Genomic DNA, 54,010 nt, shown 5'->3' on the forward strand with positions numbered 1-54,010 from the left:
CCCGCACTCGCTGTCTGGGGGGGGGGGGGGCGGGCGGCCCCCCCCGGGGGGGGGGGGGGCGCCCCCCCCCGGGGGGCCCCCCCCCCCCGCGCGGGGGGGCCCACCGCTGTGTCGCCGCTCAGGTTGTGCCGTTCGGTACAGGTGCGGGAGGGGCGGTGGGGGCCATCGTTGAGGCACCACGAGCCGGGCCGTCCGGGCCCAGGGAAAGGAGCCTCAGCATGTTCGCCCGCCTCTGCCACCCCGGCGTCCTCCGTGCGACGGTTGTTGCGCCCGCCGTCCTCCTCGGGCTCGGGCTCGGGCTCAGGCTCGTGCTCGTCCGGCAGCGATCAGGCCGTGCGCCGTGCCAGACCCACCACGGCCGGATCGACCGCGCCCGTGAACCGGCCCTGCCCGAAGCAGGTGCTGCGCTGCGTCCCTGTGTCGTCGTGCGCGGCGGTCTGAGCGAGGGCGTACTCCGCCATTTGCCTTCGTTCCTGCCGAATCGGGACAGTCGGTCAAACGCCGGGCCGTCGCCCAGGCCCGGGCCGGACCGGGCCGGCCAGGCTGTCCCCCTGAGAGCCGGGGGCTGGGCGGTCGCGCAGTGGCTGACCGACGCCCTGGAGTCCTGCGGCGCCGCGCCGGCCCGCTGCGGGGCCGGTGTGCCCGCGGGGTTCGGCAGGCGGATGACAGATTTCGAAATCTGTCAGCTGAAATCTGTCAGCTGTTCGTAGTCCTCACGGCAGCCGCTCGACCACGACCATGGCCGCATCGTCGTCCAGCCGACCGCCGACGTGGGCGAGCAGGTCGCGGCGCAGGTGCTGGAGCAGGGCGGCGGGGCGCTCGGCGCGCCAGGCGGTGACGCGTTCGGTGAGCGGGTAGAAGCGCCGCTGGGCGTCGCGGGCCTCGATCACGCCGTCGGTGTAGATCAGCAGCCGGTCGCCGGGCCGGAGCCGGAAGGTGTCCGTCTCGTACCGCACCGGTGCGAGTTCGCCGAGGCCGAGCGGTGGGGCGGGGTGAGGCGCGGCGAGGGTGGTGATGCCGTCGGGGCGCAGCAGCAGCGGGGGCGGGTGGCCGCAGTCGATCAGGCGGACCGGGGAGCCGTCGTCGGGGATGTCGAGCAGAACCGCGGTGATGAAGGACTCGCCGCTCTCCGTGGGGAGCTCCTCCGGCGCGGGGCGGGGCAGCGCGGACAGCGCCTGCCGGTGCTGCCGGTCGCGCCGGTCCCGCCGGGACTGTTCGGCGAGCTGGGCGAGGTCCCAGCTGACGCTGCCATCCAGGTAGGCCGCCAGGTCGGGCAGCTCGGCGTGCAGGTGGGCGGCGGCGCGGAAGGCGCCGAGCAGCAGGGCCGCGTCGCCGAGCGAGGACAGGCCCTTGCCGCGCACGTCGCCGACCAGGAGCCGGGTGCCGGTGGTGGTGCGGGCGGCCGCGTACAGGTCGCCGCCGACCTGCGCCTCGGCCTCGGCGGCCAGGTAGACGGAGGCCAGGTGCAGTGGTCCGATCCGCTCCGGCAGCGGGCGCAGCAGCACCCGCTGGGCCGCCTCGGACACCGAGCGCACCCGGGCCAGTTCGCGCTCGTGTCGCTCGCGCAGCACCCGCAGGCCGACGATCAGCACCGAGACGACCAGTTGTGCGCACAGCTGGGTCTCGATGTTGGTGCTGGTCAGATTTTCGCGGACGGCGCCGATGACGCTCAGTGCGGCGAACGCGAGCGCGGCGACACCGGCGGTGGCCCGGGGTCCGGCGAAGGAGGCGGTGAGGGCGGGGGCGACGATCAGCAGCGGGCCGAGGTGGACATCCGGCGGGGAGAGGACGTCGACCACGGTGATCAGCACGATCAGCGCGAGCGTGAGCGCCGTCAGCACCCGGCGGTCCGGCCGCCAGGCGCGGCGGCGATCGGGGGGACGCGGCGCGGGCGGTGGGTGCGGCGCATCGGGACGCTGCCGGAGGGGCACTCCTCCTCTGTACACCGTGAAGGTGGCGGAGCGCACCCGGAGGCGCTGCGCCGGGCTGTCCTGCGGGCCGCCGTCAGCCCTCCTGGCCGTAGCGGGCCAGGTAGTCGGCGAAGCGGGCGACGTCCTCGTCCGACCAGTCGGTGAAGCGCGCGGTGAAGGAGAGCCGGCGCTGCTCGTTGGCGTCCCGCAGCAGGGTGAGCCCGGCCTCGGTGGCACGCAGGATCTGGCCGCGCTGGTCGTCCGGGTCGGTCTCGCGGGCCAGCAGGCCGAGCTTCTCCAGGGCGGTGACCTGACGGCTGACGGTGGACTTGTCGAGCATGAAGTACGCGGCCACGTCGGCGGCCCGGCAGCCGCCGCGCTCGGTGATCAGGTCGAGGATGCTGTAGGTGACCAGGGACAGGTCGGGGTGCAGCTGGGAGGCCTTGTGCCGGGCACGGCGGGCGAAGGCGGTCAGCTCGCGCTGGATGGTCTCGATGGACGACTGACGGCCGGGCACGGCGTTCCTATCTCCTCGATATTTGTTGCACTATACAACGGATCCGCCCGGGGTTGCGCGCCGCTCCGGCGACCGCTGCTCCGGTGCGGCCTGCCAGGCGCGGGCAGCGGCGATCCGGCTGGTCGCGCTCGGGTGAGTGGCGAACAGTAGCTCAAGCGCCCTCGGCGGGTCGACATCGGAGACGTTCGCCACGGCCAGTCTGCGCTGCATGGCCACGAACTGCTCGACGTCCCCGGTCAGTTCGAGCGCGTGCCGGTCCGCCCTGGCCTCGATCCGGCGGCTCACCGCGCACTGCGGCGGCCCCGACAGCGCGCCCAGCAGCGCCGCGAGCGCCGCCAGCAGCGGCAGCGCCCGAGGGTCCGCCGGGCTGGTCGCCCCGGCGGCGTCCAGCAGCGGTTGCCGGGCGGCGAGCAGGCCGAGGACGGCCACCGCGACGGTCGCGCCGACCGCGCCCAGCACGGTGCCGACCGGCACGTCCCGGTGCTTGACGTGCCCCAGCTCGTGTGCGACCACCAGCTCCACCTCGCGCGGTTCGGCGGTGGTCAGCAGCGTGTCGTACGCGACGATCCGGCGGGTCGCCCCGAACCCGGAGACGTACGCGTTGAGCGCGGTGGTGCGGCGGGAGGCGTCCGCCACCAGGACGTCCCGCACCCGGACGCCGTCCCGCTCGGCCAGTGCCAGCAGCGCGGCGCGCAGCGCTCCCGGGGGCATCGGGGAGAAGCGGTTGAACACCGGCTCGATCAGCAACGGGTGGAGGAAGGAGAGCGCCGCCGTCAGCAGTGCCGCCGCGCCCGCCGCCGGCAGCCACCAGTGCTGCGGCGACCACGTGGTCAGCGCGAACAGCCCGAGCACGAGCGGGAGGACGAGGACGAGGGTGAGCGCGAGGCCGCGTACGGCGTCCAGCGCCCAGCCGGCCCAGCCCTGCGTCACCAGCCCGTACCGGGCCCGGACCGTCCGCACCCCGGCGCCGAACGGCAGTTGCAGCGCATTGCCGAGCAGTACCAGGGCCGTCGCGCCGGCCAGCACCCCGGCCGTCCGGGAGCCGCCGAACCAGCCGCCGGTGACGGTCACCAGGGCGGCACCGGCCGGGGTGAGGCCGAGCAGCAGGGTCAGCGCCATGCCCGCCAGCCGGCCGCCCAGCGCCCACGGCAGCTGGGCGCGGCGCAGCGCACGGCCCCGGGCGCGCTCGGCGGGGGTGAAGTCCGGGGCCCGGGTGCGTTCGGGAGCGGCGGTGGGGTCCGGGGTCGGGGTGCGTTCGGGAGCGGGGGTGAAGTCCGGGGTCGGGGTGCGTTCGGAGGCCGGGCTTTCGGGGGCCGGGTCGGTGTCCATGGCGGGATGCGGCTCTTCCGGTCGGGGCACGGGAGGGGCGGTGCGGCGGTTCAGCGGTGATCCAGCATGGCGTACCCGACCGGTCGGCGCTCATCCTGCGGCCCGGTGCTCACCCGCGGGTGGGTGGTCGCTCACTCCTCGGTGGGCCGGGTGGCGCCGTGGACGCCGGCGCGCAGCAGCTGATGGCCGAGGTCCACCAGGGCACGGCCGACCGCGAAATCGTCGCCGACCTCCGGGGCCGGTGCGTCGCGGGGATTGCGGCGGGAGCGGGTGTCGCTGTGCAGCACGTTGCCGTCGGCGTCCAGCACAGCGTGCACCCGGGTGGTGTCCGCGTCCTCGACCACGTGCAGGCTGAGCTGCCAGTCCTTGGTACGCACGGCGCCGCGGGCCTGCTGTTCGACGCCGGCGGCCACGGCCTGTGGCGGGGCGGCGACCGTCCCGTCGGCGCGGACGATCACCACCGGGCAGACCCCGTGCACCGCGCAGCGGGTGGACACCGAACCGAGCAGCGCCCGGGCGAAGGTGCCCCGGCCCCGGCTGCCCAGCACCAGCAGGTCGGCCCCCTCGGCCGCCTCCAGCAGCACCTCGGCGGCGTGGCCGAGCACCAGGCTCTCCCGGACCTCCACCGGGCGGTCCGGGCCGAGGACCTCGTTGATCTCGGCGCTCAGCGTGCGGCGGGCGGTCTGCTCGAAACCGTCGTCCACCATCGGCGCGAACCACCCGTACAACGAGGGGTACTCCCAGGCCGCCACCGCGTGCACCGTCGCCCCGGTCAGCACGGCCTGGCCGACCGCCCAGTGCAGGGCCGCCTTCGACGGCTCGGAGCCGTCGATGCCGACCACGATCCGGCGTGCCCGGGTCGGGGAGGGCCGGCTGCCGCCCACGGGGGAGGCCTGACCACCGCCCACGGGGGAGGGCTGATTGCTGCCCATCACGTCACACCTCCCGGCCTACGGCACGGAACTCGCCCCTGTACACCACGCTGCGCGCCGCTCCTGCCTTCGCGCCAGGGACGCGGTGGCCGGGTCGGGCAGGGCGATGGGGACGGGTGGGCCAGGGGGCCGTCCGGGGAGCGGCCGCCGCCGCCCGGGCAGGGCCCACCGGTGCCCTTTGTGGCCGGAATGTTGCGGGCTCGGGTCCAGGTGGTGGTGATTCGGTGGCGTAGGCTGACCGCGCTTGCATCATCCTCGGGGGGATCCACTCATGCGCCGTTTCGCGGCCACCGTCGCGCTGTTCGTCGGAATGACCGCTGTCGCCGCCTGCGGGCCGGACGACCCCGACCCGGCCCCGGCCTCCGCCGCCCCCGTCCCGCCGAGCGCGTCCTCGGCGCCGGACGGCTCGCCCTCCGGCACGGCCCCGGGCAAGAGCGCCCCGCCCCGGCCCGACGGCACCATCACCGTCGCCTTTGCCGGGGACGTCCACTTCGAGGGCCGCACCGAGGCCCGGCTGGCCGTCCAGCCGCCCGAGCCGGCGCTCGGCCCGATCGCCCGCACCCTCGCCGACGCCGACCTGTCCGTCCTCAACCTGGAGACCGCGATCACCGGGCGCGGCGCCCCGGAGCCGAAGACGTACACCTTCCGCACCTCGCCCAAGGCGCTGTCGGTGCTCAAGGACTCGGGCGTCGACGTCGTCTCGATGGCCAACAACCACGCCGTGGACTTCGGCGCCGACGGCCTCACCGACACCCTCGCCGCCAAGGACTCCTCGCCGATCCCGGTGGTCGGCGTCGGGCGCAACGCCAAGGAGGCGTACGCGCCGTACGTCACCACCGTGCGCGGGGTGAAGGTCGCCGTGGTCGCCGCCAGCCAGGTCGAGGACATCACCAACCAGAAGTGGCGGGCCGGCGCCAACAAGCCTGGCATCGCCTCGGCGCTGGACGTCCCGGCGCTGGTCAAAGCGGTGGAGACGGCGAAGCAGCAGGCCCCGGTGGTGCTCGTCTACCTGCACTGGGGCGACGAGGGCAAGGCCTGCCCGACCGGTCCGCAGACCACCATCGCCAAGAAGCTCGCCACCGCCGGCGCCACCGCCGTGGTCGGCACCCACGCGCACACCATGGTCGGCTCGGGCATGCTCGGCAACACCTACATCGGGTACGGCTTCGGCAACTTCCTCTGGTACGGCACCTCCAACTACGCCAACTCCAACGAGACCGGCGTCACCACCCTCACCCTCACCGCCGACGGCAAGGTGGCCGGCGAGGCCTTCACCCCGGCCACCATCGACGACAAGGGCATCCCGGAGCCGGTCACCGGTGCCACCGCCGAGGCCGCCCTCAAGCGCCGCGACGGCCTGCGCGGCTGCACCGGCCTCTCCCCGGCACCGGCCGCTCCCGGCGCGGCGGCCCCTGCCTCGGCTCCGACCGCCCCCACCGCTCCCGTCTCCACGCCTCCCGCCAAGGCGCCGACGGCGCCCGCGAAGGCTTCGACGGCCCCTGCCGCACCACACTAGGGCGCCCGCCACGGGCGGGCACGAGGAACTGGCGACCGACCGGCTCTCTCCGCAGCGCCCCGCCGGGGCCGCCACCGCCGCCACCGTCCGGGCGGCCGCCCAGGCCCCCGACCTCCCGCCGACCTCCCGCCGATCGCCTGCGTCCTCCCGGCGCGTCGCCCTGCGCGCCGGCCTGCACCGCGCGCGGCACCTCGACGTCGAAGGCCACGACGGCTTCGACCTGGTCGTCGCGAGCCGCCTGCCGTAGAAACCCGCGAGACGACCACAGCGGGACACCGAGGCCGCCCGCCCCACATCCGGGGCCGGGCGGCCTCGTCGTGTCCGGGCACGCATCCGGCGCGGGGCGTCCACCGCAGGGCCCCCGACGCGAGTTGACGTTCGCACAGGCTCTCGGCGCGGGCGAACGGCTGTGTTAGGTTAGCCTTACCTAATCTTGCTGGTCGGAGGGGATGTCCTGTGCAGCAGCAGTCCGAATTCGCCGGTGTCGTCGCGATGGTCACCGGGGCCGGGCAGGGCATCGGCGCGGCCGTGGTGCGGGCGCTGGTGGCCGAGGGTGCCGTCGTCGCGGCCGTGGACCGCGATGCCGGCAGGCTCGACGCCCTGGTGGCCGAGGTGCCGTCCGTGCGTCCGTACGTGCTGGACGTCTCCGACGCCCAGGCCGTGGACGGAGCCGTGGAATTGACCGAACGTCAGCTCGGGCCGATCGGCACGCTGGTGAACGTCGCGGGGATCCTGCGCACCGCTCCGGTCGTCGAACTCGCCGACGGGGACTGGGCGGACACCTTCGCCGTCAACACCACCGGCGTCTTCCACACCAGCCGCGCCGTCGGCCGTCGGATGGCGGCCCGCGGACGCGGCGCGATCGTGACCGTCGGATCCAACGCCGCCGGGGTGCCGCGGGCCGGGATGGCCGCCTATGCGGCGTCCAAGGCGGCGGCCACCATGTTCACCCGCTGTCTGGGGCTGGAACTCGCCCGGTCCGGGGTGCGGTGCAACGTGGTGTCGCCCGGCTCGACCGACACCGAGATGCAGCGCGCGCTGTGGGGCGAGGACGCCGAGGCGGCCGAGCGCCGGGTGATCGAGGGTGACCCGGCCGCCTGGCGGGTCGGCATCCCGCTCGGGCGGATCGCCGCGCCCGCCGACATCGCGGAGGCGGTGGTGTTCCTGGCCTCCGACCGGGCGCGGCACATCACCATGCACGACCTGTACGTCGACGGCGGCGCGACCCTGCGCGCCTGAGCGGAGCCGAGCGGTGCTCCGCCCGCCCCGCCTCCTCGTCCTCCCGTAGAACCGTCCCAGACTGGAGAAACCGCCGTGACCACGGTGCACCACGCCCCTGCCGGGCCGATACCCGCCGGGCCCGACGCCCCGGCGGCCTCCCTCGCCGACGGCCCGGACCACGCCGTCATCGGCGCGGCCAGCGGACTGCTCGGCCAGTACCGGGCCGGTTCCGACGAGGCGTTCTTCGCCTCGCCGACCCGCACCCTGCTCGGCTCCGGTGTGCACGCCCGGGTGCCGCAGGACGGGCGGCCGCTGCCGGTGCGGGTCACCGAGGCGCTGGCCGAGGCGGGCCGGGCCGGGGTCGAACGGCCGCTGGTGGTCGGCGCGGTGGCGTTCGACCGGGACTGCCGGGTCGAACTCGCCGTCCCCGCCCGGGTCCGCACCGCCGGTGCGCTGCGCGACGACCCGCTGATCGCCCTGCCCGCGCCGTCGGCCGAGCGGATCGACTGGCGGATCGACCCGGTACCCGCGCCGGAGGCGTACGGCGCGGGCGTCGCGGCGGCCGTCGAGCGGCTGCGCGGCGGGGAGTTGAGCAAGGTGGTGCTGGCCCGGACGCTGGAGCTGAGCGCCGCCGAGCCGCTCGACCTGCCCGCCGTCCTGCAGCGGCTGGCCCGGCGCGACCCGGGCGGTTACACCTTCGCCGTCCCGGCAGGCGGCGGCCGCACCCTGATCGGCGCCAGCCCCGAACTCCTGCTCTCCCGACGGGGAAGGGCCGTGCTGGCCAACCCGCTGGCCGGCTCGGTGCCGCGCAGCGAGGACCTCGGCGAGGACGTCCGGCGCGCCGCCGCGCTGCTGGAGTCGCCCAAGGACCTGCACGAGCACGCCGTCGTGGTGGACGCCATCCGCGAGGCGCTGGCGCCGTACTGCCGTGCCCTGGAGGTACCCGAACGGCCCACCCTGGTCCGGACGGCCGCGATGTGGCACCTGGCCACCACGATCCGCGGCGAGCTGGCCAACCCTGCGGTCTCCGCACTGGAACTGGCCTGCGCGCTGCACCCCACCCCGGCGGTCTGCGGCACGCCGACGGACGTCGCGCGCCGGGTGATCGGCGAGGTCGAGCCCTTCGACCGCGGCCTCTACACCGGCATGGTCGGCTGGGAGGACGCGACCGGCGACGGCGAGTGGGTGGTCACCATCCGCTGCGCCGAGGCGAAGGAGCGGACGCTGCGGGTGTACGCCGGCGCGGGCGTGGTCGAGCAGTCCCGGCCGGAGGCCGAACTCGCCGAGACCAGCGCCAAGTTCCGCACCTTCCTGGACGCCGCGGGGGTGGCCCGGTGACACCGCTGGACGGGTTCATCCCGTACCCTGCCGAGTTCGCCGAGCGCTACCGGGCCGCCGGCCACTGGCGCGGCGAGACCTTCGGGCGGATGCTGCGCGAGCGCGCCGCCACGCACGGCGAGCGGATCGCCGTCGTCGACCCCGGCGGCCACTCGGTGGCGGCGGCGGAACGGCGCTGGACGTACGTCGAACTCGACCGCCGGGCCGACCGGATGGCCGCCGGACTGCTCGCCCGGGGCATTCGGCCCGGGGACCGGGTGGTGGTCCAACTGCCCAACGCCGCCGAGTTCTTCGAGGTCATCTTCGGGCTGTTCCGGATCGGCGCGCTGCCGGTCTTCGCGCTGCCCGCCCACCGGTACGCCGAGATCGGGTACTTCTGCTCCTTCACCGAGGCGGCGGCGTACGTGATGCCGGCCGTCGAGGGCGGCTACGACTACCGCGAACTCGCCGGCCGGGTAAGGGCGGAGAACCCCGCGTTGCGGCTGGTGCTGGTGGCCGGCGAGGACCCGGGGGAGCACGTCCGGCTCGCGGACGTGCCCTGCGACGGGCCCGGCCCGGAGGCCTTCGGCGGCGAGCCCGGCCCCGGGGACGTCGCCTTCCTCCAGCTCTCCGGCGGCAGCACCGGTGTGCCGAAGCTGATTCCGCGCACCCACGACGACTACATCTACTCGCTGCGCGGCTCGGTCGAGCTGTGCGGGCAGGACCCGGACAGCGTCTACCTGTGCGTGCTGCCCGCCGCCCACAACTTCCCGCTCAGCTCGCCGGGTTCGCTCGGCACGCTGTACGCCGGCGGCCGGGTGGTGCTCTGCCCGCAGCCCGCCCCGGAGACGGCCTTCCCGCTGATCGAGCGCGAGGGTGTGACCATCACCGGGCTGGTGCCGCCGCTCGCACTGCTCTGGCTGGACGCGGCCGAGCGCGGCGCCCGCGGCTACGAGAGCCTGGAGGTGCTGCTCGTCGGCGGCGCCAAGTTCAGCGAGGAGGCGGCCCGGAGGGTGCGGCCGGTGCTCGGCTGCACCCTCCAGCAGGTGTTCGGGATGGCCGAGGGGCTGGTCAACTACACCCGGCTGGAAGACCCGGAGGATCTGGTCACCACCACCCAGGGCCGGCCGATCTCGCCGGACGACGAGGTCCGGGTGGTGGACGACCAGGACCGCGACCTGCCCGACGGCGCCACCGGCCACCTGCTCACGCGCGGCCCGTACACCATCCGCGGCTACTGGAACGCGCCCGCGCACAACGCCGACTCCTTCACCGCGGACGGGTTCTACCGCACCGGGGACCTGGTCCGGCGCACCCCGACCGGCCACCTGGTGGTCGAGGGGCGGGCCAAGGACCAGATCAACCGGGGCGGCGAGAAGGTCGCCGCCGAGGAGATCGAGAACCACCTGCTCGCGCACCCCGCGGTGCACGACGCGGCGGTGGTGTCGATGCCCGACCCGTACCTGGGCGAGCGTACCTGCGCGTACGTGGTGCTGCGCGCCGATCACCGTGAAAAGCCCCCGAAGGGCATCGAGTTGAAGCGGTTCGTGCGGCAGCGCGGACTCGCCGAGTACAAGGTGCCGGACCGGGTCGAGTTCGTCGAGGCCTTCCCGGCCACCGGGATCGGGAAGGTCAGCAAGAAGGACCTGCGCGCCGCGATCGCGGCCTCGCTGACCGCCGGCTGATCCCTTCCCGTCCGCATCCGGCTTCCGGACCGATTTTGAGGAACACCACCGTGGGCCTGCCCCGCATTCCCCGCTATCCCATGCCCGCCGCCGAGGAACTGCCCGTCAACCGGGTCGCCTGGACGGTGGACCCGGCGCGTGCCGTCCTGCTGGTGCACGACCTGCAGAACCACTTCCTGGACGCCTTCGACGCCGAGGCCGCTCCGGTGCCCGAACTCCTCGGCAACGTCGCGGCGTTGGCCAGGGCGGCGGGCGCCACCGGCGTCCCCGTCGTGTACTCGGCGCAGCTCGGCGGACAGAGCCCGGCCGAACGCGGGCTGCAGCAGGACTTCTGGGGCCCGGGCATCCCGGACGACCCGCGGGCCACCGCGATCGCCGAGGCCGTCGCCCCGGCGCCGGGCGACACGGTGCTCACCAAGTGGAAGTACAGCGCCTTCGTGCGCACCGAGTTGGAGCAGCTGCTGCGCGAGCAGGGGCGGGACCAGCTGGTGATCACCGGCGTGTACGCACACATCGGGGTGCAGGCCACCGCCTGCGACGCCTGGATGCGGGACGTGCAGGCCTTCGTGGTGGCCGACGCGGTCGCCGACTTCGGCCCGGCCGAGCACCGTGGCGCGCTGGCCTGGGTGGCCGGACGCTGCGGGGTGGTCACCACGGCGCAGGCCGTGCTCGGGGCGCTGGGGCCGGTCGCGGAGCCGGCCGCCTCGGGCGTCCCGGGGGTTTCGGACCTCGTGGAACTCGAAGGGGTGGGCGGAAAGTGACGGGTGCGGGCTTCACGGTGGAGCGGATCCGGGCCGAGGTCGCCGACCTGCTCGGCGAGGACCCGGCGGAGATCCCGCTGGACGAGAACCTGGTCGACTGGGGGCTGGACTCCATCCGGCTGATGACCCTCGCCGCGCGTTGGCGCGAGGAGGGGGCCGAGGTGGCGTTCGTCGACCTCGCGGAGCGCCCGGCGATCGAGGCCTGGGCCGAACTGCTGGGTGCGGCGTGACGGCGGTGGGGCTTCGAGGGGCCGTTCAGGAGGCTGTTCGGGAGGACGTCGCGGCTGCGCCGCCCGAGCTGCCTTGGCTGCCCCGCCGTGCGGTGAAGTACCCGGCGACCACCGCGGTGGGGCCGGTCGAGGCGCAGGCGGCCCGGACGCCGGACGCGCCGGCGCTGGTGCTCGCGGGTGGGGGGACCGTCAGCTACCGCGAGTTGAACGCCTCGGCCAACCGGCTGGCGCGCGCTCTGGCCGCCCGCGGGGCCCGCCCGGGCGCGGTGGTCGGCCTGGCGGCAGTCCGGCGTCCGGAGGAGCTGCTGACGGCGCTGCTGGCGGTGGCGAAGTCGGGGGCGGCGTTCCTGGCGCTGGACCCGGCGGACGCGCCCGGTCGGCGGGACCGGCTGCGCGCGGAGAACGCTCCGGTCTGCGTGCTGGGGGAGGGGGTGCCGGGGGCGCTGGCCGGTCTGGAGACGGACGGCGAACTGCCCACCGACCCGCCCCGGGCGCTGACCCCGCAGCACCTGCTCTGCGTCGGCGACGGCCCGGGCGGGCGTCCGAGCGCCGTCCGGCTCACCCACGCCGAGGCGGACCGTCGGGTGCGCGAGCTCCAGGCGGCCCATCCGCTCGGGCCGGGTGACCGGGTGCTGCAGCTGGGCCTGCCGCTCTGGGAGTACCTGTGGCCGCTGCGGACGGGCGCCGCCGTGGTGCTCGCCGACCCGTGGCAGGAGAGCGAGGTCGGGACACTGGTGCGGGAGCTGGGGGTCACGGCGGTGCGGGTGGCACCGGTGGTGTTGCTCGGCGGGTGAGGGGGAGCGGACGGCTTTCAGCCGACAACTTTCAGCGAACAGATTTCGTTGTCTGTTCGCTGAAAGTTGTCGGCTGTCATTCGTTCGTGGCTGCGGTGGCCGCCGTAGCCGCTGGAGCCGCCGCGAGGTCCGACACCCGACCTGCCACCCGACTTGCAGCCAGGTCCGCCGCCGTCCAGGCCATCGCCACCGCGCCGTCCAGCACCGCCCGCTCCGCCTCCGCGCCCAGCGCCGCCTCGGCGAACGCCGCCTCGTGCGGGGCGCAGGCGCCGCCGGTGATGTCCAGCACCGGATGGATCGACGGCACCGCATGCGACACGTTCCCCATGTCCGTACAGGCGAAGGGCCCGCGCTCGACCGGCTCCGGCCGGCCGAGCGCCGCCGCGTTGGCCCGCCACAGCGCCAGCAGCCGGGGGTCGGAGCGCATGTCCAGGTAGTCCGGTTCGGGCCGGGTCAGCTCCACCTCGCAGCCGGTGGCGAGCGCCCCGGCGCGGAAGCAGTCCTCGACCCGGGAGCGCAGTTCGGCGAGGTCCTCGGCCACCGAGGCCCGGATCTCGTACTCGGCGCTCGCGCTGTCCGGGATCAGGTTCGGCGCCGTCCCGGCCGCCGTGGTGATGCCGTGCACCCGCCACTGCGGCGGGAGTTGTTGGCGCAGCAGCCCGATCGCGACCTGGGCGACGGTGAGCGCGTCGGCGGCGTTGCGCCCCCGGTGCGGGTCGAGGCTCGGGTGGGCGGCGTGCCCGGTGTAGCGGACGGACAGCGTGCCGAGCGCGAAGGAGTGGAAGTCGGCGACCTCGACGGGGCAGGGGTGGACCATCATCGCCGCGTCCACCCCACCGAACGCCCCGGCCTCCAGCAGCAGCGCCTTGCCCGCCCCGCGCTCCTCGGCCGGCGCGCCGATCACCCGTACGGTGAGCCCGAGTCGGTCCGCGAACGGGGCGAGCCCGAGCGCCGCGCCGATCCCGGCGGCGGCGATCAGGTTGTGCCCGCAGGCGTGGCCGAGCCCGGGCAGCGCGTCGTACTCGCAGACCAGCGCGACGGTGACCGGTCCGCTGCCGAGGCGCGCGTCGAACGCGGTGGCCAGGCCGTGGGCCGGTGCGGTGACCGAGTAGCCGTGTGCGCGCAGCAGTTCGGCGCACCAGGCGGCCGCGAGGTGCTCCTCGAAGGCGGTCTCGGGGTGGGCGTGGATGCGGCGGCTGAGTGCGAGCAGCTCGGACCGGTGTGCGTGGACGCGGTCGCGCAGGGCCTGCTTGGCGTCGGCGAGACGCGTGGTCGGCGGTTCGGCCAGGGGCTCAGTCACGGGCTCGGTCGGGGGCTCGGTCGGGGGCTCGGTCGGGGGCATGGGCGGCGTCTCCGGATTGTCAGGGTCCCGGCCCTGCGGGGCCGTTGACCAGATCATATGAAGTTAGATTAGGCTAACCTAAGTAAGGCGTTCCGGATCCCCGAGGAGCTCTCCACCCCATGCCTGCCGTCGAAACCCAGATCGCCGACAGCCAGACCGCCGACATCCCCCTGCTCGCCGCCCAGGCCGCCATCTGGTACGCCCAGGCCCTCGACCCCGCGAGCCCGGTCTACAACACCGGTGACGCCGTCGAGATCACCGGCCCGCTCGACGAGGACCGGTTCGAGCAGGCACTGCGGCAGGCGGTGGACGAGGCGCAGGCGCTGGGCGCCGTCGTCGTCACCGGCCCGGACGGCACGCCCCGCCAGCGGCTGCGCCCCGGCCGCAGCTGGCCGCTGCACCGCCTCGACCTGCGCGCCGCCGCCGACCCGGCCGCCGAGGCCGAGGCCTGGATGCGCGCCGACCTCGCCCGCCCGGCCGACCTTGCCGAGGGCCCGCTGTTCACCCATGCGCTCATCCGGCTCACCGAGGGTCGCTGGATCTGGTACCGCTGCATCCACCACCTCGCCGTCGACGCCTACGCGTTGACCCTCCTCGGCGATCGGGTCGCCGCCCTCTACACCGCCCGTACCACCGGTGCCGAACCCGCCCCGAGCCCCTTCGCCGGACTCGCCGAGGCCGCCGCCGAGGAGGCCGCGTACCGCGGGAGCGCGGAGTACGAGGCCGACCGCGCCCACTGGTCCGCCCGGATGGCCGGCGCCGACACCCCGGCGACCCTCCCGGGCACCCCCGAGCCCGTCGCCGGCGACAACGGCGACAACGGCGCCACCGACGCCGCGTCCGGCGAACCGATCCGCCTCACCGCGGACCTGCCCGCCGGCACCCGCGACCGCCTGGAGCGCGCCGCCGGCGCCGTCCGCGCCACCTGGGCCGAGCTGCTCCTCGCCGCCGCGGCCGGCTACCTGCACCGCCTGACCGGAACCCAGGACGTCGTCCTCGGCCTGCCGCTCGCCAACCGCCGCGGCCCGGCCGCCCTGCGCACCCCCGTCGCCGCCGCCAACGTGCTCCCGCTGCGCCTCGCCGTCCGCCCCGCCGACAGCGCCGGGGAACTGCTGCGCGCCGTGGTCCGCGAGCTGCGCGCCGTCCGCCGCCACCAGCGCTACCCGCTGGAGGACCTGCGCCGCGACCTCGCCCGCACCGGCGACCGCCGCGCCCTGTTCGGCCCGATGGTCAACATCAAGGCCTTCGAGAGCGACCTCGACCTGGCCGGCCTGCCCGGCACCGTCCGCAACCTCGCCGCCGGCCCGGTCGACGACCTGGCCCTGAACGTCTCGCCCGGCCCGGACGGCGCGCTGCGCCTGGTCATCGACGCCGACCCGGCCCGCCACGGCGCCGCCTCCCTGGCCGCCCACCGCGACGGCCTGCTGCGCTACCTCGACGCCTTGGCCGACCTGCTGCTCACCGACGCGCGGACGCCGATCGCCCGGATCGACCTGCTCGACCCGGACGGCCTGCGCCACGCCACCGAAGGCCGTACCGAGCCCCCGGTCGAGCGGACCGTGCCCGAGCTGTTCGCCGCCCAGGCCGCCCGCACCCCGGACGCCGTCGCCGTCCGCTGCGGCCCGGCCGCGCTGACCTACCGGCAGCTCGACGCCGCCGCCGACCGGCTCGCCCACCGGCTGACCGCCCTCGGCGTCCGGGCCGGCGTACCGGTCGCGATTGCCCTGCCGCGCGGCACCGACACCCTGGTCGCGATGCTCGCGGTCCTCAAGGCGGGCGGCGCCTGCGTCTGCCTCGACCTCGCCCACCCGGCGCAGCGCCTGGCCGCCGTGCTGGCCGACGCCCGCCCGGTCTGTGCGATCGGCACCGCCGAGGCCCTCGCCGGGCTCGACCTGCCCGCCGGCCTGCCCACCGTCCGGCCGGAGCAGGCCGACGGCCGGCCCGAAGCCGCCGGTGAGCCCCATGCCGCCCCGCCCGCACCCCAACTGCACCAGCCCGCCTACGTGTTGCACACCTCGGGCTCCACCGGCCGCCCCAAGGGCGTGGTGGTCACCCACGCCTCGCTGGCCAACCTGCACGCCGGCCTCGGCGAGGACCACATCGGCCCCGCCGTGCGCCGCACCGGCCGGGACCGGCTGCGCGTCGCCCACAGTGCCTCGTTCGCCTTCGACGCCTCCTGGGACCCGGTGCTCTGGATGGTCCACGGCCACGAGCTCCACCTGCTGGACGACGCCACCTACCGCGACCCGGCCGCACTCGCCGCCCACCTCGACCGCGAGCGCATCGACTACCTCGATCTGACCCCCTCCTACCTCGAAGTCCTGCTCGCCGAAGGCATCCTGGACGAGGGCCGGCACCGCCCGTCCGTCCTCGTGGTCGGCGGCGAGGCCACCCCGCCCGCACTCTGGCAGCGCCTGACCGCCGTCCCCGGCCTGCACCCGGTCGACCTCTACGGCCCGACCGAGACCACCGTCGACGCCTACGCCTGGACCCCGGGCCCGGACGGCGCCCCGCACGGCCGGGTGGTGCGCGGCTCCCGCGCCTACGTCCTGGACGGCTCGCTGCGCCCCGCGCCCGACGGCGTCACCGGCGAGCTGTACGTGGCCGGCGCCTGCCTGGCCCGCGGCTACCTCGGCCGCCCCGACCTCACCGCCGAGCGCTTCCTCGCCGACCCGTTCGGCCCGCCCGGCGACCGGATGTACCGCACCGGCGACCTCGCCCGGCGCCGCACCGACGGCGTGCTGGAGTTCCTCGGCCGGGCCGACGACCAGGTGAAGATCCGCGGCTTCCGGGTCGAACCCGGCGAGATCGCCGCCGTGCTCGCCGAACTGCCCGGCGTCGCCCAGGCCGTGGTGATCGCCCGCCCCGGCCCGCAGGGCAAGCGCCTGCTCGGCTACGCCGTCCCGGAGAGCGGCAGCGCGCCGGACCCGGACGGGCTGCGCGCCGCGCTCGCCGCCCGGCTGCCCTCGCACATGGTCCCGGCGGCCGTCCTGCTGCTGGACGAACTGCCGCGCACCGCCCACGACAAGCTCGACCACCGCGCCCTGCCCGAGCCGGCCGTCGCCACCGAAGGCACGGCGGCGGCCACGCCCCGGGAGGAGCTGGTGTGCGGCCTGTTCGCCGAGGTCCTCGGCCTGCCGCAGGCGCCCGGCCGGGACGCCTCCTTCTTCGACCTCGGCGGCCACTCGCTGCTCGCCGGACGCCTGGCCGCCCGGCTGCGCGACACCTTTGCCGCCCCGGTCGGCTTCGCCGACGTGTTCCGGCAGCCGACCCCGGCGGGCCTCGCCGCCCTGCTCGGTGCGGACCGCGGTGAGGCCGCGGAGGCCGAGGAGCGCCGCTCGGCCCCGGTGCCGGTACCGCGCACCGAGCGGATGCCGCTCTCGCCCGCCCAGCGCGGCCTCTGGTTCCTGCACCGCCTCGAAGGCCCCAGCCCCACCTACAACATCCCGCTGGCGCTCACCCTCACCGGCCCGCTCGACCGGCGCGCCCTCACCCTCGCGCTCGGCGACCTCGTCGCCCGGCACGAAGTCCTGCGCACCGTCTACGGGGAGGAACCGGACGGCACTCCGTACCAGCGCATCCTGCCGCCGTCGGCCGTCGAACTGCACGACGGGACCGGCGAGTTGGCCGAGGCTGTCCGGTACGCCTTCGACCTGGCCGCCGAACCGCCGCTGCGCGCCACACTGTTCACCGGGATCGCCGGGCCCGCCGCATCCTCCGCAGGGCCCGCCGACGGCGCGGAGCAGCACACCCTGCTCCTGCTGCTCCACCACATCGCGAGCGACGGCGCCTCCACCACCCCGCTGCTGCGCGACCTGGCCGCCGCCCACACCGCCAGGACCGCCGGACGGGAACCCGAACTGCCGCAGCATGCCCTCCAGTTCGCCGACCACGCGGCCTGGCAGCGGGAGCGGCTCGGCACCGCCGACGCGCCCAGCCCGCTCGCCGTCCGGCAGACGGAGCACTGGCGTGCTGCGCTCGTCGGACTGCCCGACCAGCTGGAGCTGCCCCTCGACCGCCCCCGCCCGGCCGTCGCGGGCCATCAGGGCGCCACCGTGCCCTTCGCCCTCGGCGCCGAGGCGCACACCGCCCTGGCCGGGCTCGCCCGGGCCGCGGACAGCACCGTCTTCATGGCCGTCCAGGCCGGTCTCGCCGCCCTGCTCACCCGGCACGGCGCCGGCACCGACATCCCGGTCGGCACCCCGGTGGCCGGCCGCGACGACGAGGAGACCGCCGCCCTGGTCGGCTACTTCGTCAACTCGGTGGTGCTGCGCACCGACACCTCCGGCGACCCGACCTTCCGCGAACTGCTGGCCCGGGTCCGCGCCACCGTGCTCGCCGCGCACGAGCACGCCGACCTGCCCTTCGACCGCCTGGTCGAGGAACTCAACCCGGCCCGCTCGCTCGCCCGCCACCCGCTGTTCCAGGTGATGCTCGCCTGGCAGAGCCGCCCGGACGAGCGGATCGCCCTGGGCGGAGGCCTCACCGCCGAGATCGCCGCGATCCCCAGCGGAACCGCCAAGTTCGACCTCACCCTCAACGCCGGCGAGCTGCCCGGCGGCGGCATCGGCGGCTTCCTGGAGTACCGCACCGACCTGTTCGACGCCGCCACCGTGGCCGCCCTCGGGGAGCGCCTGACCCGGCTGCTCACCGCCGCCGCGAGCGCCCCCGACACCCCGATCGGCCGGCTGCCGCTGGTCAGCGAGGAGGAGCGGCTGCGCGCCCTGGTCGAGTGGAACGGCGCCCCCGTCGCCTCCGAGTCGAGCGTGACGCTGCCCGAGCTGTTCGAGGCGGCCGCCGCCGCCAACCCGCACGCGATCGCGGTCAGTCACCAGGACGAGCAGCTCGACTACACCGAACTCGCCGCCCGGGCCGACCGGCTGGCCCGGCTGCTGGCCGCCGAGGGCATCGGCCCCGGCACCGTCGTCGCGCTCGCGCTGCCGCGTTCGCTCGAACTCGTCGTCGCCCTGCTGGCGGTGGCCAAGTCCGGCGCCGCGTACCTGCCGCTCGATCCCGACTACCCGGCCGACCGCCTCGCCTACATGCTGGCCGACGCCGCCCCCGCGGCCCTGCTCACCGACCGTGCCACCGCGCCCCGGCTGCCCGCCCACGAGGTGCGCCGACTCCTGGTCGACGGGCCGGAGTCCGAGCGCCACCCGGCCGTCCCGCTGGCCCAGCACGAGCGCACCCGCCCGCTGAGCGCCGAGGACACCGCGTACGTCATCTACACCTCCGGCTCCACCGGCCGGCCCAAGGGCGTGCCGGTCACCCACCACAACGTGGTCCGGCTGTTCGGCGCGACCCACCACTGGTTCGGCTTCGGCGCCGAGGACGTGTGGACGCTGTTCCACTCCTACGCCTTCGACTTCTCGGTCTGGGAGCTGTGGGGCGCCCTGCTGCACGGCGGCCGGCTGGTCGTCGTCCCGCACCTGGTCAGCCGCGACCCGGCGGCCTTCCTGGACCTGCTCGCCCGCGAGCGGGTCACCGTGCTCAACCAGACGCCGTCCGCCTTCTACCAGCTCAGCGCCGCCGACCGGGACCACCCCGGCAGTGAACTCTCCCTGCGCTACGTGGTGTTCGGCGGCGAGGCGCTCGAACTCGCCCGGCTGGACGACTGGTACGACCGGCACGCCGAGGACGCGCCCACGCTGGTCAACATGTACGGCATCACCGAGACCACCGTGCACGTCTCGTACATCGCCCTCGACCGGGCGAGCGCCGCCGCCGGGAGCAGCAGCACCATCGGCGTCAACATCCCCGACCTGCGGGTCTACGTCCTCGACCGGCACCTCCAACCCGTCCCGCCCGGCGTCACCGGCGAGATGTACGTGGCCGGGGCCGGTCTGGCCCGCGGCTACCTCGGCCGTCCCGAGCTGACCGCCACCCGCTTCGTCGCCGACCCGTACGCCGAGCTGTTCGGCGAGCGCGGCACCCGGATGTACCGCTCCGGGGACCTCGCCCGGCGCCGCACCGACGGCGTGCTGGAGTACTTCGGCCGCGCCGACCAGCAGGTCAAGCTGCGCGGCTTCCGGATCGAACTCGGCGAGATCGAGGCCGTGCTGGCCGCCCACCCGGCCGTCGCCGACGCCGCGGTGGTGGTCCGGGAGGACGTACCGGGGGACAGGCGGCTGGTGGGCTACGCGGTGGCCGCCGGCGCCGTGCCGGACGCGCTGCGCACCCACGCCGCCGCCGAACTGCCCGCGCACATGGTGCCCTCCGCCGTGGTGCTGCTCGATCGCCTCCCGCTGACCGCCAACGGCAAGCTCGACCGGCGCGCCCTGCCCGCCCCCGAGGCCCCCGCGGCGGGCGCCGACCGCCCGCCGCGCACCCCGCGCGAGCAGCAGCTGTGCGAACTGTTCGCCGAGGTGCTGGGCGTGGCCGCGATCGGAGTCGAGGACGACTTCTTCGCGCTCGGCGGGCACTCGCTGCTGGTCGTGCGCCTCGCCGGGCGGATCCGCGAGGTGCTCGGACTGGAGGTCGGCATCGGCGCACTGTTCCAGACGCCCACCGTGGCCGCCCTGGACGCCGCCCTCGCGGCGGGCGCGCCGGACACCGACGCCCTGGACGTGCTGCTCCCGCTGAGGCCCGTCGCCCCCGGCCGGCAGCGCCCGCTGTTCGCCGTCCACCCGGCCGGCGGCCTCAGCTGGTGCTACACCGGCCTGATCCGCAACCTGCCCCACGAGGTGCCGATCTACGGCCTCCAGGCCCAGGGCGTCGGCGCCGCAACAGCCGAACTCCCCTTGCCCGCGACGCTGGAGGAGCTGGCCGCGCACTACGCCGACCGGCTGCGCGAGGTCCAGCCCGAAGGCCCGTACCGGCTGCTCGGCTGGTCCACCGGCGGGATCATCGCGCACGCGGTAGCCGTCCGGCTCCAGGAGCTCGGCCAGAGCGTCGAGTTGCTCGCGATCCTGGACGCCTATCCCGCCGAGGGCTTCCGCGAACTGCCCGTCCCCGACCAGGCCGAGGCGCTGGAGGCGCTGCTCACCATGGGCGGATTCGGGCCCGCGGACCTCGACGGCCACCCGCTCGAACTCGGCGCCGTCACCGCGCTGTTGCGCCGGGAGGGCAGCCCGCTCGCCGGACTCGACGAGGCCACCGTGGCCGCGCTGAACCGGATCTACCTCAACACCAACCACCTGGTGCGCGGCTACGACCACCACCGCTTCGACGGCGACGTGCTGTTCTTCCGCGCCACCGTCGACACCATCGACGAGGCCCTGGTGCCCGGGCTCTGGGCGCCGTACGTGTCCGGCCGGATCGCCGACACCGACGTGGCCTGCTCCCACAAGGACATGACCCTGCCCGCCCCGATCGCGCACATCGCGAGCGTGATCGCCGACCACCTGGAGAGGTCCTCCCATGAGTGACGCCCCCGCCAACCCCTTCGACGCCGACGGTACGTTCCTGGCGCTCGTCAACTCCGAGGGACAGCACTCCCTGTGGCCCGCCTTCGCCGCCGTCCCGGCCGGCTGGAGCATCGCCCACGGCCCGTGCGGGCGAGCGGCCGCCCTGGAGTGGATCACCGCGCACTGGACCGCGCTGTGACCCCTCCGGCGGTCCAGACCCCGGCGCGCCCCCTGCTCGCGGGGCGCGCCGCGGTGGTGGTCGTCTACACGGCCGCGATGTGCATGAACGGCCTGGACTCGACCATCGTCAACCCGGCGCTGTTCAGCATCGCCGAGGACTTCGGCCGGCCCGTCGAGGCGGCCAACGCCGTGGAGACCGCCTTCCTGGTCGGCCTCGCCCTCGGCCTGCCGGTGGCCGGATGGCTCGGCGACCGGTACGGCGTCAAACGGGTCTTCCTCGGCTCGCTCGCCGCCTTCACCCTCGCCTCCGCGCTCTGCGCGGCGGCGCCCGGCCTGGGCTCGTTGTCGGCGGCCCGGGCCGTCCAGGGCGTGGCCGGCGGGCTGCTCACGCCGGTCGGGATGACCCTGCTGTTCCGGGCCTTCGCCCCGCACGAGCGGGCCGGCCTGGGCCGCATCCTGATCGTCCCGACCGCGCTGATGCCCGCCCTCGGGCCGCCGCTCGGCGGCTTCCTCACCGAGCACCTGTCCTGGCACTGGCTGTTCCTGGTCAACGTGCCGATCGGGGTCGCCGCCGTGGCGATCGGACTGGTCTCGCTGCGAACGGAAGAAGAACCCCCGGCCGGCCGCTTCGACATCACCGGCTTCCTGCTCGCCACCCCCGGCCTCGGACTGCTCACCTACGCCCTCGGCTTCGGCCCGGCGCACGGCTGGACCTCCCCGGGCGTGGCCCTCGGCGGACTGCTCGGACTGGCCCTGCTCGGCGCCGCCGTACGGCACCAACTTCGGTTCGCCGAACCGCTGGTGGACCTGCGGTTGCTCGCCGACCGGACCTTCGGCGCGGCGAGTTGGCTCGCCCTGCTGACCTCGGCGGGGCTGATGGGCGCGCTGTTCGTGCTGCCGCTGCTCTACCAGGCGGTGCGCGGCGCCTCGGCCCTGGACGCCGGGCTGAGCGTCTTCCCGGAGGCGATCGGCCTGATGGCAGCCTCGCAGGTGGTGGACCGACTGCTGCCCCGCCTTGGCCCGCGCCGTCTCGCGTTGCCCGGACTGCTGCTGGCGGCACTCGTCCTCACCGCCCTCGGCTTCGCCGAAAACCCTTGGGCAGTAAGGGCATTGATGTTCGCCGTCGGCCTGATCCTCGGCACCGCCGTGCTCACTGTCCAGATCGCCGGCTTCGCCGACGTCCCGCCGCCCGCGATGGGCCGCGCGATGGGCCTGTTCACCATCCTGCGCACGCTCGGCGGCGCCCTCGGCATCGCCGCCACGGCGGCGCTGATCGGCGCACTCGGCGACGGCTCGGGTGTCGGGCCGTACCGGCTCGCCCTCGGGCTCACCGCCGCCCTGGTCGCCGCCGGGGCTCTGTTGGCCGTCCGCCTCCCGGCCGAGGCCCCGGGCCCGCCCTCGGAGGACTGAACCTCAGGCGGCTGTTGTGGTGGTCCGCCCGGGTGCGCTCTGCGGCCGGGCGGACCAGCACACCGAGCCCAGCAGCAGCACCCCCGGGACGGCCTCGGCGACCGTACCGACGGTGGCCTCCGAGGCACCGCCGAAGGCCAGCACCAGCCCGACCACCCCGAACAGCGAAATCGCGCCGCCGAGGACGTACAGCGAGGGACGTCGCCAGAGAGCAGCGGGGATGAAGAGTTGGACGCCCACCACGGTGGCGATCCACGGCATGGTCGCCAGCGGCGTGTGCAGGAGCCGGTTGACCACCGTGATCCCAAGGGTGACCGCGAGTCCCCCGGCGCTCGCGATGTACTGGATGTTCTGTCCGACGACGGTCTTCGGCTTTCCCTCGCTGCGGTCCAGCGGGGCCGCCCGGCCGCCCCACCACTTGCCAGCCCCGAGCAGCACGAGGAACGCGGCCACCGAGATCATTCGCAGCGACACCTCGACGGCCGCAGGTAGGTAGCCCGCGCCGGTCTGGATGAACACGAGCCCGAGAACGGCTCCGAGGATCCGGCCGGTTCGATCAGTCGACATGTTTGCCATTCTGACGGTCGATCCGACCGTCGGACCAGCCGTGCCGTCCGGTTGCTTCGGCCAGCACATCGGGCACCGTGCGGCCGGCCTCCGGCAGCAGCCGCACCACCGACGACCCCACGAACCCGGCCGACCCCGTCACCACCACACGCCCCACCCGGACCACCCCTCCCGCACGCGCCACCGATCCGCCGGGCCTACGGCGCGGGCCGCGGTAGCGTGCCGGAAGCACCAGAGGAGAGCGCATGAACTCTGAGCACCACCGCCTGCTCGAAGAGGCCCGCCGCAGTCTGCCGAACGGCTTCAAGGCCGAGCTGTCGGGCGACATCATCGTCATGCAGGCGTCGCCGTCGCCGATCCATCAGCTCAACCTGGCGATCGTCCAGCGCCAGTTCGAGGCGAACTGCCCTCCCGGCTACTTCCCGACCGGGAACAGCGACCTCTCCTCACCCGAGATCGGCTCCGTCCGCAACCCCGACCTCACCTACCTGCCCGAGGACGTCATCGAGCTGGGCCGCGAGATCCCTGCCGACCTGGCACTGATCGCGGTCGAGGTCGTCTCGCCGTCCAACCCCGACAACGACTGGAGCGGGAAGGTCCGCGACTACCCACGGATGGGCTTCCCGATGTACCTGATCGTGGACCCTCGGCAGAAGACGGTGACGCTGTTCTCCGAGCCCAACCGCGACCGCTACCACACCAGGACGGAGCGGGAGTTCGGCGAGAAGATCCGTATTCCCTCGCCGTTCGACTTCGAGCTGGACCTGGCGCGACTGGTGCCCTACCGGGGCTGACCGGCCTCGGGCCTGCGCGGGCTCAATCGTGCGGCCAGAGGATCAGGTCGTCCAGCGGGTAGCGGCGCGGACGGTCGCCGAGTTCGGCGACGGCGGCCCGGATCCGGTGCAGGTGGGCCGGGGTGAGCTGGAGCGGGGGCTCCTCGGGCTGGTGGGTGGTGCGGATCGGGTAGTCGACGCCCGGCTCGCGGGTCATCTCGATGTGGCAGCCGAGCACGTGCGTCACCGGGTGGCTCTCGGCGAAGGCGACCAGCCGCTCGATGGTCCGCCCGAAGGCCGGCCAGTCGTTGATGTACAGCCGCCCCGGGTAGACGGTGTCGCCGGTGAGCAGGAACCCGGTCCACGGGTCGTAGTAGGTGACCGACGCCTCGTGGTGTCCCGGGGTGGCCAGACACTTCAGCACCCGCCCGCCGCCGAGGTCGACCAGGGCCACCGCCTCCTCGTCCCGGTCGAATCCGAAGTACGGCCAGGCCGTGGCGAGTTCCCCACCGACTAGGGTGGTCGCCGGCCGGTCGGCGAACTGACCGTCGCCGGCGACGTGATCGCCGTGCGGGTGGGTGTGCAGAACCAGCAGTGGATAGTCGCGACCGTGCTGGGGGTTGCGGGCGAGCCACTTCTCCACCAGCTCGTCGACCGTCGCGCGCAGCGGGAAGTACGCGGCCTCGGCGGTCGCCCCGGTGTCGATCAGCACTGCCCGTTCCGTCCCGAACAGCAGGAACAGGAACGGCGCCTCGTAGTGGACCGCCTTGTTCTGGCGCAGGATGACGGTGTGCTCGTCGTACTCGTGGACCTGGATGTCCGGGTCGGTGTTGTGCTTCGCGGACGGGGAACCGTGGATCCATCGCACATCCAGTGGACGGGCGATGGGAGTACCGGCAGCGGACATGACGCCTCCAGAGTGCGTCGTCTTGGCAGGCCGGGTACGGCGCACGTCTCGTCCGGGGCCGGCGCCGCTGCGCCGCCCCGGGGACGCTAGCACGGGCCGGCGGCGGCGTCAGCCGGTCGAAGGAGAAGCGTTCCGGGCGAACTCGACGAAGTCGGCCCAAGCCTGGGGAGCGAAGGCGAGCTGGGGGCCGCTCTTGTCTTTGGAGTCCCGGACACGGACGGTGGCGTGACTGACGGCGACTTCGACACAGGCGCCGCCCTCGGTGTTGCTGTAGCTGGACTTGAACCAGGTCAACGCATCGTTCATAGCTCCTCCAGCGACTCACTGATCAGCTTGGCCGAGGCCTCGGGACTGAGAGCCTGCCGGAGGATCATTTCATGGCGATGGCTGAGGATGCTCACCCTGGCGGGGTCTGCATGGAGCATTCCCATCGCCTGACCCTCCTCATACGCGAGTCGTTGATGTTCGGCTGTTTCCAGAAGGATGAACTGCCCGTTCAGGCCAGGGTGGATTCCTCGGGACGGAACCACTTGAACCGTGATGTGGCGCGCCTCGCCGACCGACAGAACGTGGCGCAACTGGCGGTGGTGGGCTTCGATGGTCGTGAGCGGCCGTCGTAGGACACCTTCCTCGATGAGGAAGTTGAAGGCTTTGGTCTGCACCTTCAGCATCTCCTGGCGCTCCAACCTTGCAGCGACCCGCGTTTCGACCGTCTCGTCATCGAGTGGCGGCCAGTGGGATTCGAGGAGCGTTCTCACGGTCTCTTCGGTCTGCAGCAGACCCGGAAAGAAGTGGTTCTCATACCAGTTGAGCGCCACCGCCTCGGCTTCGTACTTCATATAGTCCTCGGCGGACGACGGATACTTCTCCGGCTTCAGGAACTGCGCTCCGGCTGCCAGGATCCCCTTCGCGTCGCACATGTCGTCCGCCACCTGCAACAGGTGCATGGACGGCTTCCGCCGCCCAGCCTCCATCGACCGCAGGCTCTCAAGGCTGTACCCGGCCTCCTCCGCCAAGGTCTCCCGGCTGACGCCGGCGCGGGTCCGCCACAGCTTGATCTGGTTGCCGCAGTACAGCCAGGACATCGGCGGCGGAGTGGCGGACGAGGACGCGTTCATCGCTGACCCCCCAAGGTCATCCGGTATGGACTCCCGACGTTAGGCACCCAATGGCCCGGAGGTATGCGAATCAGTCCGAAACCATCCCTCCGGGTGACCCCAGCAGGTGAGCGAGCCCGTCCGCCAGCCCGCCGCGCCAGCAGGCGTAGTCGTGGCCGCCGTTGAACTCGCGGTAGGCGAGCTCGTAGCCGCGGGCCGTCAGGACGTCGCGCAGGTGGCGGTTCTGGGCGAGGAGCATCCACTCCTGGAGGCCGACCTCGATCCAGAAGCGGGCCGGACGGCGTTCCTCGGCGGCGAAGCGGCGGGTCAGCCATTCGCTGCCGGCGTCGAACTCGGTCTCGTCGGGCCACCAGAAGGAACCGGACTGGGACAGCGCGTTGCCGAAGCGCTCCGGGCGGCGGTAGGCGGCGTAGGCGGCGGTGAGGCCGCCCGCGCTCTGGCCGGCGATCACGGTGGCGGCCGGGTCGTCGCTCGCGCCGAACTCCGCGCCGGCCCACGGGAGGAGGCGGTCGGCGAGGAGGTCGACGAAGGCCGGGTTGCAGCTGAGGTCGTCCGGGCGCTGCGGGCCCGTGGTGTGCACCAACAGGGTGACGGTCGGCGGGATCGCGCCGTCCGCCGTCAGGTTGTCGAGGGTGTCGCCGACGGACAGCACCTCGCCCCACATCTCGCCGTCCAGCAGCACCACGACCGGGTACGGGCCGCCATCCGCGCGGTGGCCGGCCGGGAGGTGGACGTCCACCCGCCGGCCGGCCACCGTACGGGCGAGTGTCCGCCCGCGCGGCACGCCGTCGCGCCGCCGCACGTACGGCTGCGCGGGCGCGGCGGGCAGGCTGAGCACCGAGGAGGGGTGACGGCCGTCGCGGGCGGGCAGCCGGGGTTCGGTGTCGTACGGGTCCGGGCGGGCGTGGTCGAGGACGCGCAGCCAGTCGGGGCGGGTGGTGCCGGGGGCCTCGCCGCGGAACGGGTACAGCTGGTAGGAGGCGCGGTGGTCCGCACGCAGCCGGTAGGTGATCGACCACGTTCCGTCGATCTGACGCTTCATCAGGTGCGGCGTCAGGTCCCCGGCATGGCGGTCCTTGTCGGTGACGGTGTGCAGCAGCGCGAGCACGCCGTCGCAGCCGTCGTCCCGGTGGGCGAAGGTGACCAGGCGGTAGGCGGGGTCGTGGGGGTCGGGGACGACGACGAGCAGGGTCTTCACAATGGGGTCTCCGGAAGTGGTCACGCGGGGCTGCCCTTGCGGCCGAGCAGCACCCAGAGCAGGAAGGGTCCGCCGAGGACGGTGGTGACGATGCCGACGGGGATCTCCACCCCGGCGAACAGCACCCGCCCCAGGGCGTCCGCGAGCACGACGAGCAGGGAGCCGGTCAGCGCCGAGCCGAGCACCGGCACCCGTGCGGGCCCGGCCAGCCGCCCGGCGATCACCGGTGCGGCCAGCGCCACGAAGCCGACCGGCCCGCAGACGCCGACTGCCAGCCCGGCCAGCGCGACGGCCAGCAGCAGGCAGGCGAGCCGGACCCGGCCCGGGTCGACGCCCAGCGCGGAGGCGACGCTGTCGTCGAAGCGCAGCACCGCCAGCCGCCGGGCCACCACCAGCGCGAGCGGCACCAGCACCGCCAGCCCGATCAGCACGGGCGTGGCGACGGAGAGGTCCCGCCCGTTGAGGCTGCCGTTGGTCCAGATGTACAGCGAGCCGGCCGAGTTGAGCGAGCGCCGGGCCATCGCGACCTGGATGACGGCCGAGGCGAGCGCAGACATGGCGAGCCCGACCACCAGCACCCGGTAGCCGCGCGCGCCGAGCCCGCCGGAGGCCAGGGTGACGACCAGGACGGCGACCAGTGCGCCGAGCGGTCCCGCCCACCAGGCGCCGAAGGTGCCCGCGACGCCGGCGGAGATCAGCACGGCGGCCGTCGCGCCGTCGTTGACGCCGAGCAGTTCGGGCGTGGCCAGACGGTTACGGGCGAGGGTCTGGGTGAGGCAGCCGGCCAGGCCGAGGGCGGCCCCGGCGGCGAGCCCGGCGACGATCCGGCCGAGCCGGAACTTCTGCACCAGCAGCACGTCCAGCCGGTCGCCGTAGCCGAACACCGCCCGGAAGGTGCGGGCGAGGTCGAGTTCGCTCTGCCCGGCGTGCGCCGAGACCACCACGGCGGCCAGCAGTGCGGCGGCCAGGCCGAGCGAGGCCAGCAGCGCCCGGCGCGGCACCAGCAGCGACCACGCGCCGTACCGCAGTGCCAAGTCCGGTTTGGGCGGGTCGGGTTCGCCCCGGCGCGCGGAGGGTGCGGACTCGGCGGGGTCGGCCATCGCCAGGGCTGCGGAGTGCCGGGAGCGGACGATCGCGATCAGGGCCGGGGCGCCGATCAGTGCGACGATCACCGACACCGGCGCCTCGAAGGGGCGGGCCACCACCCGGGCGAGCACGTCCGCACCGGTCAGAACGGTGGCGCCGAACAGTGCGGCGAGCAGGGTGAGCCGGCCGACCCGCGGGCCGGCGACGGTGCGGGCGAGGAAGCCGGAGAGCAGCCCGAGGAAGGCGACCGGCCCGGCCAGTGCGACCGCCGAGGCGGTCAGCAGGGTGACAGCGAAGCCGACGGCGGCCCGGGTGGCGCCTGGCCGGTGGCCCAGGCCTCGGGCGAGGTCGTCGCCGAGGGCGAGCGCGGTCAGCGGCCGGGTGGTGAGCGCGGCGAGCAGGAACCCGGCGCCGAGCACCGGGGCGAGTTGGCGCAGCGTGGTCCAGCCCTCCACTCCGGCCAGCGAGCCGAGCACCCACACCCGGTACCGCTCGTACGCCTCGGGGGAGTTGACGATTAGCACGTCGGTGAGCCCGCGGAAGATCACCGCGACGGCGGAGCCGGCGAGCACCAGCCGCATCGGGGAGCCGCCGCCCCGGCTGCTCGCGACCAGCAGCACCACGGTGCTGGCGAGCACCGCGCCGCCGAAGGCGAAGGCGAGGTAGCCGAAGGAGGTCTGCACGCCGAGTACGGCGATGCCGAGCACGACGCCCAGCGAGGCACCGGCGTTGACGCCGAGCAGGCCGGTCTCGGCCAGCGGATTGCGGGTGACGGACTGCAGCTGCGCCCCGGCGACGCCGAGCGCGGCGCCGACCAGCAGGGCGGTGAGGGTGCGCGGCAGTCGCAGGTCGCCGACGACCAGGGCGAGCCGGCCGTCGGCGCGGGCGCCGTCGCGGTTCAGCAGGTAGTCCAGCACCCGGCCGGGGCCGACTTCGCCGGCGCCGACCGACAGGGAGAGCGCGGCCAGGGCGAGCAGGAGCACCACCGCCGCCGTGACGACCGGCCAGGTCGGGCGGGCGCCCTCCGTGCGGCCCCCGGGCCGTCGGGGCTCCGGCGCGGTGGCGGGGGGCGCTTCGGGGGCGCCGGCTTGCGACAATGTCATAAGGTAAGGCTAACCTAATGACCGAGCCGTCCCGAGGGGCACCTCCACCGTGCCGAGCTGCCCGGACGTCGCTCAACTCCCGTACCACCATTGCCCGGAGGCACCCATGCCGTTCGCCCGCCGCCCGCTCAGCCCCGTCCGCCGCCGCGCGGCCCAGGCGCTGGCCGTCACCGGGGCGGCCGCGCTCCTGCTCACCGGCTGCGGCTCCTCCGGCTCCTCCTCGGGCTCGTCCACGGCCGCCTCCCCGGCAGCGGACGCGGCGGGCGGCGGTGATGGCGGCGGCAAGCGGACCGTCAAGGACGCCACCGGCAAGGCCGTCGAGGTCCCCGCCGAGCCCAAGCGGATCCTCACTCTCACCCAGGAGGACCTGGACGCGGTGCTCGCCCTCGGCGTCAAGCCGGTCGGCATCACCAACGGCCAGGGGCTGGCCGAGCCGCCCGCGTACCTCAAGGACAAGGTGCAGGGCGTCCCGGTGGTCGGGAACCTGCTCCAGCCCGTGATGGACAAGGTGATCGCCGCCAAGCCCGACCTGATCCTGGCCGGCGACATGCAGGACGAGCAGGTGCTCAAGCAGCTGCGCGAGATCACCCCCGCCACGCTGGTCACCATGGCGCCCACCGACGACTGGAAGCTCGCCTTCCGGGGCATCGGCAACGCCGTCAACAAGCTCGACCAGGCCAACAGGGTGATCGGTGACTACGAGGCCAAGGCCGCCAAGGCGGGCGGCGAACTCGCCGGGAACAAGGGCGCCGCGGTCTCCATCGTGCGCTGGAACCCCACCGGCCCGAGCTGGATGGAGAAGAAGCAGTTCGCCAGTGGCGTGGCCCTCGACATGGGCCTGACCCGCCCGGCCGCGCAGGACAAGGACGGCAACGCGCACAGCCCGGCGCTCAGCCTGGAGAAGCTGGGCGAGATCGACGGCGACTGGCTGTTCCTGTCCACCCTGACCGACGACGGCAAGGCCGCGCTCAAGGAGGTCCAGTCCAAGCCCGCCTACAAGGAGCTGGGCGCGGTGAAGAACAACCACACCGTCACCGTGGACGGCTCGGTCTGGTCCACCCGGGGCGGCCCGCTCGCCGCCGACGTGGTCATCGGCGACATCGTCAAGGCGCTCGGCGCCAACTGAGCCCGCACCGGTCAGGGGGAACTGCCATGGAGTTGACGGTCCAGGGGCTCGGCGCCGGCTACGGGCCGGGGCGGCCGGTGCTCAGCGGCGTCGACCTCACCGTCCCGGCCGGGCGGGTGGTGGCGGTGGTCGGCCCGAACGGCTGCGGGAAGTCCACCCTGCTGCGGTCCGTCGCGAGGCTGCACCGGCCGGACACCGGGCGGGTCCTGGTCGGCGGCGAGGACGTGTGGCGGTTGCGCCCGCGTCAGGCCGCCCACCGGGTCGCGCTGCTGCCGCAGAGCCCGCAGGCCCCGGAGGCCGTCACCGTCACCGGACTCGTCCGCTACGGTCGCCACCCGCACCAGGGGCTGTTCCGCCAGTGGTCGGCGCAGGACGAGCGGCTGACCGCCGGGGCCCTGCGCGCCACCGGCGTCGAGGACCTCGCCGACCGCCGCCTCGACCGGCTCTCCGGGGGGCAGCGCCAGCGCTGCTGGCTCGCCATGGTGCTCGCCCAGGACACCCCGGTGGTCCTGCTCGACGAGCCGACCAGCGCGCTCGACCTCGGGCACGCGGTGGAGGTGCTGGAGCTGGTCCGCCGGGTCGCGGCGGGCGGGAGGACGGTGGTCATGGTGCTGCACGACCTCGCGGCGGCCGCCCGCTACGCGGATCTGCTGGTCGCGCTGCGGGACGGTGCGGTGGTGGCCTGCGGGCCGCCGCGCGAGGTAGTGGACGCGCCGCTGGTGCGGGCGCTGTACGACATCGACAGCCATGTGCTCGCGGCGCCGGGCGACGGCGCTCCGGTCATCGTTCCCCGGGCGCCGCTGGGCTGACGGGGCGGCTGCCTTCCGGCAGCCGCCCCGTTTTCTTCTCCTCTTCGATCACTCGTTCGAGTGGTTTGAACTCTGCATGTCAGGGCCCAGGTCACCCCGCCCGTCGCGTTGTCAGTGGGCCTCGCTACGTTCCTCGCATCGCTGGTCAGCAGGCGATCGACAGGTGTTTCCCAGGTGGGAGGAGTACGGCCGTGGCATGGGTGGAAACGGGCGCGGGAGGGTATCGCGTCGCGCTCGACGGGGAGGGCAGGGTGGTGTGCCGCAACGCGGCGGGCCGCGACCTCAAGTCCGTACCGTCGAAGCTCGGTGACGACCCGGTGGTCACCCAGCTCAAGCAGCTCGCCGAGTGGCTGGCCGCGCACGAGCGCGGCTGCCTGGAGGACGTCGAGCGCTGGATGGTCCGCTCGCTGCCGGTGCCCGCCGCCGTGCTCACCGCCGTGTGGCCGGACGAGGCCTGGCAGGGCGTCCTGAAGGACCTCGTGGTCACCGCCACGGACGGCTCCGTCGCCGGCTTCCTGCGCGGTGCCGACGCCGAGCGCGGCCTCGGCCTGGTCGACCTCGACGGCGACACCGTGCGCCTCACCGACGGTGAGGTGCTGATACCGCACCCCGTCCTGCTCCAGGACCTCGACGAGCTGCGCGAGTTCGCCGTCGAGCTCGGTGTGTCCCAGCGCGTCCAGCAGCTCTACCGCGAGGTCTGGCACCGGCCCGCGGAGCCGCCGGCCGGCACCGAGGTCACCACCTATGCCGGCGGCCGCTACCGGGAGCTGCGCGAGCTGGTCGGGCGCTGCAACCGGCTCGGCTGCCGGGTCCGCGGAGGCTCCGCCGTCCAGTCGGTCACCGAGGGCGGCCGCACCGTCGAGGCCCGGGTCTGGGTCGGCGACTACTACGAGTACGACGCGTGCGAGACCGGCGCGCTCAGCTGGGCCGGCCCCGACGGCAGGGCCCTGCCGCTCACCGAGATCGGACCGGTCGCCTGGTCCGAGGGCATGCGGATGGCCGCCGCCCTGTACGCCGGCCGCACGATCCAGGGGGAGGAAGCCGAATGACCACCACCGGCCTGACCACGACCACCACCGGCCCGGACAGCACCGGCGCCGGCCGCACCGCGACGCCCGAGGAGCTGCTCGACGCCGGGGCCGTGCTCCCGTCCGGCACCCTGCCCGACGCCGGCCGCCCCGACAGCGCCGCCGACGTGCTCACCGCCCGCACCTACACCCACCCCGCGCTCGACGGCCGCCGGATCGTCCGGCTGGTCCCCGGCGCGCTCGGCCAGGCCGAGGACCTCGCCCTCGACTTCCTCGGCCTGGCGCCGGAGCCCGCGCCCGCCGAGGTCGGCCAGGTCCGACAGGAGGCGCTCGGCTTCCCCGCCTGGGCACTGGTCCACGACCCGGCCAACGGCCACCACGCGCTCGCCCTGGTCAAGGAGATGGAGCGGCTCGCCCGCCAGGCCACCTCCAAGCCCGGTGCCGCCAAGGACGGCTTCGACGAGCTCGCCGTCCGCCTCGGCCGGGCCGTCCCGCACTTCCTGCCGACCTTCTGCGAGGAGGTCGGCCGGATCTTCCTCGGCCACGGCAACCAGACCTACGCCGCCGCCTGGTTCGGCAAGGCCCGCGAGGCCGAGCGCACCCACGGCCTGACGGTGGACGAGGAGCGGCTGCGCGCCGTCTTCCTGGAGTTCGCCCTGGCCGGCGCGCTCACCGTCAAGTCGCTGCGCCAGTACGTCAAGGAGCTTGCCCAGCGGCTCGACCCGCTGACCGCCTGGCAGCGCTTCCGCCAGCTGTGCACCGAGCGCTCCGCGGCCGGCATGGCCCCGTACGCCGGGGTCGCCGAGGACGCCCGCGCCCTGATCAAGGCCGCCGGGCTGGACCGCGCCGAGCACGAACGGGCGCTGCTCGCCGAACTGCTGGACTCCCCGGCGGTCAACCGTGCACCCGCCGCGTTCTGGAAGTCCTGGCACGGCGCGCTGGTCGAGCTCGGCCGCGGTGACGCGGCGGTCCGCGCCCGACTGCTGGAACTGCTGCCCGACCCGGCCTCCTCCGACCCGGCCCCGCACGAGACCGCCTGGCTGTCGCTGCTCGCCGAGACCGGTGCCGAGGAACTTCTGACCGGCCCCCGCCCCGAGGGCGCCGAACCCGCCGCCGCCTGGCTCCAGCGCTGGTGCCACCACCACGGCCGCGGCTGGCGCACCCGGCCCAGCTGCCCGGCCACCCTCGCCCTGGCCGGCCGGATGGTCGAGCGGCTGCGGGCCGACGCCGTCCCGGTCGACCTCTTCACCGGCATCCGCGCCAGCCACACCCGGATCGACCTGCTGGACCTGCTGCTGAGCGCGGGCGTGCCGGTGGCCGACCCGCCGGACGGGCTCGGCTTCGACCTGCGCGAGTGGGCCGCGCAGTGCGGCGCCGACAGCCCCGCCCTCGCCGCCGTCGGCGCCGACGACCGCTTCCGGCCGCTGCTGCGCCGCGCCACCCCGTCCGCCTGGGAGACGGCCGTCAAGCGCCAGGCGCCCGCCCTGCCACTGCTGAACGAGCTGTTGGCGGAGTGGGCCGAGGACCGCGCCGAGGAGCTGTCCGCCGCCCGCGGCCTGGCCGGCGCCACCGACCTGGTCCGTTCGCTCGGCCAGTACCGCACCGCCATCCGGACGGTCGCACCGGCCGTCGCCGAGCGGATCGCCGCCCTCGACGTCACCGCGCTGCTCACCGACGCCCTCAACGCCGGCATCCTGGACGAACTCGGCTGGCCCGCCCTGGAGGAGGCGCTCGGCAAACTCGCCGACCCGCCCGCCGCCGACGCCCCGCAGCACCCCGTCCCCAGCCTGGGCGTCGCCGGCCTGACCGGCCTGATCATCGAGGACGCCTGGCCGTACCTGATCCTCGCCCGCCTCGACCGGGCCGTCGTGGTCGGCCCGGAGGGCATCGTGCTGGAGCACACCCTGCGCCTGCCCGAGCCGCTGCACCGGCGCGACCGGACCAGGCTGCGCCTGGTCGACGGCGAGCTGCTGGTCGTCCGGCCCCACGAGGGCAAGCAGCTCGCGTACTGGTCCAGCCGCCCGGACGAGCAGTTCGAGCTGGAGGGCCAGACCATCGCCGGCTACTACTACGGCGACCGGGAGCCCGAGGCACCGTCCCTCCAGCTGCCCGGCGGCGGCCGCACCACCGGCGAGCGCCCGCTGCACGCCGGCGACACCCGGATGCCCCAGGAGTACCGCGTCCTCGGCGACGGCACCGGGTACTGGACGCTGCGCCACGCCCCCGACGGCAGCCCCGTCCTGCGCGAACTCGACCCGGCCACTGGCACCCTGGGCCGCACCGCCGAACCGCCGGTGATCGCCGCCACCGCCCAGGCCGGCCGACTGGTCCAGGGCAGCACCTGGCTGCTGCCGCTCCAGCCCGGCCTGGAGCGGACCCCGCTCGGCACCGACGGCACCGTGCTCGGCAGCTGGGCCCGGGTCGAGCCCGGCAAGGCCGTCACCACCTTCACCGCCGACGGGCAGCGCATCGTGCTGCCGTTGGACGGGCACCGGGCGCCCACCGTACCGGTCGGCCGGCTCGCCCTGCCTGGCGCGGCCGCCCCGGTGGTCAGCCACACCTCCGGCGACCACTTCTCGCTCAACCTGCCCGACCTCACCGGCCGCGCCGACCGCACCGCCGACCTGCGCCCCTGCCGCTCCGGCGAGCTCTCCGCCGCCGGCACCCCGCTCATCCCGCCGTACCCGCACTGGCACGCCCTGCGCCCGCGCGACGAGGCGGGCTCCAAGGTGCTGCGCGCCGTCACCGCCGAGCAGGCCGCCCGGTTGATCGACGCCGCCTGGCCGGTCGACACCGAGCCGGGCCCGGAGGACGAGCAGCGCTGGCTCACCGTCCAGGGCGTGCGCCGCCCGCTCGCCCGGCACGACAAGGCCCTCCGCTCCCTGTCCGTGCAGGCAGTCGGCGCCGTCCTGCCCGGCATCGCCCACCCGCAGCTGCTGGCCGGCGTCACCGGGCTCGCCCGCGCCGCCGCCGACCTGCTGGGCCAGGTCGCCCGGTTCGTCCCGCAGCCGGAGGCCGAGCGTCCCGAGAAGGCGAAGAACACCGAGTGGCGGCCCGACCACGGCCGCGACGACGAACTGCGCGAAGCCGTCCACGCCGTGCTGCCCGAGATCGGCGGCTTCGGCGGTTGGGGCTCGTCCGGGAACTGCTGGGTGCTCAACAACCTGCGCACCGTCAGCGCCGTGCTGGCCGCCCCGCCCGCCGCGAACGGCGAGGGCTGGACCACCCCCGCCAACGTCACCCTGCGCGGCGGCGACGCCCACCACGGCTGGTTGCACCTGCTCGGCCAGGTCCATGCCCTGGCCTACGCGGTGGCCTCGCCGTTCACCCGGCCCGCCCACCGCTCCTCGCTGGTCCTGCTGCTCGGCGAACTGACCAAGGGCCCACTGGCCGACCGGGGCACCACCCTGCGCGAGATCGTCCTCGCCGAGCAGGCCCCGGCGGGCGCCAACGCCACCAGCGGCCGACCGGACGCCCACCGCCAGGGCGAGGTGCTGCGGCACGGCGAGCGCACCGTCGTCATCCTCGGCCACCAGCGACAGTTCACCGACGGCACGGTGCACTGGCTCGCCGTCGACCACGACCCGAGCGGGGAGTTCGGGCCCGTCGCGCACTTCACCACCGTCGAGGAGCGCGGCACCGAGGAACTGGTCGACGCGGCCTGGGTCGCCAAGTTCTGGCGGGTCGCCGCGCTGCGCGGCAGCGTCCCGTGGGACCAGGCCAGGGCCGAAGCCTTCAGCGAGCTCACCGGCATCGGCACCGCCCGCTCCGCCCTGCTGCTCAGCCCGCCGGCCAGGCTGCTGCACTGGAACGGCGACCCCATGCCCGCCGAGTTCGGCCTCAAGTCCGGCGAGTTCAAGGCCGCCCGGGCCTGGCTGCGCGGACACGACCACACCGGCCTCGCCGCCGTCTGGGGCGCCCTGCTGCCCGCCGACCCGAAGACGCTGTGGACCGACGGCCCCGACGTCGCCGCCGGGGCCGAGGAGTGGAACCGGCGCTTCGGACGGCTCGTCACCCTCCCCGAGGAGGCGCTGGCCACCGTCCAGGGCGTGTCCATCGACACCGTCGAGGCGGTGCTCAACCCCGCCCACACCCCGTGGCTGACCGGCCGCACCGGCTTCCGGCTCACCGACCTGGGCGGGGCCGGCCTCCGACTGTTCCCCGAGGATGCCTCCGCCGTCCCCGACACCGGCGCGCTCGGCTCCACCATCGGCGCGCTGCGCTGGCTCGCCTACCACCTGCCCGCCGACAGCCCGCTGCGCCCGCTGCTGCCCACCGCCGCCACCGCGCTGCGCGACCGCCTGGCGGACCAGGAGCTGCTGCTCGACCTCGACCTGATCCGCACCGTCAAGGGCGCCTCGCTGGCCGCCGTCCTGCGCACCCACTTCGGCCTGCCCGCCGAGGGCGGCGCCGACCCGGACGGCCTGGTCCGCTGCGGCCCGGCGCTCGTCCTGACGCCGTACCACGAGGACTTCGAGCGGATCTGGCTGCGCCCGGCCGCCCTCACCGGCCCGGACGACCCGCTGCTCGAACTCCTCGACGGGCTCTCCGGCAGCTACTGGTTCTCCACCGAGCGGCGCGCCATCGAGTCCGTGCTGCGCGGCGAGCCGGAGCGGCTGGCCGCCTCCGCCGCCGCGGTGCCGGCCACCGGCGAGGGCCCCGCCTGGCTGCAGAACCCGCAGCTGTCCGTCCCCGAGCTGGTCGCCGAGGTGTCCCGCACCCACGGCCTGGGCGAGGACGCGGCCACGCTCTACCTCCAGCTGCTCGCCCTGCCCGACCCGACCGACCGCAACGCCGCCCGCTGGACGGGCTGGAAGCCCGCCCGGCTGAAGAAGGCCCGCGCCGAACTCGCCGCCACCGACCTGGTGCTGGAGGCCAAGCGCGCCCGGGCCGGCCGCAGCCTCTTCCTGCCCGGCGGCTGGCAGGAGGCCAAGGCCCCCGCCCTGCCGGCCGAGACCTGGAAGGCCGCCCTGTACGAACTGCCCACCCACCGGCCCGCGGTGGTCCCGCTGCCCGTCCCCGAGCTGTTCGCCCGGGCCTGGCAGCGGACCGTCGAGGGCGACACCCCCGGCTACGAAGAGCTCCAGACCAGCAAGCGCAGGAAGGCCCGCCGATGACCGCCACCGAGACCACCACCGGAGCGGCCGGCACCGCCGCGGACCGGCAGACCGTCCCTCCCGAGGAGAAGTACGCCGCCGAGCTGGAGTTCCTGGCCGCCCACGACAGCGGCCCGCGCCCGCCCGGCTGGCGGCTGACCCCGCGTGCCGTGGTCACCTTCGTCATGGGCAGCGGCGGCGAGAAGCTCAAGGCCGGGCGCAAGGGCCTGGTCATCGAGCCGAAGTTCGTCGGCGAACGCGCCCTCGTCGAGCGCTGCGTCGTCACCCTCGCCGGGGAGCGCGGCCTGCTGCTCGTCGGCGAGCCCGGCACCGCCAAGTCCATGCTCTCCGAGCTGCTCGCCGCCGCCGTCTGCGGCACCAGCGCGCTCACCGTCCAGGGCACCGCCGGCACCACCGAGGACCAGCTCAAGTACGGCTGGAACTACGCCCTGCTGCTCGCCAAGGGTCCCAGCCGCGAGGCCCTCGTCCCCTCGCCGGTGCTCACCGCGATGAGCGCCGGCGCGGTCGCCCGGGTCGAGGAGGTCACCCGCTGCCTGCCCGAGGTCCAGGACGCCCTGGTCTCCCTGCTCTCGGAGCGGCGCATCGCCGTCCCCGAGCTGGCGGGCACCCCGGACGCGCAGCTGCACGCCGCAGCCGGCTTCACCCTGATCGCCACCGCGAACCTGCGGGACAGGGGAGTCAGCGAGATGTCCGCGGCGCTCAAGCGGCGGTTCAACTTCGAGACGGTCGGCCCGATCGGCAGCCTCGCCGCCGAGGTCGACCTGGTCCGCCGCCAGTCCACCGCCGCCGTGGCCCGGGCCGGCGCCGCCTACGGGGTGGACGACGCCGTCCTGGAGGCCCTGGTCACCGCCTTCCGTGACCTGCGCACCGGCCGCTCCACCGAGGGCTGGGACGTCGAACGCCCGTCCACCGTGATGAGCACCGCCGAGGCGGTCTCCGTCGCCACCTCGCTCGGCGTCAGCGCCGCCTACCTGCCCGACGGCGGGGACCTGCTCGGCCGGCTGCCCGGCCAGCTCCTCGGCGTGGTCCGCAAGGACGACCCGTCCGACGCGGCCCGGTTGCTCGGCTACTGGGACGGCCCGGTCCGCCGCCGCGCCGAACAGGGCGCCGCCACCTGGCGCACCCTCTGGGACCTCCGCTCGGCACTGGAGGCCTGATCCGATGAGCAGCGCGGAGATCTCCCGCCCGGGCGACGCGGACCGGGCGGTCCGGGCCGAGGCCGACCGACTGGCCGCCTCCGGCACCGGCCGCCCCGGGCCCCACCTGATCGGCGTGCGCCACCACGCGCCGTCCCTCAGCGCGGTCGTCCCCGCGCTGCTCGACGCCGCCCGGCCGCAGGCCGTCCTGGTCGAGCTGCCCGCCGAGTTCCAGCCCTGGCTCGGCTGGCTCGCCGACGAGGCCACCCAGGCCCCGGTCGCCCTCGCGGCGGCCCCGGCCGGGCCGGAGGAGACGGCCGGGCCCGCGTTCTACCCGTTCGCGGACTTCTCCCCGGAACTCGCCGCCCTGCGCTGGGCCCGGCGCAACGGGGTGGAGGCCATCGCCTGTGACCTCCCGCTCGCCCACCGCGCCGCCCGCACGGCGGCCGGCGGGCCGGGGCGGGGCGGGGCCGCCGACCGGGCCGAGCGGCCCGGCGTCGCCGACGCGCTGCGCCACCGTCTCACCGGCCGGGACTCCGACGAGGACCTGTGGGACCGCCTGGTCGAGACGGCCGCCCCCGGCTCCACCCCGGAGGCCGTCCGGCGGGCCGCCCTGATGGTCGGCTGGGCACTGCGCCGGGACGCCGAGACCGGCCCCGGCGTCGACCCGTACGACCTGCGCCGCGAGGCCTGGATGCGGGCCCGCATCCAGGCCGCCTCGGCCGGCGGGCGCCGGGTCGCCGCCGTGATCGGCGCCTTCCACGCACCCGCCCTGCTGGACGGGCCCCTCGCCCCCGAGGACCCGCCGCACCCGGACGACCCCGGGCACGTCCTGTCCCTGATCCCGTACACCTACCCGCTGCTCGACGCCCGCTCCGGCTACCCGGCGGGCATCCGCGACCCGGAGTGGCAGCACACCGTCCTGGACGCGGGCGGCGACCCGGAACGCCTCGTCGAGGCGCTCACCACCACCGCCGTCCGGATCTGCGCCGCCCTGCGCGCCCAGGACCACCCCAGCGGCCCGGCCGACGCCCGCGAGATCGTCCGCCTGGCCGGCGACCTCGCCCGGCTGCGCGGCCACGCCGCCCCCGGCCGCGGCGAACTCGTCGAAGCGGTGCAGACCGTCCTCGCCCAGGGCGAACCCCTCGGCCGCGGCCGGGCCGTCGCCCGCGCCCTCGAACAGGTCCTGGTCGGCACCCGCACCGGCCGGCCCACCCCCGCCGCCCCGCGCAGCGGACTCGCCCCGGCCGTCGAGACCCTCCTTGCTGACCTCGGCCTCCCCGGCCCCACCGACCCCGGCCCGCGCGACCTGCGCCTCGACCCGCTGCGCAGCGACCTCGACCGCCGCCGCGAAATCCTGCTGCACCGCCTCACCGTCTGCGAGGTCCCCTACGCCGAACCCATCGCCACCACCGGCGCCGGCGGCACCGAAACCCTCGGCACCCGCTGGCGCCTGCACTGGACGCCCGCCACCGCCGCCATGCTCACCGTCGCCGGCACCCGCGGCGTCACCCCCGCCCAGGCCGCCGAAGGCGCCCTGCGCGCCCGCCTCACCGACCAGCCGACCTCGCGCGAGATCATCGACGGCCTCACCGCCGCCGCCTCCTGCGCCCTCCCCGCCCTCGCCGAGACCCGCCTCGCCCAACTCACCACCGTCCTCCCCGCCTCCGCCACCCTCTCCGACCTCCTCGACGCACTCGCCCTCCTCGACCGCCTGGCCGCGGGGCACTTCCCGGGCTTCGCCCCAGGGGGAGGCACCGATCCCGGCCCGCTCTCCGGGCCGACGGACCGGCCCGTCCTCACCGCGGCCGGCGAGGTGCTCACCGCTGCCGCCGTGCGGCAGTTGGAGGGGCTGGGCGGGTCGGACGATCCGCAGGACGCGCGGGCGCTGGTGGAGCTGGTGCGGCGGGCGGACCGGCTCGGCGGGGTGCGGCTGGCGTACGTGCTGGCCGAACTCGCCGAGCACGGGAGCCCGTTGGTACGGGGTGCGGCCGGTGCGGTACGGGTGCTGCTCGGGCAGGAGCCGGCCGACGTGCTGGGCGGCCGGGCCGCCTCCTGGGTGGACGGCGCGACCGGTCCCGAGGCGCGGCAGGCGCTCGGACGGGCGCTGGTCGGTCTGCTGACGGCTGCGGAGGGGCTGTTCGCCTTCGCGCCGCAGGCGCTGGAACCGGTGCTGGAGCGGGTCACCTCGTTGCCCGACGATGCCTTCCTGGACCGGCTGCCCGCGCTGCGCGGAGGGTTCGACACGCTCAGCCCGGCCGCCCGGGACCGGCTGCTGGCCCTGGTCGAGGAGCGCCTGGGCACCCGGCTCGCCGCGCTGCCCGAGGAGGCCGGGCCCGCCGTGCTCGCCGGCTGGGTACGCGCGGACCTCACGGCGCGTGCGGCACTCGCCCGTCGCGGCCTCCTCCCTCCGGCCCCCGCGGAATTCCCGATGCCCTCGGAAGCCACGGACGTCGCACCGCCGCCCACGGCCCCGGGGCGGCTCCTCACCACGACCAGCCCGCCCCGCACCCTCGCCCCCGCCGAGCGCTGGCGGCTGCTCCTCGGCCGCCCCGGCAACGGCGGTCTGACCACGCGCGGTGCCCGACTCGCCACCGCCCTGGACGAGTTGTACGGCAGCGGCCACGGCGAGGGCTCCGGCCCGGGCCTGGACAGCCGGGGCGGCAGGGGCGGCCGCGAGGCACCGTACCCCGGGGTGCGGGAGTGGGCCGAGGAGCTGGAGTCGCTGTTCGGCCCCGGCATGCGCGAGGAGGTGCTGGCCGCCGCCGTCGCGCAGGGCCGTACCGACGTCCTGGAGGCGATCGACCCGGCCGCGGTCCGCCCGTCCGTCGACCTGCTGCGCACCGTGCTGGACCACGCGGGCGGCCTGCCGGAGGCCAGGGTGGCCCGGTTGCGCCCGCTGGTGCGGCGCCTGGTGGACGAGCTGAGCCGGGAGCTGGCCACCAGGCTGCGCCCGGCCCTGACCGGGATCGCCGTGCCGCGCCCGTCCCGCCGCCCGGGCGGCGGGCTGGACCTGGACCGGACCATCCGGGCCAACCTGGCCACCGCCCGTCCCGCGCCGGACGGCGGCACGCTGATCGTGCCCGAGCGCCCGGTCTTCCGGACCAGGGCGCGGCAGGCCAACGACTGGCGGCTGATCCTGGTCGTGGACGTCTCCGGCTCGATGGAGGCCTCGACGGTGTGGGCCGCGCTGACGGCCTCGATCCTGGCCGGGGTGCCCTCGCTGAGCACCCACTTCGTCGCCTTCTCCACGGAGGTCCTGGACCTCACGGAGCGGGTGGACGATCCGCTGAGCCTGCTGCTCGAAGTGAGGGTCGGCGGCGGCACCAGCATCGCGAGCGGGCTGCGCTACGCGCGGGAGCTGGTGACGGTGCCGTCCCGCACGCTGATCGCGGTGGTCAGCGACTTCGAGGAGGGCGGGCCGGTCGGCGGGCTGCTGGCCCAGACCCGGGCACTGGTGGACTCCGGTGTGCACCTGCTCGGCTGCGCGGCGCTGGACGACACCGGGACGGCCCGCTACTCGAAGGCGGTCGCGGGCCGACTGGTCGCGGCCGGAATGCCCGTGGCGGCGTTGAGCCCGCTGGAACTGGCCCGCTGGGTGGGGGAGAAGGTGCGATGAGCATGACGGCGCGGACGAGCGACTGGCCGGGCGTGCGGCCCGAGGTGGTCGCCGAGGTGGTGGCCGGGCTGAGCGCCCGGCTGCAGAAGCGGCTGGACGGCGCGGCGGCGAAGCTGGCGGAGCGGTCGGTGGCCCGGGCGGGCGACGAGTGGCGGGTGGAGGTGGACGAGGAGACCGTGCTCGTGCTGCACGCCCCGGGCGGGGTGATCGCCGGGGAGGCTGACGTCCGCTGTGGCTGCCTACTCGCCCCGGCCTGCGTGCACCGGGCCGCCGCCGTCACCCTCTGCCCGCTCGCCGAGGCCGAGGTCGAGCCCGAGCCCGTGGTCGAGCCCGAGTCAGAGCCCGGGAGCGGCACCGGGACGGCAGCCACGGCAGGCCGGGAAGGAGCCCGGGACACTCCCGAGGAGTCGGCCGGCCAACCGGCCCCCGCCCCCCTCACTGCCGCCGAACTCGCCGCCGTCCGCCACCTCCACGGCGCCGCGGCCGCCGTGCTGGCCGCCGGGGTGAGCGGCGCGGGCGCCGTCTCCCAGGCCGAGCTGCTGCGGGCCGCCCACCGGGCGCGCCTCGCGGGGCTGCACCGCCCGGCCGCGGCGGCCGTCACCGTCGCGACCAGGGTCCGGGCGGCGCGCTCCGGCGCGCCCGACCACCGCCTGGTGGACCTGGTGGCCGGCCTGCGCGAACTGCTCGGCCTCACCACCGCCCTGGCCGCGGGTGCCACCCCGGTCGCCGAGCTGCGCGGCACCGCGCGCCAGGCCTACCGGGAGGAGGGCGGTCTGCGGCTCTACGGCCTGTTCGCCGAGCCGGTGCTGACGGCCACCCATGCCGGCGCGGTCAGCTGGGCGGTGGACGCGGACGGACGCCTCAGCACGATCGCCGAGGTGATGCCGCACGACGACGCGGCGTCCGCCGCCGCCCCGCAGGCGCTCGGGGCGGGCAACCGGACGGTCCGGCTGGGCGACACCGCGCTCAGCCACCGCGAGTTCAGCCGCGCCGGGCTGGCCGTCCAGGGCGCGACCAGGTCCACCGGCGGTCGGCTGGGCGCCGGTGCCTCGGTACGGGCGGTCCGCGCGGCGGGCGCGGCGTGGACGGCGGAGCCGGCCTCCCGGCTGTGGTCCGAACCGGCACCCGCCCAGGTGGCCCGGGCGCTGGCGGCGCAGGAGCTGCCCTACGAGAGCCGCCCGGCCGGGAGCGACCTGCTGTTCCTGGACGTCACCCTGCTGGGCACCGCCCCCACCGGCCCGGGCGGGACGCCGCAACTGCTGGCGCGCTGCACGACCGGCGGCCCTACCGGCGATCCGGCGGCCGGCGGTCCGGTGATCGTCCTGCGTCCGGCGCACGAGCACCCCGGCCTGCCGTTCCGGGCCAACCTCGCGCTGCTCGCCACCGCGCCCGGCCTGCGGCTGCGGGTGATCGGACGCCTGGAGCGCGCGGACCGTCCGGAGCTGCGCCTGCTCGCGATCGGCACGCCGCCGGACACCTCCGACCCGCTCGCCCTGCCCGCGGACCGGGCGGCCAGGGTCAACCTCGGCCTCGAACGCCTCCAGACCGCCGACCTCGCAGCGCCCGCGACCTCCGCCCCCGGGCTCGCGACGGCCTCCGCCCCCGGGCACGGCCTGGCGAACGATCCGACGGCCCCGGCCCCGGCCCCGTACGGCCCGCCCGTCCATGTGCTCGGCCGGCGGGTCGAGCAGACGGTCACCAGCGGCCGGCACGCCCTCGCCCCGAGCGAGGCCTCGGCGGCGGCCGACCGCGGTCTGCTGCGCGCCGCGGGCCTGGCCACCGCCGCCGAGCTCCTCGACGGCCTGCGGGCCGCCGCGGTCAACCGGGACCGCGACGTCTTCGGCCGGATCGTCACGGACGACCACGAGGCCTTCGCCACCGCCTGGCTGACCGCCGCCTCCTATACCGAGGAGCTGGCCACGGCGCTGTGCGCGGCGGCCTGGTCCGGGGAGGGGTGAGGGGCGCCCGGGGGAAGGCAGGGGGAGTGTGGCTCCGTGCTCCGGTCGGCGCCCTGAGCGTCGGCCGGGCAGGGTCTCACCGGAGTCGGACCGGAACCGAGCGGGCACGGAAGGCAGCCTCCCCGTGGGCGAGGAGTCCCCCCGCTGCCGGCTGCTCCACGAGGTCTCCCGGCATCGTCACGGCTGAGGCCCCGGAGCAGTGGTCGTCGGAGCGAGGACCCGGGCGGGGTATAAGTCGAACTATTTGCACAGACCGATATTCCGCGCCAACTGGCATACTTGTCCCAGGACGACACCGGAGGAGCTCTCGCACAGGGCCTCGTCCGGCGCACGGTACGCCCAGCGCGACGGAAGGGTAGGCGAGTCATGGGAATCCGCGACGATGCGGCCGAGGTCCGGGCCCGTGGCTGGCGGACGCTCGCCGCGCTGCACGGCATGATCGACACCGCGCTGGAGAAGGCGCTCCAGGCCGAGTTCAAGCTCTCGGTGGTCGAGTACACGGTGCTGGAGGCGCTCTCCCGCCAGGACGGCTGGCACATGCGGATGCAGCAGCTGGCCCGCGCGGCGGCGCTGAGCAGCAGCGCGACCACCCGGCTGGTGAGCCGCTTGGAGGACCGGGGCCTGCTCAGCCGTTTCCTCTGCGCGGACGACCGGCGCGGCATCTACACCGAGCTGACGCCCGAGGGCCGCGACCTGCTGACGGCCGCCCGCCCGGTGCACGACGCCGCCCTGGAGACGACGCTGGCCGACGCCACCGAGGTCCCCGAGCTCGCCCCGCTGGTCGAGTCGCTCGCCGAGCTCCACCCGGCCCACACCAACGCCTGAGCCAACGCCCACGCCTGAGCCAACGCCCACGCCTGAGCCAACGCCTGAACCCGCACCAACGCCCGAGGCCGCTGCGGCCTGCCCACGCAGGAGCCCGCGCAGGCCCCGCCCCGGCCCGACTGCTCCGGCAGCCGGCCGAGGCCGCGCCGGGGCACGGTGTGCCGCGCCGTCACTGCTGTTCCTCGGCTCCCCGGACGACGTTGCGGACCCGCCGCGGCAGGACCTGCGGGGTGCTCGGTTCGCCGCCGGGGCCGCCGCCAGGGCCGTTGCCGGGCAGTGCCGTGGCGCCGTGGTCCACCGTCGGACTGCCCGACAGCTCGTACATGCGCGGCAGGACGGGCCGGGGCACGACCACCGCGCCGGGCAGTCCGGGGATCTCGGCACCGACCGGAAGGCCCCCGTTGGCAGGTGCGTCGGCGCGGACGGCACCGCCGACCCCCGCGGCGCCCGGACCGGCGACGTCCGTGGTGCGCGCCGCCGGGGCCTGGGGCGTGACCGGGGCGTAGGGGACGGCAGGAGCCCCCGGGGCGCCGAAGGGCCCCGGAGCCCCCTGGCCACCGACCGGCAGTCCGCCGGACCCGGCGGCCGTCGCGCCTGCCGGCGCCTGTCCGAAGCCGTCGGGCCCGGAACCGAGCGCGGAACCGGAACCCGGACCCGAACCGGCCCCCGCCCCCGGCTGCGGGCCGGACGCCGGGGCCCGGGTGATCCGGGCACCCGACGGCAGCCCGGACACCGTGGCCGACTGCCCGGCCTGCTCCAGCAGGGCCGCAGGCACCAGCACCACAGCCCGGGTGCCGCCGTACGGGGAGGGCCGCAGGGAGACCCGGACGTCGTGCCGGGAGGCCAGGCGCGCGACGACGAACAGGCCGAGCCGCAGGTCGTCGCCGAGTGCGGAGACGTCCATTTCGGGCGGGTTGGCCAGGTACGCGTTGAGCCGCTCGTACTCCTCCTCGGTCATGCCGAGCCCGCGGTCCTCGACCTCGACCGACAGGCCCTCGGGGACCTCCTGCGCGGAGACCTGCACCTGGGTGTACGGCGGGGAGAAGGTGGTGCCGTTCTCGATCAGCTCGGCGACCAGGTGGATGACGTCGGCGACGGCCTGCCCGTCGAGTGAGACACGCGGCACGCCCTGGACGACGACCCGGGAGTAGCTCTCGGTCTCCGAGACGGCGCTGCGCAGCACGTTGACCATGGGCACGGCGCTGCGCCAGCGCCGGGCGGGCAGGGCGCCACCCAGGATGACCAGGTTCTCGGCGTTGCGCCGCATCCGGGTGGCCAGGTGGTCGACCGCGAACAGTTCGCGCAGCAGCTCCGGGTCCTCGTGTTCGCGCTCCAGCGCGTCCAGCATGCTGATCTGCCGGTGGATCAGGATCTGGGTGCGCCGGGCGATGTTGAGGAAGACCCTCTTCGTCCCCTCGCGGCCCTGGGCCTGGTGGACGATGGCTGCGACGGCGGCCCGGCGGGCGGCGGCGAGGCCGTCCGAGGTCTGCTGGATGTCGTCGCCGGTCCGCCGGGACGGCGCCCAGAGTGTCGGGGCGGGCACCTGCTCCCCGGTGCGCAACCGGTTGACGACCTCGGGGATCTCCTGCTCGGCGAGCGCGATGGTGTCGGCCCGCAGTTCGGACAGCCGCGCGGACAGTGTCCAGGCGGCCCGGACGCCGCGGAACAGGCTGATCAGCACCACCAGGGCGACGGCCGCACTGCCGGCCAGCAGCGCGGTGCGCTCCCCGGAGCCGCGCAGCAGGTAGACGGCGTAGCCCCAGGCGGCGGCGAGGCCCAGGCTGGGGACGAGCACGAGGGCGAGGAGCGGGCTGCGGAGGGAGCCGGACCGGCCGGCGCGGTGGCTCGTGCGGTGGGCCGATATGCCTGGCATCTGATTCCTTGCTGCAGGGCCGAGTCGCGGGACCGGGACGCCGGGTTCGGACCGGTGGGTCCGAGCGGCGGGTCGACCCCGTACGGCGCGGCCGGGCTTCAGGGCGTCGAGGCCGGGGGTTGCCGGAGCCGGTGACGTGCTGTCACTGGCCCGGCGGGGTGCAGCGCGGCCGCCGACGGCACGGAACGCTATCAGCCCGGGGCGCCGCCGGCGCAACATCAACTGGCCTTGTGCGTGGGGATGGTGGCGTCGGAGCGGAGTTCGGTCCGGATGGTTCGCCGGCGCAACGTAGCAGGTCGTGGGCGTCGGCCGGATCGGGCCGACGGCCCCGGGAGGGCGGGGGCGGACCCCGGGGAATTCGTCAGGCACAGGTCAAGCGCCGCTGTGGCGGACGTCCGCCACATCCTCTCCGGCTTCCGGCCGCCGCCCTGCCGCCACCCTGCCTCCGGGCCTCAGCCCGCCAGTGGCATCGGCAGCACCCGTCCGCCCAGCCCCGGCGGTTTCTCCGCCGGGGCCTCCCGCTGGGCGGTGAGTTCGCTCCAGGCCCAGCTGGTCAGGTCGGACAGCTCCGCGGACCACTGCTTGCCGTACGTGCCCGAGGCGACCTGCCCGAGTCGCAGCCGCTGGACGTCCGAGGTGCCGGCCGGCGGGTAGACGTGGGTGGCGTCCCGCAGGTAGCGCTCGATGCCGAACTCGGGCTGGAGGCCCCGGGCGGCGTGGATCTCCATCGCGTTGCGCGCGGAGTCCAGCGCGTACTCGGTGTTGATGAGCTTGGCGTTCATCAGCTCGGCGTCGCAGGCGCGGCCGTGGTCGAGCAGGTGGGAGGCGTGGTAGGCGGCGAGCCTGGCGGTCATCAGCCGTGACTGCATCTCGCCCAACTTCAGCATGATGTTCGGCAGTTGGTTGAGGGGCTGGCCGTACAGGACGCGTCCCTCGGCGAACCGGACGGTGTCCTCGACGATCGCGGTGTGGATGCCGAGCGCGACGGCGGCGAGGTTGATCCGGCCGTAGAGGGTGGAGGAGGAGTAGGCGACGTCCAGCCCCTGCCCCTCCCGGCCGAGCCGGTTGCCGACCGGAATGCGGCAGTCCTCCAGAAGGATCTCGCCGAAGCTGAAGCCGTGCAGCCCGCTCTGCGACCCGGGGGAGCCGGTGCGGAACCCGGGACGGTCGTTCTCGACCAGGAAGGCGGACAGGCCCCGAGTGCCCTGGCCGGTGCGCAGGATCACGCCGTGCACGTCTCCGATGTGGGAGTTGCCGACGAACCACTTGCGCCCGTTGAGGACGTACTCGTCGCCGTCGCGGACCGCGGTGCCGGTCATCCCGAGCACGTGCCCGCCGGACTCCGGCTCGGTGACGGCGATGGTCGGCAGGCACTCCCCGGAGGCGAACTTCGGCAGCCACTTGAGACGTTGGGCCTGGGAGCCGTAGTGCAGGACCTTGGCCACGCCCAGCTGGGAGGCCTGCGCGATCGAGCCCGCGGCCCCGCTGACCCGGGCCAGCTCCTCGATGATCACGGTCTTGGCGACGTGGCCCAGGCCGAGGCCGCCGAACTCCCGCGGGATCGTCACACCGATCCAGCCCTGGCGGGCGATCTCCCGGGCCAGCTCGAACTCGATCTTCCGCTCGGCCTCCATCCTGGCCACCCGCGGACGCACCTCCTTCTCCGCGAAGTCACGGACCTCGGCGCGAAGGCCCTCGTGACGGTCGTCGGTGAAGTAGTCCATCGCCATGCTCCGGTCCTCTCGATGCGTGTGGTGCCGTGCCTCCGTCCGTGCCGTCGATGCCGCTCCGGCAACCCCCACGGGGGGCGGTGGGTGTGCGGGAGTGTCGGCCGGTCGCCCCGGTGCGATCGGCGCATGCGTCACCGGGCGGTGTCCCGGTGGCGGGCACCGTCCGTGTCTTCGGCAGGGCTCATTGTTGTATGGGGTGCCGGGGCATCCCAGAGTCGATCTTGGATTGGCGTGATTCGGCCCGTCTTCACCGAGAGGGGTTTCGTTCCGGCCCGGGAAGGGAATCGGTCTTCGCTCCCGTGACGGTCCGTCGATCGGTCGTCCACATGTGGTTTTGACTGGTCGCCGGCATGGTCGAGGATCGGCCGATCGGCACCGCTCAGTCGTTCTGATGTCTGGTTACATGTCCGCCATGACTGATGTGATGAGCACTCAAGGCCAGTTCCCGGGTGCCTCCGGGGAGTCCGCGCGAACCCGCAGGCTGCGCGGCCTTGGGCTCAACGACCCGTCCGCGGACGAGGCCTTCGACCGCTTCGCCCACCTGGCAGCCAGTATCACGCGCGCTCCCATCGCGATGGTCAACTTCATCAACGACGAGCGCCAGATGTTCCGCGGGCTCTACATTCCGCCAAGTTCGGCCGACACCACGGCCGAGGACGGATCGTCCTGGGCGGACCGCGGCATCGCCTTCGACCTCCCCACCCGCGAGATGCCGCTGAGTCACGGCTTCTGCCCGCACGTGGTCGCCCAGCGTTCCCCGCTCGCCCTCGACGACATCCTCGCCTACCCCCGGTTCGCCGGGAACCCGGTGGTGGACGAACTCGGCGTCCGCGCCTACCTCGGCGCGCCGCTCGTCGACGACACCAACACCGTCATCGGCACCGTCTGCGTGCTCGACCGGGAACCCCGGCAGTGGGGGCGTGAGCGGCTGCGCGACATCCAGCACCTCGCCGAGGCACTGCTCTCCGAGATCCGGCTGCGCGACAGCCTGCTCACCCAGCGCCAGGAGATGTTCGCCGCCTTCGACGGCTCGCCGTTCCCCATCATGCTGACCGAGGGGCCGGGCCAGGAGATCCGGTACGCCAACGCCCGGCACGCCGACACCTTCGGCGCGCCCTCGGCGTACGGCACGATCGGCGCCGCGTACCCGCAGCTGGGTGCCGCGGGCCTCGAACAGACCGTCGTCGAGGCGTACCACACCGGTCGCACCGCCGTCCTCGACAACGTCCGGATCCAGTCCGCCCGTCCGGACGCCCAGCGCGGCCGGCAGGTCTTCAGCTTCACCTGCACCCCGTTGCGGGCCGCGCTCACCGGCCGGATCAACGGCGTCCTCACCGTCGGCATGGACATCACCGCCCAGTCCCGCACCGAGGAGGAGCTCGGCACGCTGGCCGCCCTGCTCGTCGACCGGCTCCAGCAGAGCGGCGCCTCCGTGCCCGGCCGTTCGGCGATCCCCGGCGGGGCCGGTTCCGTCCTGCCCGGCTGAACGCCGGCCGGTGCGGACCGTCCACCACCGTGGCGGGGCGCCTCCCACCCCCGTGGAGAGGACCCTGCCACGGCGCCGTCCGGGAGCGTGAGTTCGCCGGGGTCCGGTGGTTCCGTTCCGGTGTCCTCCCGGGGGCGCCGCCCGGGCCGAGCGGGTGAACCGTTCCCGCTCCGCCGCCCCGGCCGGGCCCGCGCCGGGGCTGCCGGGTGGTAGGCATGGGCCGCATGGACTGGTTCGCCGCCCCCGACTACTGGCTGAGCCGGCTGCTCGTCCAACGCCTGCTAGCAGCCCTCTACCTGATCGGTTTCCTGGCCGCCGCCGCGCAGTTCCGCGCCCTGATCGGCGCCGAGGGCATGCTGCCGGTGCCCCGGTTCACCGCCAGGGTCCCGTTCCGCCGGGCGCCCGGCCTGTTCCACCTCCACTACAGCGACCGGTTCTTCGCCGCCGTCGCCTGGAGCGGTGCCGCCCTCGCCGCTGCCGTCGCGGCCGGGCTCGGCGACGCCGTTCCGCTCTGGGCGTCGATCCCGCTGTGGGCGGTGCTCTGGGTCCTCTACCTCTCCATCGTCAACGTCGGGCAGACCTGGTACTCCTTCGGGTGGGAGTCCCTGCTGCTCGAAGCGGGCTTCCTCGCCGCGTTCCTGGGCAACGCCGACACCGCCCCGCCCGCCCCGGTGCTGTGGCTGATGCGCTGGCTGGTCTTCCGGGTCGAGTTCGGCGCCGGGCTGATCAAGCTGCGGGGAGACAGCTGCTGGCGCGACCTGACCTGCCTCCGGTACCACCACGAGACCCAGCCGATGCCAGGACCGCTCAGCTGGTTCTTCCACCACCTGCCCGATCCGCTGCATCGGGTGGAGGCTGCCGCAAATCATTTCGTCCAACTCGTCGTACCGGTCGGTCTGCTGCTGCCGCAGCCGGTCGCGAGCTACGCGGCCTGCGCCGTCCTCGTCACCCAGCTCTGGCTGGTCGCCTCCGGCAACTTCGCCTGGCTCAACTGGCTGACCATCGTCCTCGTCCTCGCCGCCGTGGAGCCGGCCCGCCTCGGCCTGCCCGTCCACGCCCGCGACCACCCCGGCACCCCGGTCTGGTACGAGGCGCTGGTGATCGCGCTGACCGCCGTCGTCGTGGTGCTCAGCTACTGGCCGGTGCGCAACATGATCTCCCGCGGCCAGGCCATGAACCGCTCCTTCAACCGGCTGCACCTCGTCAACACCTACGGCGCCTTCGGCAGCATCAACCGGCTCCGCCAGGAGGTGGTGGTCGAGGGCACCGACGAGACGGTACTCACCCCGCACACCGTCTGGCGCGAGTACGGATTCAAGGGCAAGCCCGGTGACGTGCGCCGCCTCCCGCGCCAGTTCGCGCCCTACCACCTGCGGCTCGACTGGCTGATGTGGTTCGCCGGCATCTCGCCCGCCTACGCCCGCCCGTGGTTCCTGCCCTTCGTCGCCCGACTGCTGTCCGGCGACCGCGCCACCCTGCGCCTGCTGCGCCACAACCCCTTCCCGGACGCCCCGCCGACCCACGTCCGGGCGACCCTCTACCTCTACCGGTTCACCGATTGGCGCGAACTGCGGGAAACTGGCGCGTGGTGGCACCGCATCGCGCTCAGCGAGTACCTCGCGCCGGTTGATCTGCGTGCCCTCGGCCGGGCCGGCTTCCGGCCGCCGCTCGGCGGACGGGGTCCGGCGCAGGGACGCGGTGTCCGGGAGGTGCCGCTGGAGTGGTTCCGCCGGCACGGCCGTCGGACCGGCCGTCGGACCGGCCCCCGGCCCGACCGTCGGTCCGGTCCGTCCGCCGGAGAGGAGCGCGAGGAGCCGCGGTGAGGGGCCGCCGGGAGGAGCCGTGAGCAGCGGAGACACCCGTCCGGACGAACGCCGGACCACCCGGTCGGACCGCCCGGGTGGCGGCCAGGCGGGCGGTATGGCACACGACACCCGCCCGTCGGAGCGGTGGGTGCGTGCAAGGCTCGAACGGGCACCCGTATTCTGGGCCTCCACAACCGGCAGCCCGACCGCGCGCCCCCCGGCCCCGCCCAGGGGCGACCGCGCGCAACCGGTCCGCCGCCCCCTCGCCGCCAGCCCCGCCGCCGTCGCCCAGAACCGGACCTCACATGACAGTGCTTCACTCGCGCAACGCCGACGCAGCCGACCCGGCGGACGTCGCCGACGCCGCAGACGTCAAGGACCCCCAGGACGCCGCCGCGGAGCCCAACCTCCGCGAGGACCTCGGCCGCTACGCCGAGCTCGGGGCCTTCACGCTCACCGCCGAGACCCACGCCTGGTACGCGGCCGTCGACACCGTCGCCACCCCCGAGGACGCCCGCGCCGCCTCCACGGCCCTCGCCGAACTGCGCGGCAGCGACCTCCAGCAGACCTGGGAGGCCGTCACCGCCCTCGCCGCCGACGCCAAGCTGGACGAGCCCGACACCGTCGCCAAGACCGCGCTGCTGGTCGAGATGCTCCAGCGGGTGCACCGCACCTCCGCGACCCTCTTCCCCGCCGCGTACGACGCCGACCTCGACGCCCTCACCGCCGCCACCGCCGACAGCGCCTGGCGCCGCGAGAACGGCGTCAAGCTCTCCTGGCTGCGCGGCCGCTCGCTGCGCAAGCAGGCCGTTGCGCTCGCCACCGACCGCCGCATCCGCCGGGAGGACCTGCACGAGGCCCTTGCCTCCGCCGAGGTCGAGCGCCGCGCCTGGGCCGCACTGGCCCCGATCGGCACCCTCCCGCGGGTGCCCGTCGACGGCGCCCTGGTCGACCGCACCGCCCAGGCCTTCGAGGCGATCAACACCGGCCTGCGCGGCCTCGCCCGACTGCTGCCCGACCACGACCTGGACGGGCTGCCCTTTGCCGAGCTGATCGACCTGGTCGAGCGGCTCGCCGCCGACGAGGGCACCCTCTACCGCCTGCCCACCATCCGCGGCCTGCGCGTCGGCCTGGAGGAGGCCGGCCTCGCCGACCTGCTCGCCGAACTCGCCGTCGCCAAGGCCGACCGCCGCGCCGCGGAGGCCGCGTACACGGCCCGCCAGGCGCTGGTGGCCGGGCAGCGGGACGGGCTGGCGGAGCAGGCCGCCGCCGTCGAGCGGACGGCGGTCGAGGAACCGGATGCCGAGGTGGCGGCCGAGGCCGTGGCTGAGACCGCCGTCGAGCTCGATGGTGAGGCAAGCGGTGAGGCCGGTGCCGAGGCGTCGGCCGACCGGGCTGACGCCGAGGCGGCTGCCCTGCAGGCGCTGGCCGGTGGGCAGCGGGACGGGCTTGTCGAGGAGACCCCGGTCCCGGTGACGGCTCCGGCGGAGGAGGCCGACGAGGCTGCTGCGGCCGCTGAGGCAGAGGTCGAGACCGGGGTTGAGGCCGAGGTTGAGGCCGAGGCCAAGGTCGAGGCCGAGGCGGTGTCGGACGCGGGTGCCGCTGACGGCGAGCCGGCGGTGGCTCAGGCCGAGGAGGAGACCCCGGCTGCTGCCGTCTCCCTCCCGGCGCCCTCCCCGGCGGCCGACGACCTGGTGGCCGCAGCGACCGCCGCTCTGGTCGCGGCCGAGGTCGAGGCCGAGGCGGAGACTGCGGACGATACGGCGGCGGTGGAGCCGGAGGCCGCCCCGGTCGCCGAGGAGGTCGCGGCCGAGGAGACCGTCGTCGAGGTCGCGGTCGTGGAGCCGGTGGTCGAGGCCGGCGAGCCTGCGGCCGAGGTTGCTGAGCTTGCTGTCGAGGTCGAGGCTGAGCCGGTGGTTGAGAGCGAGCCTGAGGCCGTCGTGGCGGAGCCTGCCGTCGAGGAGCCGGCTGCGGAGGTTGACGAGCGTGCCGTCGAGGCGGCGGTGGCTGAGGCCGAGGTGGTCGAGGTCGTGGCCGAGACCGTCGCCGAGGAGGTCGCTGGTGAGGAGCCCGTCGCCGAGCCCGAGGCTGTTGCCGTAGAGGTGACGGAGCCTGCGGCCGAGGTTGCTGAGCTTGCTGTGAAGGCTGAGCCGGTGGCTGAGAGCGAGCCTGAGGCCGTCGTGGCGGAGCCTGCCGTCGAGGAGCCGGCTGCGGAGGTTGACGAGCGTGCCGTCGAGGCGGCGGTGGCTGAGGCCG

The 54,010-nt window shown here is 75.0% G+C and carries 36 protein-coding genes, 1 pseudogene and 1 riboswitch; of the genes and pseudogenes, 22 read left to right on the plus strand and 15 right to left on the minus strand.

Annotated elements, in window-relative coordinates; translation table 11 throughout:
• Positions 1 to 326 precede the first annotated feature (326 nt).
• From ACIRRH_RS26595 to ACIRRH_RS26615, 5 genes are all read right to left on the minus strand, one after another.
• Positions 327 to 461 (minus strand): hypothetical protein, encoded by a 135-nt coding sequence (locus ACIRRH_RS26595; protein ID WP_403072198.1) that lies wholly within the window; start codon positions 459 to 461, stop codon positions 327 to 329.
• Between the two features lie 252 nt (positions 462 to 713).
• Positions 714 to 1,841, minus strand: coding sequence for a PP2C family protein-serine/threonine phosphatase (locus ACIRRH_RS26600; protein WP_403072200.1), 1,128 nt, complete (start codon positions 1,839 to 1,841; stop codon positions 714 to 716).
• Between the two features lie 163 nt (positions 1,842 to 2,004).
• Complete coding sequence (locus tag ACIRRH_RS26605; protein ID WP_049651037.1) at positions 2,005 to 2,427, minus strand: MarR family winged helix-turn-helix transcriptional regulator; 423 nt, start codon at positions 2,425 to 2,427, stop codon at positions 2,005 to 2,007.
• Between the two features lie 30 nt (positions 2,428 to 2,457).
• Complete coding sequence (locus ACIRRH_RS26610) at positions 2,458 to 3,756, minus strand: M48 family metalloprotease (protein WP_403072202.1); 1,299 nt, start codon at positions 3,754 to 3,756, stop codon at positions 2,458 to 2,460.
• Between the two features lie 131 nt (positions 3,757 to 3,887).
• On the minus strand, positions 3,888 to 4,688 hold the full coding sequence (locus ACIRRH_RS26615; RefSeq protein WP_403072204.1) for a universal stress protein: 801 nt from the start codon (positions 4,686 to 4,688) through the stop codon (positions 3,888 to 3,890).
• Positions 4,689 to 4,959: 271 nt separating this feature from the next.
• Here ACIRRH_RS26615 and ACIRRH_RS26620 point away from each other — a divergent pair, with 271 nt between their 5' ends.
• The 7 genes from ACIRRH_RS26620 (at position 4,960) to ACIRRH_RS26650 (ending at position 12,212) form a co-directional block, all read left to right on the plus strand.
• Positions 4,960 to 6,204, plus strand: coding sequence for a CapA family protein (locus tag ACIRRH_RS26620; RefSeq protein ID WP_403072206.1), 1,245 nt, complete (start codon positions 4,960 to 4,962; stop codon positions 6,202 to 6,204).
• A 492-nt stretch (positions 6,205 to 6,696) separates the two neighbouring features.
• A complete protein-coding gene (locus tag ACIRRH_RS26625; protein ID WP_403072321.1) occupies positions 6,697 to 7,443 on the plus strand; it encodes a 2,3-dihydro-2,3-dihydroxybenzoate dehydrogenase in 747 nt (248 codons plus the stop codon).
• Between the two features lie 108 nt (positions 7,444 to 7,551).
• The gene (dhbC, locus tag ACIRRH_RS26630) at positions 7,552 to 8,763 is read left to right on the plus strand and encodes an isochorismate synthase DhbC (protein WP_403072324.1); all 1,212 of its coding nucleotides are present in this window, start codon (positions 7,552 to 7,554) and stop codon (positions 8,761 to 8,763) included.
• On the plus strand, positions 8,760 to 10,427 hold the full coding sequence (locus tag ACIRRH_RS26635) for a (2,3-dihydroxybenzoyl)adenylate synthase (protein ID WP_403072208.1): 1,668 nt from the start codon (positions 8,760 to 8,762) through the stop codon (positions 10,425 to 10,427). The genes dhbC and ACIRRH_RS26635 overlap by 4 nt, the downstream gene beginning before the upstream one ends.
• Positions 10,428 to 10,477: 50 nt before the next feature.
• Positions 10,478 to 11,188 carry an isochorismatase family protein gene (locus tag ACIRRH_RS26640; RefSeq protein ID WP_403072210.1) on the plus strand — a complete coding sequence of 237 codons (711 nt, stop codon included), beginning with the start codon at positions 10,478 to 10,480 and terminating at the stop codon, positions 11,186 to 11,188.
• The gene (locus tag ACIRRH_RS26645; protein WP_403072212.1) at positions 11,185 to 11,418 is read left to right on the plus strand and encodes a phosphopantetheine-binding protein; all 234 of its coding nucleotides are present in this window, start codon (positions 11,185 to 11,187) and stop codon (positions 11,416 to 11,418) included. Before ACIRRH_RS26640 ends, ACIRRH_RS26645 begins: the two co-directional genes overlap by 4 nt.
• A 92-nt stretch (positions 11,419 to 11,510) precedes the next feature.
• Positions 11,511 to 12,212, plus strand: a complete 702-nt coding sequence (locus ACIRRH_RS26650; protein ID WP_403072214.1) for an AMP-binding protein — start codon at positions 11,511 to 11,513, stop codon at positions 12,210 to 12,212.
• Between the two features lie 76 nt (positions 12,213 to 12,288).
• Here the strand turns inward: ACIRRH_RS26650 and ACIRRH_RS26655 are convergent, their stop codons facing one another.
• A complete protein-coding gene (locus ACIRRH_RS26655; RefSeq protein WP_403072216.1) occupies positions 12,289 to 13,554 on the minus strand; it encodes an amidohydrolase in 1,266 nt (421 codons plus the stop codon).
• A gap of 119 nt (positions 13,555 to 13,673) precedes the next feature.
• Between ACIRRH_RS26655 and ACIRRH_RS26660 the strand changes: the two genes are divergently transcribed.
• Genes ACIRRH_RS26660 through ACIRRH_RS26670 form a run of 3 tightly spaced genes read left to right on the plus strand, consistent with a single transcriptional unit; the run spans position 13,674 to position 22,490 of the window.
• Complete coding sequence (locus ACIRRH_RS26660) at positions 13,674 to 20,921, plus strand: amino acid adenylation domain-containing protein (protein WP_403072218.1); 7,248 nt, start codon at positions 13,674 to 13,676, stop codon at positions 20,919 to 20,921.
• Entirely contained in the window at positions 20,914 to 21,099 is a 186-nt protein-coding gene (locus ACIRRH_RS26665) for an MbtH family protein (protein WP_403072220.1), read from the plus strand. Before ACIRRH_RS26660 ends, ACIRRH_RS26665 begins: the two co-directional genes overlap by 8 nt.
• Complete coding sequence (locus ACIRRH_RS26670; RefSeq protein ID WP_403072223.1) at positions 21,096 to 22,490, plus strand: DHA2 family efflux MFS transporter permease subunit; 1,395 nt, start codon at positions 21,096 to 21,098, stop codon at positions 22,488 to 22,490. The genes ACIRRH_RS26665 and ACIRRH_RS26670 overlap by 4 nt, the downstream gene beginning before the upstream one ends.
• Before the next feature lie 3 nt (positions 22,491 to 22,493).
• Here the strand turns inward: ACIRRH_RS26670 and ACIRRH_RS26675 are convergent, their stop codons facing one another.
• Entirely contained in the window at positions 22,494 to 23,057 is a 564-nt protein-coding gene (locus tag ACIRRH_RS26675; RefSeq protein WP_403072226.1) for a hypothetical protein, read from the minus strand.
• A complete protein-coding gene (locus ACIRRH_RS26680) occupies positions 23,047 to 23,214 on the minus strand; it encodes a hypothetical protein (RefSeq protein WP_403072229.1) in 168 nt (55 codons plus the stop codon). The genes ACIRRH_RS26675 and ACIRRH_RS26680 overlap by 11 nt, the downstream gene beginning before the upstream one ends.
• An 88-nt stretch (positions 23,215 to 23,302) precedes the next feature.
• Between ACIRRH_RS26680 and ACIRRH_RS26685 the strand changes: the two genes are divergently transcribed.
• Positions 23,303 to 23,851 carry a Uma2 family endonuclease gene (locus ACIRRH_RS26685; RefSeq protein ID WP_403072232.1) on the plus strand — a complete coding sequence of 183 codons (549 nt, stop codon included), beginning with the start codon at positions 23,303 to 23,305 and terminating at the stop codon, positions 23,849 to 23,851.
• 22 nt (positions 23,852 to 23,873) lie between these two features.
• Here the strand turns inward: ACIRRH_RS26685 and ACIRRH_RS26690 are convergent, their stop codons facing one another.
• The 5 genes from ACIRRH_RS26690 to fhuB all read right to left on the minus strand — a co-directional run bounded on the left by ACIRRH_RS26690 (position 23,874) and on the right by fhuB (position 29,242).
• On the minus strand, positions 23,874 to 24,737 hold the full coding sequence (locus ACIRRH_RS26690) for an MBL fold metallo-hydrolase (protein WP_403072235.1): 864 nt from the start codon (positions 24,735 to 24,737) through the stop codon (positions 23,874 to 23,876).
• 11 nt (positions 24,738 to 24,748) lie between these two features.
• A riboswitch (guanidine-III (ykkC-III) riboswitch) is annotated at positions 24,749 to 24,816 on the minus strand.
• A gap of 29 nt (positions 24,817 to 24,845) precedes the next feature.
• Entirely contained in the window at positions 24,846 to 25,043 is a 198-nt protein-coding gene (locus ACIRRH_RS26695; RefSeq protein ID WP_403072238.1) for a DUF397 domain-containing protein, read from the minus strand.
• Positions 25,040 to 25,822, minus strand: a complete 783-nt coding sequence (locus ACIRRH_RS26700) for a Scr1 family TA system antitoxin-like transcriptional regulator (RefSeq protein ID WP_403072241.1) — start codon at positions 25,820 to 25,822, stop codon at positions 25,040 to 25,042. Before ACIRRH_RS26700 ends, ACIRRH_RS26695 begins: the two co-directional genes overlap by 4 nt.
• 103 nt (positions 25,823 to 25,925) lie before the next feature.
• A complete protein-coding gene (gene fes / locus ACIRRH_RS26705) occupies positions 25,926 to 27,110 on the minus strand; it encodes an enterochelin esterase (RefSeq protein ID WP_403072326.1) in 1,185 nt (394 codons plus the stop codon).
• Positions 27,074 to 29,242 carry a Fe(3+)-hydroxamate ABC transporter permease FhuB gene (gene fhuB / locus ACIRRH_RS26710; protein WP_403072244.1) on the minus strand — a complete coding sequence of 723 codons (2,169 nt, stop codon included), beginning with the start codon at positions 29,240 to 29,242 and terminating at the stop codon, positions 27,074 to 27,076. The genes fes and fhuB overlap by 37 nt, the downstream gene beginning before the upstream one ends.
• Positions 29,243 to 29,348: 106 nt before the next feature.
• Between fhuB and ACIRRH_RS26715 the strand changes: the two genes are divergently transcribed.
• From ACIRRH_RS26715 to ACIRRH_RS26750, 8 genes are all read left to right on the plus strand, one after another.
• On the plus strand, positions 29,349 to 30,368 hold the full coding sequence (locus ACIRRH_RS26715) for an ABC transporter substrate-binding protein (RefSeq protein WP_403072247.1): 1,020 nt from the start codon (positions 29,349 to 29,351) through the stop codon (positions 30,366 to 30,368).
• Between the two features lie 26 nt (positions 30,369 to 30,394).
• Positions 30,395 to 31,177: an ABC transporter ATP-binding protein gene (locus tag ACIRRH_RS26720; protein ID WP_403072250.1), complete on the plus strand. Its 783-nt coding sequence runs from the start codon at positions 30,395 to 30,397 to the stop codon at positions 31,175 to 31,177.
• A gap of 191 nt (positions 31,178 to 31,368) precedes the next feature.
• Positions 31,369 to 32,226 (plus strand): DUF4132 domain-containing protein, encoded by an 858-nt coding sequence (locus tag ACIRRH_RS26725; RefSeq protein ID WP_403072252.1) that lies wholly within the window; start codon positions 31,369 to 31,371, stop codon positions 32,224 to 32,226.
• On the plus strand, positions 32,223 to 37,322 hold the full coding sequence (locus ACIRRH_RS26730; protein WP_403072254.1) for a hypothetical protein: 5,100 nt from the start codon (positions 32,223 to 32,225) through the stop codon (positions 37,320 to 37,322). Before ACIRRH_RS26725 ends, ACIRRH_RS26730 begins: the two co-directional genes overlap by 4 nt.
• Positions 37,319 to 38,479 carry an AAA family ATPase gene (locus ACIRRH_RS26735; protein WP_403072257.1) on the plus strand — a complete coding sequence of 387 codons (1,161 nt, stop codon included), beginning with the start codon at positions 37,319 to 37,321 and terminating at the stop codon, positions 38,477 to 38,479. Before ACIRRH_RS26730 ends, ACIRRH_RS26735 begins: the two co-directional genes overlap by 4 nt.
• Before the next feature lie 4 nt (positions 38,480 to 38,483).
• Entirely contained in the window at positions 38,484 to 42,077 is a 3,594-nt protein-coding gene (locus tag ACIRRH_RS26740; RefSeq protein ID WP_403072260.1) for a DUF5682 family protein, read from the plus strand.
• A 2-nt stretch (positions 42,078 to 42,079) separates the two neighbouring features.
• On the plus strand, positions 42,080 to 44,035 hold the full coding sequence (locus ACIRRH_RS26745) for a hypothetical protein (RefSeq protein WP_403072263.1): 1,956 nt from the start codon (positions 42,080 to 42,082) through the stop codon (positions 44,033 to 44,035).
• Positions 44,036 to 44,401: 366 nt separating this feature from the next.
• On the plus strand, positions 44,402 to 44,860 hold the full coding sequence (locus tag ACIRRH_RS26750) for a MarR family winged helix-turn-helix transcriptional regulator (RefSeq protein WP_403072266.1): 459 nt from the start codon (positions 44,402 to 44,404) through the stop codon (positions 44,858 to 44,860).
• A 169-nt stretch (positions 44,861 to 45,029) separates the two neighbouring features.
• Here ACIRRH_RS26750 and ACIRRH_RS26755 read toward each other — a convergent pair whose 3' ends face one another.
• Together ACIRRH_RS26755 and ACIRRH_RS26760 are read right to left on the minus strand one after the other, a co-directional pair.
• A complete protein-coding gene (locus ACIRRH_RS26755) occupies positions 45,030 to 46,733 on the minus strand; it encodes a sensor histidine kinase (protein ID WP_403072269.1) in 1,704 nt (567 codons plus the stop codon).
• A gap of 452 nt (positions 46,734 to 47,185) precedes the next feature.
• A complete protein-coding gene (locus ACIRRH_RS26760; RefSeq protein WP_403072272.1) occupies positions 47,186 to 48,463 on the minus strand; it encodes an acyl-CoA dehydrogenase family protein in 1,278 nt (425 codons plus the stop codon).
• A gap of 424 nt (positions 48,464 to 48,887) precedes the next feature.
• On the opposite strand from ACIRRH_RS26760, the gene ACIRRH_RS26765 reads away from it, so the two are divergent.
• The 3 genes and pseudogenes from ACIRRH_RS26765 to ACIRRH_RS26775 all read left to right on the plus strand — a co-directional run.
• The gene (locus ACIRRH_RS26765) at positions 48,888 to 49,949 is read left to right on the plus strand and encodes a GAF domain-containing protein (RefSeq protein WP_403072275.1); all 1,062 of its coding nucleotides are present in this window, start codon (positions 48,888 to 48,890) and stop codon (positions 49,947 to 49,949) included.
• Between the two features lie 224 nt (positions 49,950 to 50,173).
• Positions 50,174 to 51,772 carry a lipase maturation factor family protein gene (locus ACIRRH_RS26770; RefSeq protein ID WP_403072329.1) on the plus strand — a complete coding sequence of 533 codons (1,599 nt, stop codon included), beginning with the start codon at positions 50,174 to 50,176 and terminating at the stop codon, positions 51,770 to 51,772.
• A gap of 287 nt (positions 51,773 to 52,059) precedes the next feature.
• Positions 52,060 to 54,010: pseudogene (locus tag ACIRRH_RS26775) on the plus strand (hypothetical protein); the annotation flags it as partial.

Source organism: Kitasatospora sp. NPDC101235, assembly GCF_044767505.1.
Taxonomy (GTDB): domain Bacteria; phylum Actinomycetota; class Actinomycetes; order Streptomycetales; family Streptomycetaceae; genus Kitasatospora.

Bases quoted from the DNA above. Each gene is read 5' to 3' on its own strand.
- ACIRRH_RS26770 (WP_403072329.1), top strand. From the start codon at position 50,174: ATGGACTGGTTCGCCGCCCCCGACTACTGGCTGAGCCGGCTGCTCGTC.
- ACIRRH_RS26595 (WP_403072198.1), bottom strand. From the start codon at position 461: ATGGCGGAGTACGCCCTCGCTCAGACCGCCGCGCACGACGACACAGGG.
- ACIRRH_RS26735 (WP_403072257.1), top strand. From the start codon at position 37,319: ATGACCGCCACCGAGACCACCACCGGAGCGGCCGGCACCGCCGCGGAC.
- ACIRRH_RS26745 (WP_403072263.1), top strand. From the start codon at position 42,080: ATGACGGCGCGGACGAGCGACTGGCCGGGCGTGCGGCCCGAGGTGGTC.
- ACIRRH_RS26740 (WP_403072260.1), top strand. From the start codon at position 38,484: ATGAGCAGCGCGGAGATCTCCCGCCCGGGCGACGCGGACCGGGCGGTC.
- ACIRRH_RS26695 (WP_403072238.1), bottom strand. From the start codon at position 25,043: ATGAACGATGCGTTGACCTGGTTCAAGTCCAGCTACAGCAACACCGAG.
- ACIRRH_RS26750 (WP_403072266.1), top strand. From the start codon at position 44,402: ATGGGAATCCGCGACGATGCGGCCGAGGTCCGGGCCCGTGGCTGGCGG.
- fhuB (WP_403072244.1), bottom strand. From the start codon at position 29,242: ATGACATTGTCGCAAGCCGGCGCCCCCGAAGCGCCCCCCGCCACCGCG.
- ACIRRH_RS26685 (WP_403072232.1), top strand. From the start codon at position 23,303: ATGAACTCTGAGCACCACCGCCTGCTCGAAGAGGCCCGCCGCAGTCTG.
- ACIRRH_RS26665 (WP_403072220.1), top strand. From the start codon at position 20,914: ATGAGTGACGCCCCCGCCAACCCCTTCGACGCCGACGGTACGTTCCTG.
- ACIRRH_RS26660 (WP_403072218.1), top strand. From the start codon at position 13,674: ATGCCTGCCGTCGAAACCCAGATCGCCGACAGCCAGACCGCCGACATC.
- ACIRRH_RS26620 (WP_403072206.1), top strand. From the start codon at position 4,960: ATGCGCCGTTTCGCGGCCACCGTCGCGCTGTTCGTCGGAATGACCGCT.
- ACIRRH_RS26760 (WP_403072272.1), bottom strand. From the start codon at position 48,463: ATGGCGATGGACTACTTCACCGACGACCGTCACGAGGGCCTTCGCGCC.
- ACIRRH_RS26755 (WP_403072269.1), bottom strand. From the start codon at position 46,733: ATGCCAGGCATATCGGCCCACCGCACGAGCCACCGCGCCGGCCGGTCC.
- ACIRRH_RS26625 (WP_403072321.1), top strand. From the start codon at position 6,697: ATGGTCACCGGGGCCGGGCAGGGCATCGGCGCGGCCGTGGTGCGGGCG.
- ACIRRH_RS26720 (WP_403072250.1), top strand. From the start codon at position 30,395: ATGGAGTTGACGGTCCAGGGGCTCGGCGCCGGCTACGGGCCGGGGCGG.
- ACIRRH_RS26730 (WP_403072254.1), top strand. From the start codon at position 32,223: ATGACCACCACCGGCCTGACCACGACCACCACCGGCCCGGACAGCACC.
- ACIRRH_RS26715 (WP_403072247.1), top strand. From the start codon at position 29,349: ATGCCGTTCGCCCGCCGCCCGCTCAGCCCCGTCCGCCGCCGCGCGGCC.
- ACIRRH_RS26690 (WP_403072235.1), bottom strand. From the start codon at position 24,737: ATGTCCGCTGCCGGTACTCCCATCGCCCGTCCACTGGATGTGCGATGG.
- ACIRRH_RS26675 (WP_403072226.1), bottom strand. From the start codon at position 23,057: ATGTCGACTGATCGAACCGGCCGGATCCTCGGAGCCGTTCTCGGGCTC.
- ACIRRH_RS26610 (WP_403072202.1), bottom strand. From the start codon at position 3,756: ATGGACACCGACCCGGCCCCCGAAAGCCCGGCCTCCGAACGCACCCCG.
- ACIRRH_RS26765 (WP_403072275.1), top strand. From the start codon at position 48,888: ATGAGCACTCAAGGCCAGTTCCCGGGTGCCTCCGGGGAGTCCGCGCGA.
- ACIRRH_RS26615 (WP_403072204.1), bottom strand. From the start codon at position 4,688: ATGGGCAGCAATCAGCCCTCCCCCGTGGGCGGTGGTCAGGCCTCCCCC.
- ACIRRH_RS26700 (WP_403072241.1), bottom strand. From the start codon at position 25,822: ATGTCCTGGCTGTACTGCGGCAACCAGATCAAGCTGTGGCGGACCCGC.
- ACIRRH_RS26655 (WP_403072216.1), bottom strand. From the start codon at position 13,554: ATGCCCCCGACCGAGCCCCCGACCGAGCCCCCGACCGAGCCCGTGACT.